The organism is Pseudomonas sp. UF-293 (assembly GCF_058245595.1).
Genome location: NZ_JBSICA010000011.1, coordinates 110,715 through 166,302, shown reverse-complemented (window position 1 = coordinate 166,302; position 55,588 = coordinate 110,715). Strand labels below are relative to the sequence as shown.

Below are 55,588 nucleotides of genomic sequence, written 5' to 3'. Positions count from 1 at the left end.
GGCTCGAAAAACAGTCCGCTGACCCGCGATCGATTGGCAGGCTACGAAGCGGCATTGCGCGAGGCCCAGATCGCCTTTGACGAGGCACTGATTTGCCATGGCAACTTCACCCTTGAAGCCGGCTTCGTGGGAGCGCAAAGGATGCTGGCAATGGTCAACAGACCCACCGCGCTGTTCTGTGAAAACGATGAAATGGCCATCGGCGCGCTCAAGCGCATCCGGCAGGCGGGGCTGCGTGTGCCCGAGGATATTTCACTGGTGGGTTTCGACGATATTCCCATGGCCGCGTACTGCGATCCGCCGCTGACCACCATCTCGCAACCTGCCGAGGCCTTCGGGACCAAAGCGGTCGAAATGTTGATTGCCCTGATCGAGAAACAGCCTTTGCCAGAGAGGCACGTCATACTGCCGTTCGAGCTGACGCCACGCAGCAGCACGGCCAGCATCGACAACTCGGGCAAGCGCTAACCGGATCACGCCGCTGGCGGCTTCGCCAGCGCAATCTCCGCCGCGCCCAAACGCTTCAGCACCTCAAACAACAAATCACTTTTGGTCAGTCCGACAATCCTCGGGCTGCCCACATAACCGGTGACCGTGAGGGTTATGCCGTCCGGCGACAATTTGCTGAAACGCACGAACGGCGCCGGTTTATCGAGGATGGTTTCATTCTCGTGGAAGGCATCGAGCAGCAGTTGTTTGACCTCCTCAGGATCAATATCCAACGGAAACACCAACTCCAGCGACGCCACGCCCTGTGCGCTGCCGCCGAGGGTAACGTTGCGCAGGTTCTGCGAGATCAGCTGCGAGTTGGGCACGATCACGATCGAGCGGTCGCTGAGCTGGATTTCCGTAGCACGCACATTGATCCGGCGGATATCCCCCTCGACGCCGCTGATGCTGATCAGGTCGCCGACTTTGACCGGGCGCTCGGTGAGCAGGATCAGGCCGGAGACGAAGTTCTTGACGATCTCCTGCAAGCCAAAGCCGATGCCCACCGACAGTGCACTGACGATCCACGCCAGATTCGTCCACTGCACGCCCAGCGACGACAGCGTCAACAGAATCACAAAGGCGTAGCCGATATTGGAAAACAGCGTGCTCAGTGACGCGCACATCCCTGGGTCCATGTCGGTCTTGGGCAGGAATTCGTTGTCGAGCCAGCGGCTCAATGCGCGGATCAGCCAGATCCCGATCAGCAGCGCCAGCAGTGCGTTGAGCAGATGTGCCGGGACGATATTCAGCTTGCGCAAGCCGGCACCGCCGAGGATCGACATGATGTTGGTGACCAGTTGGCCGAGCGTGGTGCCGATGCCGCCGACAAACAACGAAATCAGCGCCATCAGCATCAGGCCGGCGCGGCTGACGCCGGACAACAGGATCGACGTCTGCTCAAGGCGCCGATCGCTGACGCCGAGCAATTGCTTGAGCGCTTGGCCGCTCGCGTGTTTCGGCGAAAACAGGTGCTCACAGGCGTCCTTGACCAGCTGAATCAGCAAGTAGAAGCCCGACAGCACGACATAGCCCCACACCAGTTCATAACTGATGAACCGCGCCAGCGAGACATAGCCGGCAAGCAGGGCAATGGCCGTCACCAACATCGAGAGACTGGCGACGCTGTAGATCAGCCCGGCGAACACGCTGTTGGTCGCCGAGGGGTCATTGGCCGCGACCAGCGCCTTGCGCACTTTGCCGACGCGCAACAGCATCGTGCCGATGATCGCCAGTACCACCATCGAAATCACACCGCGTCCGGCCATAACGATATCGCTGCTCATGCCCGTGGCATTGGCGACCTGCACCAGCGTCACCAACACCAGCAACGTGCAGGCAAGAATCCGCGGATAAGGTTTGAGCGCCATCGCCACCGGATCGGCAATCGCCGGCAGGCGCCACGATGGATGCTCGGTCGACAGCAATGCACGGCTGAGCCCGGTGATCAGTACGCAGGCGTACACGACTTTTTCGAACTCTTCGGAAAACGTCTCCAGCACCGGCGGCAGGGCGTCGTGGCGGGTACAGGCGTAGAACAGCAGTTTCAGGGCGATGGCAGTGGTTATGAACGTCGCGATGGCTGAAGCGAAGGCCAAGGCACTGCGGCGCAGTCGGCCCTCCGCCACGCGGTGAATGCAGAACCAGGTCAGCCCGCGCTCAGCCAGACGGCGGCCGAAGGTCCAGACCAGCAGCGCCAACAGCACCAGCACGCAAGTGTAAAAACGCTCGCCCGGCGCCCAGACCGTGGCCCAGACGTCAGCCACCTGCGCCACGAACAGTCGCAGTCGCTGGCGGTCGTCCTCGCTTGGATCGACCAGCGGTGCCCAGAAATGCGGAGTCAAAACGCTGCGGGTGCTCAGGGTCAGTTCGCTTTCCAGCAGCGTGCGGCGGATGCTGGCAATCTGCGTGATCAGATCGGCGGCGTTCTGCTTCAGTGCGGCGAGGCTTTTCAGCGTGCCGTCGACCTTGCTTTTCTGCTCCGCCAGCGCGGCCCGCTGCGCGACGATATCGGCTTGCTCGGCGGCCACCTCGGCGTCGGGCGCCGTGCCGAGCACGCCCAATTGCACCGCCAGTTGCGCCTGTTGCGGCAACAGCGCAGCCGACAATCGATCGACATCGAGAATGAATGCCTGCACCCGATCCTGCGGGCCTTCGAGCTGGTTGTAATTGTTCGCCGCCGAAATCTGCTGCTTGAGCCCGTCGAGGCGTTGTTGCAAGGCTTGCAGATCGCTTTGCGAAATCACCGGCAGCGGCGCTGCGCTTGAGTTCGCCGGCGTCGGAAGGTCGGCCGCCCACAGCGCCGCGCTGCCCGGTATCAGCAGCAGGAACAGGACGAAAAACAACGACTTGAATGAACAGCGCATGGGGGCGGCAGGCTCGAGTGGATCACACAGTCTATGAGGGTAGGTGATCGTGCCGAATGGGGCGGAAAACTTTCTCGGCAAGAGGCGCTTACACGCTCATCCAATTCAGCGGAATGATCAGCGTAGCGAGCGGTCAACCGGCAATAACAGCTTCGAGAGCGTGCCATGTCCATCGCCAAGGAAACGATTGAATACCTGCGCCAACATTCGCTGATCATCACCACCGCCGAATCCTGCACGGCCGGGGAAATCGTCATGTTGCTGTCGGAAGTCCCCGGTAGCGGCGAGTTGATCGAATGCGGCTATGTGGTCTACTCGCCGCAGGCCAAGCAGCGCTTGCTCCACGTCAGCCCGGCGACCATGGACACCTTCAACCTGACCAGCGTTGAAGTCGCCAGTGAAATGGCCATCGGCGCGCTGCGTGACAGCACCGCCAACGTCGCGGTCGCCACGACCGGCATTCTTGGCCCCGACGACATGGATGGGATAAAAGCCGGAACCGTGTGTTTCGCCTGGGCGTTCCAGTTCGATGACCGACATTTTCTGTTCAGCACCCGGCAGTGGTTTCCCGGCTCGCGCAGCGAAGTGCAGACCCGTGCTTCGGAATTCGCCTTGCAGCAGTTGGCGGATCTTCATCGCCGCGCGTTGCAGGGTGAAGGGCGGTCGAGCCGATGAAACCTGACGCTGAGCATCCCGATTTGAAAAGCCGACAATTCCCGGTGCAGGAGGACATGGCCTATCAGTTGAAGGTCTGGCGCTTCGAGCACATCGGTTGGTATCTGCTCGTCGTGTGCATGCTGCTGGGTCTGTTGGGGCTGTTTTCCCGTGGCGTGCTCAGTGCCCAGGATGCGCGCAGCGACGATGGCAAAGTCCAGGTCGAATACGAGATGTTCCACCGCAACGGCTCGACCAACCCGCTGAAACTCAGCGTGCATTCGACCCCTGAAGCCACCGTCGAACTTGACATCGGTGGCGAGATGCTTGACGGCTTCAGCATCGAAACCATGCAACCGGCGCCGGTGCGTATGCGCAGCTCAGCGCAGGGTATGCGCTTGTGGTTGCAGGCGGATGCCCAGGGTCAGGCAACGCTTTATCTGACGTTGCGCGGCGACGGACTGGGCCTGTTTCGCAGTCATATCCGCGCGCCGGGTTCGAGCGAAGTCAAGCTCACTCAATTCATTTATCCATAGGTGACCCATGGACTCGGTCTTGCGCGCGCTCGTGATGTATCTGGCACTGATGGTGCTGTTCAAAATTGCCGGCCGCCGTTCGCTGGCCGAGCTGACCACGTTCGATTTCGTGCTGCTGATGATCATCGGCGAAGCTACACAGCAGGCGTTGCTGGGCGATGATTTCTCCTTGACCAATGCGTTTCTGGTGATCATCACCCTGATCGCCATCGACGTTGGATTTTCCTTGCTCAAGCAGCGTTCCAGCTGGGTCTCGCGATTGATCGATGGCGAGCCGACGATCATCGTCGAGAACGGCAAACTGCTGCATCGACGTCTGCGGCATGCGCGGCTGGTTGAAGCGGATGTCATGGAGGCGGCGCGCTCCAGCCAAGGCATTGAAACCATCGAGCAGATCAAATTCGCGATCATCGAGCGCAACGGCAAGATCTCCGTGATCCGCCAGGATCCGGAAGGTGGCTGAGTCCCTGGCGCCACGCGCGTGCATTTTTTTTGAACGCTGAAAACACCTCGCAGCCCAATGCTTACCAGTCATTGGAGGATCGCGAAATGAACGAGGCAACGAGTTATTTTTCCATCGCCGTGGCGGTGATCATTCTGCTGGTCGACCTGTGGGCGATTGTCAGCGTGTTTCGCAGCAACAAGAGTGTTGGCGTCAAAGCCGCCTGGGCGATCGGTCTGATCGTGTTCCCGGTGCTCGGCCTCATCGTGTGGGGCATCGCCGGCCCGCGCGGGATCAAGGAAGGGCCTTCGTCGCCTGAGCACAGCAAGGGCTGAGAATCTGATGCAATTTGACCACTGCTTCAATTTGACCACTGCTTAAAGGAGATCGTCATGAAAAAAATCTGTGTATGTCTTGGCTTCTGCTCAATGTTTCTGTTGCACGGCTGTTTCGATTCCAACAAAGCAACCAGCCAGGACGAAGACAAGAGCAAGGCATCGGTGCAAATGCAGCAGAAGAAAGCGGATTAACCCGGATAACGTTCTCAGGGTTATTGGCGCACGGCGCAGCTTTTGTCCGAACAGACCCGCTTCCACTTTTCATTGCGCAACGCAGATCCTGTGGAAGCGAGCCTGCTCGCAGGCTTTCGATAGTGAATGGCCACCGTGAATTTCCTGTCAGAGTTTGTTGAGCGGGATTTTCAGGTATACCACGCCGTTGTCTTCCGCTGCCGGCAGGTTTCCCGCCCGCACATTCACTTGTATGGCCGGCAACAACAACGTTGGCATGCCCAGCCCGGCATCACGCTGAGTGCGCATTTCGACGAATGCCGCTTCATCGATTCCGTCGTGCACATGAATATTGCTTTGGCGCTGTTCGCCAACCGTGGTCTGGCACTGCGAGGCGCGGCCCTCGGGCGGGTAATCGTGGCAGACGTAGAGCTTCACGCTGGCCGGAAAAGCCAACAGCTTCTGGATCGAGTTGAATAATTGCTGCGCATTGCCGCCGGGGAAATCGCAGCGCGCGGTGCCGACATCGGGCATGAACAGCGTGTCGCCGACGAGGATCTGCTCACCGTCGATCAGGTACGCCATGTCCGCTGGCGTATGCCCGGGAACGTGCAGCGCGGTGGCCTTGAGATTGCCGATCATGAACGACTCGTTGGGCGCAAACAGGTGATCGAACTGCGAGCCATCGACGCGAAACTCCGGCTCAAGGTTGAACAGCGCCTTGAACACGTTCTGCACTTTACTGATCGATTCGCCTATGGCGATCTTGCCGCCCAATTCACGACGCAGGTACGGCGCGGCGGACAGGTGATCGGCGTGGGCATGGGTTTCCAGCAACCATTGCACTTGCAACTGCTGCGCACGTACGAAAGCGATGATCTTGTCCGCCTGTGCCGTGCCGGTGCGTCCGGCGGCACCATCGTAATCGAGCACCGGGTCGACGATCGCGCACTGGCCGCCGTCGGCTTCATAGACCACATAGCTGTAGGTCGAGGAGGCGGGGTCGAGGAACGCTTCAATCAGGGCGGGCATGGCGAAAACCTGTGCTGGGGAATTTCGGGTTGCAACACTTTATGTAAAAACATAATGTTCGCAGCTTAAGTGACCTTCAAGGCCTCGTGCAAATGCAATCCAGTCTGACCGAATGTGAAGTCGCCCAATTGCGCGCCTCGGCGTCCAAAGCCTGCGCGCTGCTCAAGGCTCTGGCCAATGAGGACCGCCTGTTGATTCTCTGCCAACTGACTCAAGGCGAACGCAACGTCGGCGAGCTGGAAACCATGACCGGCGTACGCCAGCCGACGCTGTCCCAGCAACTCGGCATCCTGCGTGACGAAGGGCTGGTCGCGACCCGTCGCGAAGGCAAATACATTTTCTACGGCCTGGCCAGCCACGAAGTGATCCAGGTGATGAAGACCCTCTCGGGACTTTATTGCGGAGCGGTGCTCAAGAGCTGGGAACAGCCATAAATGCCAGCCTTCACACCTGCCATTGTGGGAGCGGGCTTGCTCGCGAAAGCGGCGTGTCAGTCGAACATTCTTTGTCTGACACGGCGCTTTCGCGAACAAGCCCGCTCCCACATTTTTTATGGGTGTGAAGACTGAAATCCTTGCGTGCAGCAAAAGGAACAAGCAATGAACGATCAACACTGGGGCCCATCCATCAGTGCGGACATCGTGGTCATCGGCGGCGGCACGGCCGGCATCGGTTTTGTCGCCAGCCTGCTCAAGCGTGACCCGCACCTCCAAGTCACCGTGATCGAACCGAGTTCACAGCACTATTACCAACCGGCGTGGACGCTGGTTGGCGGTGGCGCGTTTGACGTGAAAGACACGGTCAGGCCGATGAGCAAAGTCATGCCGCGTCAGGCTACGTGGATTCAGGCCAGCGTCAGCGCCATCGATCCGGATCACCGCCAACTCACCCTCGACGACCAGCGCACCGTCAGCTATCGGAACCTGATCGTCTGCCCCGGCCTGCGCCTGGCCTGGGAGAAAATCGAAGGCTTGCAGGAAAGCCTCGGCCAGCACGGCGTCACTTCCAACTACAGCTATCAACATGCGCAGTACACCTGGGATCAAGTGCAGAAACTGCGCGGTGGCCGGGCGCTGTTCACCCAGCCGGCAATGCCGATCAAATGCGCCGGCGCGCCGCAAAAAGCCCTGTACCTGTCCTGCGACCATTGGCGCAGATCCGGGGCGCTGCGCAACATCAGCGTTGAATTCAATCTGGCCGGCGCCGCGCTGTTTGGCGTGCCGACCTTCGTGCCGCCGTTGATGAAATACATCGAACTGTACGACACGCAACTGGCGTACAACTCGAATCTGGTCAAGGTCGACGGCCCGGCGCAAACCGCGTGGTTTGAAGTCAAGGACGCCGACGGCAACGTCAGCCACGTAGCGAAATCCTTTGATCTGCTGCACGTCGTGCCGCCACAAGTCGCGCCGGATTTCATCGCACAGAGTGCGCTGGCCGATGCCGGCGGTTGGTGTGAGGTCGATCCGCAGAGCCTGCAGCATCCGCGTTATCCCGAGGTGTTCGCACTGGGCGATGTCTGCGGTACCAGCAACGCGAAAACGGCGGCGGCGGTGCGCAAGCAGGTTGTCGTCGTTGCGCAGAACCTGCTGGCCGCGCGCAAACAACAGCCGCTGCCGCTCAAGTACGACGGCTACGGCTCGTGCCCGCTGACGGTGGAGAAGGGCAAGGTGATCCTCGCCGAGTTCGGCTATGGCGGCAAACTGCTGCCGACCTTTCCGCTCGACCCGACCGTGCCCCGGCGTTCGGCATGGTGGCTGAAAGCGACGCTGCTGCCGTGGTTCTACTGGAACGGCATGCTCAAGGGCCGCGAGTGGCTGACGCGCCTGTCCAAGGTTGATTGAGAAAACCCTATGTTGCTGGCAAGTCTGTTTGGCGTGGTAATGGGGCTGGTGCTCGGCCTGACCGGCGCGGGCGGTGGGATTCTCGCGGTGCCGGCGCTGGTGCTCGGGCTCGGCTGGACAATGACGCAAGCGGCGCCTGTGGCCTTGTTCGCCGTCGGTAGTGCAGCGGCGGTAGGGGCCATTGATGGTTTGCGCCACGGCTTGGTCCGTTACCGCGCGGCGCTGTTGATTGCGGCACTGGGCGCGGTGTTTTCGCCGCTGGGGATCTACTTCGCGCATCAGTTGCCGGAGAAGATTCTGATGATCCTGTTCAGTCTGCTGATGGTGATGGTTGCCTGGCGAATGTTCAGAAAAGACCGTCAGCAAGCGGGGCCGAGCGATCACGGCCACGCCAGTTGGGGCCAGAAGAACTGCATGCTCAACGAGCAGACCGGGCGCTTCGACTGGACGGCCAAATGCACCGCCACCCTGGCTGCACTGGGAGCGGTTACTGGCGTGGTGTCGGGTTTGCTTGGCGTCGGCGGCGGCTTTCTGATCGTGCCGGCGTTCAAGCAACTGACCGATGTGCAGATGCGCGGCATCGTCGCCACGTCGTTGATGGTGATCAGTCTGATTTCAGCGATCGGGGTGATCGGCGCGTTTCACGCAGGCGTGCGCATCGACCGCCAGGGCGCGGCGTTCATTGTCGCCAGCATCGTTGGCATGATCATCGGTCGCAGGCTGTGCGCGCAGGTGCCGGCGCGGGCGTTGCAGGTTGGATTTGCCAGTGTCTGTCTGGTGGTGGCGGGGTACATGTTGTTGCGGGCATGAAGACCAAAAGATCGCAGCCTCGTTGCACTCGACAGCCCCTACAAGAGATTGCGGTCCTGTAGGAGCTGTCGAAGGCTGCGATCTTTTCAGACGGTTACAACACCAGGTGCGGCAGCCACAGCGAAATCGCCGGCACGTAGGTGACGAGCAGCAGCACCAGGAACAGCACACCGTAGAACGGCAGCAGCGCTTTCACGGTGCTTTCGATACTGACCTTGCCCACCGCCGAACCGACGAAGAGCACCGCGCCCACCGGGGGTGTTATCAGTCCGATCCCCAGGTTGACCAGCATGATCATGCCGAACTGCACCGGGTCGACACCGATGCCCATGATCACTGGCATCAGGATCGGCGTCAGAATCAGGATCAGCGGCGCCATGTCCATCACCGTGCCGAGCAACAGCAGCATGACGTTGATGCACATCAGGATCACGTAGCGGTTGTCCGACAGGGTCAGGAACAGCGTGGTGATCTTCGCCGGGATCTGCATCAGCGTCATGATGTAGCCGAAGCTGGCGGCAAAACCGATCAGGATCATCACGATCGAAATTGTCCGCACGGTGCGATGCATCAGTTTTGGCAACTCACTCCACTTGTAGTCGCGGTAGATGAACATGGTCACGAAGAATGACCACAGCACCGCGATGGCCGCCGATTCAGTGGCGGTGAAAATACCCGACAGGATGCCGCCGAGGATGATCACCATCGCCATCATGCCCCAGAGGGCTTCGCCGACGATTTTCAGCGCCTGGCGCATCGGGATCACTTCGCCCTTGGGGTAGTTGCGCTTTTTCGCGAAGATCAGGCACAGCACCATCAGGCAGGCGCTCATCAGCAGGCCAGGGACGATGCCGGCCATGAACAGCGAGGCGATCGAAACGGTACCGCCTGCAGCCAGCGAGTAGAGCACCGAGTTATGGCTTGGCGGCGTCAGCAGGGCTTGCACCGAACCGCTGACGGTCACGGCGGTGGAGAAGTCCCGTGGATAGCCCTTGCGTTCCATTTCCGGGATCAGCACCGAGCCTACCGACGCGGTGTCGGCTACCGAAGAGCCGGAGATCGCGCCGAAGAAGGTCGAGGCAACGATGTTGACCAGTGACAGACCACCGCGCACGAAACCCACCAGCACCCCGGCACACGCCACCAAACGCCGGGACATGCCGCCCTCGGCCATGATCGCACCGGCCAGGACGAAGAACGGGATGGCCAGCAGCGAGAATTTGTTCACCCCCGAGGCGACTTGGATCATCACCGCCTGGAAGGGAATGTCGATCCACCAAGCGCCGATCAGCGCAGCGGCGCCCAGCGCGTAGGCGACCGGCATGCCGATCAGGATCAATACGATAAAACTGCCCAGCAGGATCAGAGCGTCCATTAAACGGCACCTTCACTTTCTTCAACCAGGTCGAACTGCACGACCCGACGTTTGCTCTGGTCACCGAGCAAGAGTTTTTCCACGACAAAAATCAGCGTCAGCAAGCCGCCCACGGGGATCGGCAGATAGGTCACGCCAACCCGCAGATCGGGCAGGGCGGCCATGAACTGATTCCAGGTGGACATGCACAGCTTCGCGCCCCAGATAGTCATGAAGATGCAGATTGCCGCCATCAGCAGTTGCGAAAAAACCGCTGCTGCGGATTTCAGCTGCGCTGGCATGCGGTCGGTGAGCATGGCCACGGCCATGTGCGCACCGGCGCGGTAACTGGCGGCGGCGCCGATGAAGGTGAAGACCATCATCAGCAGGATCGCCGTTGGCTCAGGCCAGCTCGAACCGGTGCCGAGCACGTAGCGGGCGAACACGCCCCAGGGAATCATCAGGGAAATCGCCAGGACGGAAAGGCCGGCGACCCAGATGCACGTCATGTAGATCTTGTCGTTGATACGCAGCAGCAGATTCTTCATCGGGTTCCACCGTAACCGGGCGCGTCTGAGTCATCAGGCGCGCCGGGCCTTGTTCATGAGTACGGAGCGGGAGGCGTTACTGAACGGCTTCGATCTTTTTGATCAGATCTGCGTACTTCGCACCGTACTTTTCCCGTACCGGAGCGGTGGCGTCGTAGAAAGGTTTCTTGTCGACTTCGATGAACTCGACGCCGGCGGCCTTGAGTTTTTCTTCACTGGCAGCGGACTTCTTGTCCCACAGTACGCGCTCTTCAGCCTGGGCAGCCTTGGCCGCCGTTTTGACCATCTTCTGTTGATCCGGAGTGAGTTTTTCCCAGGTGATTTTCGACATCACGATCGGCTCTGGCAGGATCAGGTGGCCGGTCAGGCTGTAGAACTTGGCGTTCTGGAAGTGGTTGTGTTCGAGCAGGGTCGGCGGGTTGTTTTCCGCACCGTCGATCACGCCCGTCTGCAAGGCGCTGAAGATTTCGCCCGTGTCCATCGCGATACCGTTACCGCCCATGGCGTTCATCATGTCGATGAACATCGGGTTGCCCTGTACGCGGATTTTCATGCCCTTGAGGTCTTCGAGCTTGCGCACCGGTTTCTTGGTGTAGATGTTGCGCGTGCCGCCGTCCATCCACGCCAGGGCCACCAGGCCGAATTCGGAGTTGGTGATCTTGTCGAGGATCTCGTCGCCCACCGGGCCATCGATGACGTTACGCATATGTTGCTGGTCGCGGAAAATGAACGGCATGTTGAACACGTTCACATCCGGCACCACAGGGCCGACGATGCCCAGGCTGACGCGTGACAGCTGCACCGCGCCGACCTGCATCTGCTCGATGACTTCCTTTTCGGAACCGAGCACACCGCCGGGGAAGTACTGGAAGGTCAGTTCGCCGTTGGTTTCCTTGGTCAGGGTATCGCCCATGGATTTTTCAGCCACGACGGTTGGGTAACCTGCGGGGTGAATGTCAGCGAATTTGAGTTTCATGTCTGCCTGAGCAGCACCAGCGAAGGTGAACATCAGCGGGAGTGCAGCGGCGAGCAAGGTGCGTTTGAAGTTCATGGGGGTGGGTCTCCAGTCTTGTTATTTTTGTGTTCAAGGCGCAGCGGTGCAGCAGAGGGTCTAAAGCAAATCGGTGAATTGCGGTTCGGCGAGGCCTTTGACGCCGGGTTTCAGGGCGAACACGCCGCCGGCCAGGGATTGCGGATCGTGGTCATCGCCGGGGCGAATCGAAGCGACAAACAACGTGTCCAGATTGCTGCCGCCGAAGGCACACATGGTCGGTTTTTTCACCGGCACCTGCAGCGAGAAATCGAGGCGGCCATCCGGGGTAAAACGGTGAATCAGGCCGGCGTCGTTGGCGCATATCCAGTAGCAGCCTTCGGCATCCACCGCGGCACCGTCAGGGCGGCCGGGGAAGTGGTTCATGTCGACGAAGATTCGGCGATTCGATGGCGTGCCGGTTTCGGTGTCGTAGTCGAAAGCCCAGATCAGCTGCACATTGGGGTGCGAATCCGACAGATACATGGTTTTGCCGTCAGGGCTGAAACCGAGGCCGTTGGGCACGATGAAGCCATCCAGCTGTGCTTCGATCACGCCAGTCTGCCCGGCGCCGTAGCGATAGAGTCGGCCTTCAGGCGCGTTCAGGCCCATGTTCAGCACCATGCTGCCGGCCCAGAAACGCCCTTGGCGATCGCAGCGACCGTCGTTGAGACGCATATCGGGGCGGCTGTGCTCGACGGTGGCGAGCAATTCGCTGTCGAGGCTGCCGTCGCTGTGCGGGTGCAGGCGAAAGAAACCGCTTTCCATGCCGGCGACCCAGCCGCCACTGCGGTGGCGGGTGATGCAGGCGAGCATTTGCGGGGCTTTCCACGAGGCAACATGGCCAGTGTCGGCGCTCCAGCGTTGCAGGCCGCCGTTGGGAATATCGACCCAGTACAGCGCGTTTTCCTGCGGCACCCAGACCGGGCTTTCACCGACCGCGTTGCGGGCGTCGACGATCAATTCGGCTTGCATACTCATTCCCATGGTTTTTATTGGAGGGGGATCAAGTCGAGCGATCAATCGCCAAACGGGCCTGCTGCGACGAAAGCGCCGCCCTGATAGATTCGCGCCGGATCGTCGTCGGCTGGCATCGGTTGCGCTTCGACCTTGTCGCGGAAGATTTCCGAGGTGTCCTTGGCTTCGAAACCGAGGTGGCTGGCGTAGCGGTTGTCCCACCAGACGTCTTTGTTGGCGGACATGCCGTAGACGACCGTGTGGCCGACATTCGGCGTGTACAGCGAGCGCTCGAGCAGTTGCGTGAGATCGTCGAAGCTCAGCCAGGTGTGCATCATCCGGCGGTTCTGCGGTTCGGGGAACGAGGAGCCGATGCGGATGCTGACGGTTTCGATGCCATAGCGATCGAAGTAGAAACTGGCCATGTCTTCGCCGTAGGACTTGGAGAGACCGTAGTAGCCGTCAGGACGGCGCGGGGAGGTGGCGTCGAGTTTTTCGTCCTGCTTGTAGAAGCCGATCACGTGGTTGGAGCTGGCGAAAATCACTCGCTTCACACCGTGCTTGCGTGCTGCTTCGTAAATGTGGAACACGCCGCTGATGTTGGCGCCGAGGATTTCTTCGAACGGACGCTCAACCGAAACGCCGCCGAAATGCAGGATCGCGTCGACGCCTTCGACCAGTTGATGCACCGCTTGCTTGTCGGCGAGGTCGCAGAGCACGACTTCTTCGTGTTCATCGACCGCCGGGGCGAGGGCAGCGATGTCGGACAGCCGCAGCACATTGGCGTAAGGGCGCAGGCGTTCGCGCAGGACTTTGCCCAAGCCTCCGGCGGCACCGGTCAGCAGCAGGCGGTTGAATGGAGCGCGTGGGGTAGAAGTAGACGTCATGGCAATCCCTGAACACATTGTTATTAGGTTTGTTGTAGGTTGTCGTATGACTGCGCTGAAGTATCGGTAGGGTTTCCGGATCTTGTCAACGCGACTTTTGGTGTAGATGACGGAAGGGGCGATTCAATTTCCCAACACTCGATACTTGGCTTGCACTGCAGTCCCCTGTGGGAGCGAGCCTGCTCGCGAAGGCGGTGTGTCAGAGTTCATTACTGCCGAATCTGCCGCCGCCATCGCTGGCAAGCCAGCTCCCACAATAATTCGAGTCGGCTCCAATCCTTCTGTTCGCCACAAGACCTTGTGGGAGCTGGCTTGCCAGCGATGAGGCCCGCTCGGGCAATAAAAATCGCTACCGCTTGCCTCAAGCTTTCGCGAGCAGGCTCGTTCCCACAGGGTGAAGCCACCAACCGTTACAACAACGAAATCGGATAGCTGATAAAGATCCGGTTCTCGTCGAATTCGTTGGTGCTGAAGTCCCGGCGAATGGTCGCGTTGCGCCATTTCACGTTGAGGTTCTTCAGCGGGCCGCTCTGCACGGTGTAGGCCAGCTCCGACTCGCGGCCCCATTCCTTGCCGTCATTGGTGCTAGCGGTGTGCACGTTATCGCCGCTGATGTAACGGTTCATCAGGGTCAGGCCAGGCACGCCGAGGGCAACGAAGTTGTAGTCATGGCGCACCTGCCAGGAGCGCTCTTTGGCGTTGTCATAACTGGCGTTGTAGCTGTCGTTGGCCAGGGTGCCGCCGCTGGTGCCGTTGACGCGCATCCAGGCGTCGTCGCCAGTAAGTTTCTGCAGGCCGACGTAGAAGGTGTTGCCGCCGTATTTGGCCGAGAGCAGGGCGAACGCGGTCTTGTTGTCGAGGTCGCCGGCCTGGGCGCTGCCGTCTTCCTTGCCGGTGAAGAAACCGAGGTTGGCGCCCAGCGTCCAGTCGCCCATCGGCTGACTGTGGCTGAGGTTGAAATACTGCTGCTGATAGATGTCGGTGAGCTCGGCGTACCACACGCCGACCATGGTGCGTTTTTCGTTGAAGCTGTATTCGCCGCCGCCGAAATTGAAGCGATCGGAGGTGAATGCACCACGGCCGTTCATCGACATGTCTTCCATGCTCGCGTCGTTGCGCGGGCTGTTGCCACGGAACTGGCCGCCGTAGACGGTCAGGCCGTTGATTTCGGTGGATGTGATCTGCCCGCCGCGAAAGGTCTGCGGCAGTGAGCGGCCGTCGTCGGAGCGCAGGATCGGCAATACCGGCATCCATTCGCCGACTTTCAGTTCGGTCTTCGAAACTTTGGCTTTCAGTGCGACGCCGAGGCGGCCGAAGTTATCGGCGGGGCGGCCGTCATCGTGGATCGGCAACAACTGCGTGCCGCCAGTGCCTTTGCCGCCATCGAGCTTCTGCGAGTACATGCCAAGGATGTCGAGGCCGAAACCGACGGTACCCTGGGTGAAGCCGGATTTGGCATCGAGGATGAAGTTCTGCGTCCACTCTTCAGCCTTGCCCTGCGGGTTGGCCGGGTTGACGAAATTGCGGTTGAAGTAGGCGTTGCGCAGGTTCAGCGTGGCTTTGCTATCGTCGAGGAAGCCTTCGGCATCGGCGCTCATCGGCAACGCCAGGGCGAGGCCGCTGCAGCCGATCAGGCTCAGGGTCGAACGTGGTTTGAAATGGGCAAAACGTGAAAGGCTGACGGAATTGCGGGCGAGTGGGCTCACTGTGACGCTCCCTGAATCGTTTGTTGTTTTTATTATTTGTCATACGTCGTCGTACAACATCGATGCGGATATTTCCCAGATTTTCAGGGATTGTCAACTGGAAGTTATACGATGACCTTCCACGCGACGCAGAACCTGTGTGGGAGCGAGCCTGCTCGCGAATGCGGACTTTCATTCAATGAAGGTGTCGACTGACAAGCGCTTTCGCGAGCAGGCTCGCTCCCACAGGGTTTCAGGGTGTCTGCCGAGTCGTGTATTGCCCGTCAAATTGCGGCAAACTTCCCTCACCCCCAGCACCAGGCCGATCCATGGATAAATACGCCCCGCGCAACTGGCAACCCCACGAAAAGCCCAGCCTGCCCGGTTCCCCGTCGACACCGCTACACTCCACGCCCAAGCGCCTGGCATACGCGGCGGTCGGTGTGTTGGTGGCGGTGACCGGTGGGCTGGGGAATTCGTTGGTGGTTGCCAACCTGCCTTATCTGCAAGGCTCGCTCGGCGCGACCACGGCGGAGATGGCCTGGCTGCCGGCGGCGTATGTGATGACCAACGTGTCGATGAACCTGCTGCTGGTGAAGTTTCGCCAGCAGTTCGGCTTGCGCGCCTTCACCGAGGTGTTTCTGGTGCTGTATGCGCTGGTGACCTTCGGCCATTTGTTCGTCAACGATCTCAACTCGGCAGTGGCGGTGCGGGCTGCCCACGGCATGGTCGGTGCAGCGCTGAGCTCGCTGGGTCTGTATTACATGGTCCAGGCGTTCCCGGCGAAGTGGCGGCTCAAAGCGTTGGTGCTCGGCCTCGGCACGTCGCAATTGGCGTTACCGCTGGCGCGGCTGTTTTCCGAAGACCTGTTGCAGATCGCCGAATGGCGCGGTCTGTACCTGTTCGAATTGGGCATGGCCCTGCTGTCACTCGGCTGTGTCTTGCTACTGAAGTTGCCGCCCGGTGACCGCTTCAAGACCTTTGAAAAACTCGACTTCCTGACCTTCGCCATCCTCGCCACCGGTGTGGCGTTGTTGTGCGCGGTACTTTCGCTGGGACGGATCGACTGGTGGCTGGAGGCGGACTGGATCGGCGTGGCTCTCGCATGCTCGATCGCGCTGATCATCATGGGCCTGGCCATCGAGCACAACCGCAGCAACCCGATGCTGATGACCCGCTGGCTTGGCAGCGGAACGATGATCCGCCTGGCGCTGGCGGTAACCCTGATTCGCATGGTCACTTCGGAGCAATCCACCGGCGCGGTCGGGTTCATGCAGAACCTCAACATGGGCTATGAGCAACTGCACAGTCTGTACGTGGTGATGCTGATCGGCAGCATCGCCGGTCTTGCCACCAGCGCGCTGACCATCGACCCCAAACACTTGCTGATGCCGTTGATCATTTCCTTGGCACTGATGGCGACGGGCTCAGTGATGGACAGTTTCTCCAACAACCTGACCCGTCCCGCCAACATGTACTTCAGCCAGTTCCTGCTGGCGTTCGGCAGTACGTTTTTTCTCGGCCCGACCATGGTCTTCGGCACGCGCAACGTGCTGACCAATCCGCGCAACCTGGTGAGTTTTTCCGTGCTGTTCGGGATCTGCAACAACCTCGGCGGACTGCTCGGCGCGGCGTTGCTCGGCACTTTTCAGATCGTGCGGGAGAAGTACCATTCCAGCCACATCGTCGATCACCTGGTGATGTCCGACCCGTTGGTGGCCGCGCGGGTGCAGAGCGGCGGCTCGGCCTTCGGCGGCTTGCTCGCCGACCCGAGCCTGCGCAATCTGGCCGGCATTCGCAGCCTCGCCAATGCGGCGACACGCGAAGCGAACGTGCTCGCCTATAACGATGTCTTCATGCTGATCGCGGTCATTGCCGTACTGACCATGATCTGGCTTTCGATTCGCGCGTTGTGGCTGATGAGCACCACCAAAGCCATTGAGCCGACACCTTCCGTACCACCCAGCGGTGCCACTTCTTCATGACCGAACCGACCACCACAACCACCAACGCCATCGCCGCCACACCTGAAGGGGAGGCGCCGCCGTCGTCACCCAACACCGCGCCGCGTTCGCTGCGGGTGCGGATCATTTCTTCGCTGGGCTTTGCCGCAATCGCCATCGTCGGCGTACTGATCGTGCTGTATGCGTGGCAACTGCCGCCGTTCAGCAGTGCGGTCGAAACCACCGAAAACGCCTTGATTCGCGGGCAGGTGACGATCATCGGTCCGCAGCTCAGCGGCTATGTGTTCGAGGTGCCGGTGCAGGACTTCCAATACGTCAAGGCCGGGGATCTGCTGGTGCGCCTGGACGACCGCATTTATCAGCAACGCCTCGACCAGTCGCTGGCGCAACTGGCGGTACAGAAAGCCGGGTTGGCCAACGTCGTGCAGCAGCGCAACAGCGCCGAAGCGACGATCAAATTGCGTCAGGCAGTGCTCGCCGACAGCCAGGCGCAGTTGCGCAAGAGCGAGGCCGATCTGCGCCGCAATCAGGAACTGGTGCGCGACGGCTCGGTGTCCAGGCGCGAGTTCGACGTGACCCTTGCCGCCAACGCGCAGAGCACGGCTTCTGTGGCGCAGGCCAAGGCCAATCTGGAAATCGCCCGCCAGGATCTGCAAACGGTGATCGTCAATCGCGGCTCTCTGGAAGCAGCCGTGGCCAGTGCCGAAGCAGCCGTGCAACTGGCGCGGATCGATCTGTCGAACACCCGAATTGTCGCACCGCGTGATGGCCAGCTTGGACAGATCGGCGTGCGCCTGGGCGCCTACGTCAACTCCGGCGCGCAGTTGATGGCATTGGTCCCGGACCAGAAGTGGGTGATCGCCAACATGAAGGAAACCCAGATGGCCAATGTGCGTGTCGGACAACCGGTGCGCTTCACCGTCGACGCTTTGAACCACCGCAGATTCACCGGGCACGTGCAACATATTTCCCCGGGCACCGGTTCGGAATTTGCTTTGCTGCAGGCCGATAACGCCACTGGCAACTTCGTCAAGATTGCTCAGCGGGTGCCGGTGCGAATCACGATTGATCCGGATCAGCAGGAAGAAGAACGGCTCAGGCCGGGGATGTCGGTAGTTGTCAGTATTGATACGGCAGCGGGTGATACTCAGCATCACTGATTAACCGCGACGCCTGCGCGCGAAAGCCGTGTATCAGTGACAAATACGCCAGCCGACCCACCGTTTTCGCGAGCAGGCCCGCTCCTGCAAGGGGCAGAGGTTTTCAGGGTGTCGCACGATCCTGAGCCGCTGCGGTCGTACTTTTCACCTAGCCGCATCACAGTGTGGAGATCCAATGAGCCAGGAAGTCCTGACTACCGAAACCAACCGTCGCCAGTTGCAGCAGATCATCGCCGGGCTGTCGGACGGGGTGATTCTGCTGGAGCTCGACAAAAGCATCCTCTGGGCCAACGAAGCGGCGCTGACCATGCATGGCGTCAGCACCATCGGTGATCTGGGCACCAACGCCGACGAGTACGCCAAGCGCTTCACGCTGCGCTATCGCAATAATCATGTCTTGCCACCCGAGAACTACCCGATCAGCCGGGTGGCGCGTTGTGAGGCGTTCAATGACGTGCTGATCGAAGTCTCGTCCGTTGACGACCCCGACCATATCTGGGTGCACAGTGTGCGCAGCATGGTGCTGACCGATCGTGTGGGACAGCCCGAGTCGCTGGTACTCATCATGAGTGACGTCACCGATTGGGCCAACGCCGAGCAGCGGTTCGAAAAAACCTTCAATGCCAATCCCGCTCCGGCCGTGATCTGCCGTCTCAGCGATTTGCGCTACATCAAGGTCAATCCGGGTTTTCTGGAAATGACCGGCTACACCCGCGATCAGGTGATCGGTACTTCGGCCTATGAAATCGATATTTTCGAACAGGCCGATCAGCGCGATCTGGCCGTTCAGCGCTTGCGCGATGTCGTGACCATCCCGCAGATGCAGGCGGAACTGCGCCTTCCGGACGGGGGCAGCAAACAGGTCATCGTTGCCGGGCAGCCGCTGTTGCTCAATGACGAGAATTGCATGCTGTTTTCCTTCGTCGACATGGAACCTCGGCGCCGGGTCGAAGTTGCCTTGCGTCAGAGCGAAGAGCGTTTCGCCAAGGCGTTTCGTCTGACACCGGTACCGATTCTGATCTGCACCGCCGACAAGCAGGAGGTCATCGACGTCAATCAGGCATTTCTCGATACCCTGGCCTATGACAGCGATGACGTGCTCGGCAAGACCGTGACGCAGCTGAGCTTCATCCACGATGACGGCGCGCGCACGCGGCTGTTGTCGGCGCTGGCGAAGAACGGTCGGGTGGATCGCGTCGACGTGCCGGTGCGCAAGAAAGATGAGGAGTTGCTGGAGTGTGCGGTTTCCGCTGACACCGTAAATATTCACGATGTTTCCTGTTATCTGCTGGTGCTGATGGACATGACCGAGCGCAAGCGCACTGAGCTTGAGCTGGTGGCAGCGATTGAAGAGGTGATGAAGGATGCTTCGTGGTTCAGCCGGACGTTGATCGAGAAGCTGGCCAACGTGAAGAAAATCAACTCGCCGCAGCTGCCCAGCGCTTCGTTCACTGATCTGACGGCGCGTGAGCGCGATGTGTTGGGGTTGATCTGCGAAGGTCTGGCGGACAAAGAGATCGCCGCGCGGTTGAAACTGGCGCCCAATACCGTGCGCAATCATGTTGCCACTGTGTACTCGAAAATTGATGTGCATAGCCGCAGCGAGGCGATTGTCTGGGCTCGGGAGCGGGGTTTGTTTTCGGGGGAGTGGGGCACCAAGGGCCAGCGCTGAGGGGTGCAAATGCACTAGTTCCAAGGGTGCAAATTCATGTATTGGCCAGGACGTCCTGTTCTTAGGCTGGTGGGGTGCGGTGTGGGCTGTTTCGGGCCCGCGATCGTGCCCCTTTTGAAACAGCCATAGGAACAACGTCAATGATGAATCTTGCGCAGTTGCGCGCTCGGCTCGAGCACAGTTTTGCGCCGCTGGCTTGTGAGTGTTCGGTGGATGGTGATCATTCGCTGACGGTCAAGTTGTATCACCGGGATTCCGGGCAGGTTGATCTGGTGATCAGCGGTCTGGATCTGGCTTCGCTGCGTACGCCCGGGGCGGTTGAGGCGTTGGTGGATGAGTTGCGGTATGAGCTTGGGAGCAATTCCTTGCGTTCTTCGCGGGATCCGGATTTGGCTTAAGCGCGCTTTGGGTCTTGGCGGCCTTTGGGCCGGCCATGCTCTGGGGGGTTGGGTTGAATATCCGTTTCTGCGGGTGTTGCGGCTGGCGGTTTCGCCCTTACGGCGAGTCCCTTTTGGCAAACGCCGGAATGCCGGCCCAGCCCAAAGGAACCAAAAGGTCTTCGCCCTGACGTTCGGCCTGCTCGCTGAGGCTCTGGGTCCGTTCGCTGCGGGATCGATCCTGGCGCAGCGGCTACGGTTTGCTTCGCTGCACCTCCTTGCGCTGTGTGCGACTGCATCGTACGGTCGCTGCGCTCCCACGCTCGGATCAATCCCTCCACTCAGCCTGCCGACGGGCTCTGAGATCAAGATCAAAAAGCGGTACTCGAGCTAACGCTCATCGTGTGTAGGAGCTGCCGAAGGCTGCGATCTTTTGATTTTGCTTTTGATTTTCTGTGGGAGCGAGCCTGCTCGCGATGAGGCCCTCGCCGACAACGATGATCTCAATCAGCCCTCTGCTGAAAAATCCCCGCAAAACCGACAGCCAATCCCAGCCAATCTCCCCAATCCACTGGCGCTAACAAGGCGCTCAGCTATAAAGAATGAGTGGTCAGGTCTTCCGCGGCCGGTTGGGTTGCGGGAGTTTGTCTCTCTTTACCGCGGGTCGTCCTATGAATAATCCTGGGAAACGCGTATTGCCGTTGGCTTTTCTTGCTGTGCTGTTGGCCGGTTGTTCCAGTCCTCCACCGCCTGCGCCTGTCGCGCCGCCGCCACCGCCGGAACGTCGGTGTGAGGTGCTGGAGAATACTGAGGTTGCCGGGGATATGTATGTCGATGGGCAAGTAACGCGCCACATCACCACTACCCGTTGCATCACCCAATAAGACTCGCTATTGCTCGATTGCACGTGGCCTGGAATCCTGCAGTGACCCTGTGGGAGCGAGCCTGCTCGCGAATGCGTGGTATCAGTCAAAACATAGGTGACTGACACAACGTTTTCGCGAGCAGGCTCGCTCCCACACGGGTTAGCAATTTGCCGAGGAAATCAGGACAGGAACCCGCCATCCACATTCAGCGCCACGCCGGTGGTGTAGCTCGACGCATCGCTGGCGAGATACAACACCGCGCCGGCCATTTCGCTCGGGTCGGCTACGCGCTTGAGCGGGATCTGCGTCAGTGCCTGTTTCAAAATCGCATCGTTCTTGACCAGGGCCGAGGCGAATTTGGTGTCGGTCAGGCCGGGAAGCAGGGCGTTGCAGCGGATGCCGAATTGCGCGCATTCCTTGGCGAAGACTTTGGTCATGTTGATGACCGCCGCTTTGGTCACCGAGTAAATGCCCTGGAAAATCCCCGGCGAGATGCCGTTGATCGAGGCGACGTTGATAATGCTGCCGCCACCGTTTTCGCGCATCAGCTTGCCGGCTTCGACCGACATGAAGAAATAGCCGCGAATGTTCACGTCGACAGTTTTCTGGAACGCACCCAGATCGGTGTCGAGCACGTTGCAGAACTGCGGGTTGGTTGCGGCGTTGTTGACCAGGATGTCGAGGCGGCCGAACTGTTCCTTGATCCCGGCGAAGACCTGGCTGATCTGCTCCATCTCACCGATGTGGCAGGCCACGGCTGTTGCCTTGCCGCCGGCGGCGGTGATGGCGTCAGCAACGTGCTGGCAGCCTTCTAGCTTGCGGCTCGAAACAATCACATGGGCGCCTTGCTGGGCCAGCAGTTTGGCGATGGCTTCACCGATGCCACGGCTGGCGCCGGAGACGAAAGCGATTTTGCCGTCGAGGTCGAACAACTGAGTCTTGGACATGGGTTTCCCTTGTTGAAAGTCTTGTTATTGGCCCGGATCAGAGGCTGGATTTCTGAATGACCTGCAGGCTCATCTGCTCGAGCAGTTTGTTCATGTGAATGAACTGCGCGAAGCGTTTGTCCTGCGTCTGGCCATGGTAGAAGCGGTAGTAGATCTGCTGAACGATGCCGGCCAGGCGGAACAGGCCGTAGGTGTAGTAGAAGTCGAAGTTGTCGATGCGGATACCTGAGCGCTCGGCGTAGTAGTCGACGAACTCGCGGCGCGTCAGCATGCCCGGCGCGTGGCTTGGCTGGCGGCGCATCAGTTGCACCGGTGCCGGGTCGCCGGCTTCGATCCAGTAGGCGAGGGTGTTGCCCAGGTCCATCAGCGGGTCGCCGAGGGTGGTCAGTTCCCAGTCGAGCACGCCGATGATCTGCATCGGATTGGCCGGGTCGAGGATGACATTGTCGAAACGGTAGTCGTTGTGGACGATGCTCGACGTCGGGTGGTCGGCCGGCATCTTGTCGTGGAGCCAGGCTTTGACCGCTTCCCAGTGCGGCGCGTCCGGGGTCAGGGCTTTTTCGTAACGCTCGCTCCAGCCCTTGATCTGCCGGGCGACGTAGCCTTCAGGCTTGCCCAGGTCGCCGAGACCGCTGGCGTTGTAATCGACCCGATGCAGCTCGACGAACCGGTCGATAAAGCTTTTGCACAGCGCTTCGGTTTTCGCCGAATCGAGGCCCAGTTCCGGCGGCAGCTCAGCGCGCAGGATGATGCCCTTGACCCGTTCCATCACGTAGAACTCGGCACCGATGACGGCTTCGTCGGTGCAATGTACGTAGGCCTTCGGGCAATACGGAAAGCCGTCGCGCAATTGGTTGAGAATGCGGAATTCACGCCCCATGTCGTGGGCGGATTTGGCCTTGTGGCCGAACGGCGGGCGACGCAGAACAAATTCCTGTTCCGGGTATTCCAGCAGGTAGGTCAGATTCGACGCACCGCCAGGAAACTGGCTGATCTGCGGAGTGCCGGTCAGGCCGGGAATGTGCGCCTTGAGGTACGGATCGATCAGGCTGGCATCGAGTTCTTCGCCCGCGCGGATCCGGGTGGACTGGTCAGTAAGCGCCATGCTTATCCCTTCTGCTTATTTTGGAGGCCAGACATCATTGGCTAATCTAATGGCGCGCTCGAATGCTCACAAGCGCGGCTCGGTCTTATAGGTTAGCGTGTTGCTGGATGATCAACTTTGAGAATGGGGGCGGGGAGCGCCGTAGACCTGGGTTGCTATGCGCATTAATGCACGCGCTGATTACTCAGTTTCGGCGGCAGGGCGACGGGAGTGAGCACCGGTTGTCCGGAGAAAAATGCCATCAGATTCTTGCCCACCAGCTCAACGGTGCCTTGTGTGGCTTCCGGGGATAGCCCGGCGACGTGTGGAGTCAGTACGACGTTGCTGAGGCTTTTCAGGGCGTCGGGTACTTCCGGTTCGTGATCGAACACATCCAGAGCGGCACCGGCGATGCGCCGCTGTTCCAGTGCGGTGATCAGGTCCGCCGTAGCGATCACGCTGGCCCGGGCGATATTGACGATGAATCCATTGGGTCCCAGCGCATCGAGCACTGCTCGTGTCACCAGGTGCTGCGTTGTAATGCCACCGGGCGTGGCGACCACAAGAAAATCCGAGGCTCGAGCCAGATCGGTCGGTGTCGAGCAGAACGCATAGGAAACGTCGCTGCGCACCTGGCGGTTGTGGTAGCTGATCTCCATGTCGAAACCCAGTTCGGCGCGTTTGGCGACGGCCATGCCCACCGCGCCCAGCCCGAGGATGCCCAGACGCTTGCCGGCCAGCGACGGCCGCATGATTTTCGGCCATTCACCGCGGCGCACTGCTGCATCGCAGCGCGGAATATCGCGGACCAAGGCCAGCAGCAGCGCCATCGCATGATCGGCCACCGACGAAGCGTTGACCCCGGCACCATTGGTGACGGTGATCCCTCTGTCGCTGGCCGCTTGCAGGTCGACCTGTTCATAACCGGCGCCGATCACCGTGATGATTTTCAGAGCGGGGAGGGCGCTGATCTCTTGCGCAGTCAGGCCCAGTGGGCCGCGAGTGAGCACGGCATCGATGCGACTGCCATGAGTGGCGATGGCTTGCGCGCGTTCGGCTGGCGTTGGTGCAAGGATCAGGTGGAATCCCTGATGTTCAAGAATCGGCAGATAGTCATTGATCGTTTCAACCAGTACCAGAACGGTTGCGGGCATTGCGCGGCTCCTGTGATTGGCGGCGGGTGGGTCGCGAAAGTCGATTCAGAGTGCTGAATCCGCAGCGGCTTGGCAATCGTTGCATTCGCGCAGTGGTGCTTTGATTCTGGACGGGTTCGTGGAACAAGCAAGCACGCAGGCACGGGCGCTGCCAATCAGCTGACGTATTGCGCAACGCCGTTGCCGAACGACCAGTTCTCTTTCTTCACCTCCAGCAGATTGATGAACACATCCTCCAGGCGAATACCCAGTTGCGCATGCAGGCTCTCAGCGATGGTTTTGTACAGTAATTGTTTCTTTTCCACGCTGCGGCCTTCGCTAATGGTGATCTGGATGAACACCACGCCGTCGCTGCGCTCGATGCCGAGGTATTGCGGGTCGTACACGAAATGCTGGCCGTCGTGCTCGTTGAGAATCTGGAAGTTGTCGTGCTCGGGCACATCGATACAACTGCGCAGGGCGGCGTAGATCTGTTCGCCGATGCGCTTGGCGAAAGTAGGATCGGGGTTTTGCTGGATGTCGATGCGGACCAGTGGCATGGGAGGCTCCTTGGGTTATGGCTTCTCACACGCTAGATCAAGGGCAGGGTTCTGGCAGGTAATTGGTCTGGAATATCGCAAATTCCGTGTATGAGGCGGCTTACGTGACTCGCGGATTTTGCCTACGGGAATGGCAGATGCGTCTGCTGGTCAGCGTGAATGGAACAGTTTGATGATAAGAGCATGACGATAGCCGTCGATGTGCATGCAAATGCTGACACCGATCCGCCAGCAGCCAAGGAGGGCAAATGTTCCATAACGATCGCGAAAATCTGGAGCTCGACAGGCTGGAAAACGAATCAAGGAAACTCGTGGCTGAATGGAAAAAGCTTCAGGCTGAAGAGAAAAAGTTATCAAGGGAGACGAAGCTCTATCCAATTGCAGTGTTTGGTGGAGTCTTGACTGCAATCACCGCAGTGGCAGGGTTTTTCTTCAAGTTGTGAGTCTTCATGCTTCACAACCGTCAGGCGCATTATTCAAAGGTTAATCAGTATGAGCACATATGACCGTAAGGCACGACTGGAGCAAATTGAGCGAGAGTTCGCAGAATATGACGAAGCGGTGCGCAATAGAGACAAGCGCGAAAATGGCAAGCTCTGGTTGCTTTTCGGCTTCGGGCTGTACTGCGTTTTATTGGGTTTCATGCTCGGCATATCGCTCTAGGCGCATTCGATGACGCATGGGTGGGTGCAAAACGTATCCGTTTGCGGCATCTGACGTATCCATAAACGACCTTGTTTTTTCCATAAACGACCATCCTTGGATCTGCTCCGCACAACCATTCCTCAGCTAAGTCTTTGCTTGCGTTGATTTATCACGGAGAATCGCGCCCCTGTTTCGGCCGGAGCATGTCTGTCGGTTTTTTCCGACGCGTCCTGACCGAGTGGCAAGTGACCGGAAAGCGGAGATCCGACCGGATGAATGATCAGGCCAATAGCCTCGAAAAGCGCTTCGACGCAGCAGCACCCGCTGAACTTTCGAGCTGGAATCGCCAGGACACCACCTGGATGCTGGGACTGTTTGGGACGGCCATTGGCGCCGGCACCCTGTTTTTGCCGATCAACGCAGGGCTGGGTGGCTTCTGGCCGCTGGTGATCCTTGCGCTGCTGGCGTTCCCGATGACGTTTTACGCACACCGTGGTCTGACCCGTTTTGTGCTGTCCGGTCGCGAAGGCGCCGATATCACCGAAGTGGTCGAGCAGCATTTCGGTATCAAGGCCGGCGCCCTGATCACGTTGTTGTACTTCTTCGCCATCTTCCCGATCCTGTTGATCTACAGCGTCGGCCTGACCAACACGGTCGCCAGTTTCCTCGAACATCAACTGCACATCACACCGCCGCCGCGCGCGCTGCTGTCGTTCGTGCTGATTCTCGGGCTGCTGGCCGTGGTGCGGTGCGGCGAGCAAGCAATCGTCAAGGCCATGAGCCTGATGGTCTATCCGTTCATCGTCGCGCTGCTGTTCCTCGCCGTATACCTGATTCCGCACTGGAACGGCGGCATCCTCGCCACTGCCTCGCAAGTGCCGGCGCCGTCCGCGCTCCTGCACACGCTGTGGCTGGCGATTCCGGTGATGGTGTTCTCGTTCAACCATTCGCCGATCATCTCGGCATTTGCGGTCGATCAGAAGCGCCGCTACGGCGTGCATGCCGAAGAGCGCAGTTCGCAGATCCTCTCCCGCGCCCACGCACTGATGGTGCTGATGGTGCTGTTCTTCGTATTCAGCTGCGTACTGACCCTGTCGCCGGAGCAATTGGCGGAGGCCAAAGACCAGAACCTGTCGATCCTGTCGTACCTGGCCAACCACTTCAGCAACCCGACCATCGCCTTCGCGGCGCCGTTGATTGCCTTTGTGGCGATCTCCAAGTCGTTCCTCGGCCATTACATTGGTGCCAGCGAAGGTCTCAAGGGTTTGATCGTCAAGAGCGGCAAACGCCCCGGCGCCAAGGCGCTGGATCGCATTGTGGCGGCGTTGATGCTGGTGATCTGCTGGATTGTCGCGACGCTGAACCCGAGCATCCTCGGCATGATCGAGACCATCGGTGGTCCGGTGATTGCGGCGATTCTGTTTCTGATGCCGATGTATGCCATCCGCAAGGTTCCAGCGATGTCGCGCTATCGCGGTCAGGCGTCGAACGTATTTGTTACAGCGGTCGGGCTGGTGGCGATTTCGGCGTTGGTTTACAAACTGTCTGTCTGACCGATCTGTGCGATTGCGAGCCTGCCATCGCGAGCAGGCTCGCTCCCACTAGGTTTTGCGTGATGCATGCCCGGCAGGCATAAAAAAACGCCGCTCATCTCACGATGGGCGGCGTTTTTTATTGCTTTGCAGCGTTAGGCTTGAACGACCGGGATCTTGGCATTCGCAGCAGCTTCACGGAATTCGGCGATCTGGTCGAAGGACAGGTAGCGGTAGACATCGGCCGCCATGCTGTCGATCTTGCCAGCGTATTCCATGTACTCCTCGACGGTCGGCAGGCGACCCAGGATCGAAGCCACGGACGCCAGCTCGGCCGAGGCCAGGTAGACGTTCGCGCCGTCGCCCAGACGGTTCGGGAAGTTACGGGTCGAAGTCGACACCACGGTGCTGTTCGGCTCAACGCGTGCCTGGTTACCCATGCACAGCGAGCAGCCTGGCATTTCCATGCGTGCGCCGGCCTTGCCGTAGATGCCGTAGTAGCCTTCTTCGGTCAGTTGGTGAGCGTCCATCTTGGTCGGCGGCGACAGCCACAGACGGGTTGGCAGCTGACCCTTGACCTGATCCAGCAACTTACCGGCAGCGCGGAAGTGACCGATGTTGGTCATGCACGAACCGATGAACACTTCGTCGATCTTCTCGCCAGCAACGCTGGACAGCAGACGGGCGTCGTCCGGATCGTTCGGCGCGCAGAGCACAGGCTCGTTGATCTCGGCCAGATCGATTTCGATGACTTCGGCGTATTCGGCGTCGGCATCGGCTTCCATCAGCTCAGGATTGGCGATCCAGGCTTCCATCGCTTGAGCGCGGCGTTCCAGAGTGCGGGCATCGCCGTAGCCTTCGCCGATCATCCAGCGCAGCAGGGTGATGTTGGACTGCAGGTACTCGGTGATCGACTCTTTCGACAGCTTGATGGTGCAACCGGCAGCCGAACGTTCGGCCGAGGCGTCGGACAGTTCGAACGCCTGCTCCAGGGTCAGACCTTCCAGGCCTTCGATTTCCAGGATGCGGCCGGAGAAGGCGTTTTTCTTGCCTTTCTTCTCGACGGTCAGCAGACCGTTCTGGATAGCGAAGTACGGAATGGCATGAACCAGGTCACGCAGGGTGATGCCGGGTTTCATCTTGCCTTTGAAGCGCACCAGGATCGATTCCGGCATGTCCAGCGGCATTACACCAGTGGCAGCGGCGAACGCGACCAGACCGGAACCGGCCGGGAACGAGATGCCCATCGGGAAACGGGTGTGCGAGTCACCACCGGTACCGACGGTGTCCGGCAGCAGCATGCGGTTCAGCCACGAGTGGATGATGCCGTCACCCGGACGCAGGGAAACGCCGCCGCGGGTCATGATGAAGTCAGGCAGGGTGTGGTGGGTGGTCACGTCGATCGGCTTTGGATAAGCCGCGGTGTGGCAGAACGACTGCATCACCAGATCAGCGGAGAAGCCCAGGCACGCCAGGTCTTTCAGTTCGTCACGGGTCATCGGACCTGTGGTGTCCTGAGAGCCCACGGTGGTCATCTTCGGTTCGCAGTAGGTGCCAGGACGTACGCCCTGGCCTTCTGCCAGACCGCAGGCCTTGCCGACCATTTTCTGCGCCAGGGTGAAGCCCTTGGTGCTTTCAGCCGGAGCTTCCGGCTTCTTGAACAGGTCGAACGGCGGCAGACCCAATTCGGCGCGAGCCTTCTCGGTCAGGCCACGGCCAATGATCAGCGGGATACGACCGCCGGCACGGACTTCGTCCAGCAGCACCGGGGTTTTCATTTCGAAAGTGGTGATGACTTCGTCGGTACCGTGCTTGCAGACTTTGCCAGCGTGCGGGTACAGGTCGATCACGTCGCCCATGTTCATGTTCGACACGTCGAACTCGATCGGCAGGGCGCCGGCATCTTCCATGGTGTTGTAGAAGATCGGAGCGATCTTGCTGCCGAAGCAGAAACCGCCGGCGCGCTTGTTCGGCACGTACGGGATGTCGTCGCCGAAGAACCACAGCACCGAGTTGGTGGCCGATTTACGCGACGAACCGGTACCGACCACGTCACCGACGTAGGCGATCGGGAAACCCTGGCCGCGCATTTCTTCGATCTGCTTCATCGGGCCGGTCTTGCCTTGCTCGTCCGGAACAATACCGTCACGGGCCATTTTCAGCATGGCCAGGGCGTGCAGCGGGATATCAGGACGCGACCAGGCGTCTGGCGCAGGGGAGAGGTCGTCGGTGTTGGTTTCGCCGGTCACTTTGAAAACGCGCAGGCTGATCTTGTCGGCCAGCACCGGGCGCTTCTTGAACCACTCGCCGTCAGCCCAGGATTGCAGCACGGCTTTGGCGTGAACGTTGCCGTTCTTGGCTTTTTCCGCGACGTCGTGGAAGGCGTCGAACATCAGCAGGGTGTGCTTGAGTTCTTCGGCGGCGACTGGCGCCAGCTCGGCGTCGTCCAGCAGTTCAACGAGGGTGACGATGTTGTAGCCGCCCTGCATGGTGCCGAGCAGTTCTACAGCGCGTTTCTTGTCCAGCAGAGGGGAGGTGGCTTCGCCCTTGGCCAGGGCAGACAGGAAACCGGCCTTGACGTAGGCGGCTTCGTCCACTCCAGGTGGTACGCGATTGGTGATCAGGTCAACGAGGAAAGCTTCTTCGCCAGCCGGAGGGTTCTTCAGCAGCTCGATCAGGCCTGCTGTTTGTTCGGCGTTAAGCGGCTGGGGAACGATACCCAGGGCTGCACGCTCTTCGATATGTTTGCGGTAGGCTTCAAGCACAGTTATTACCCTCATCAGTGGTCCCAAATGGGTGTCCGGGACGCTCATCCCGAAATTGCCGTACTCATGCGCCTCACGACGTTGTGGGTCGTTCGGCCAGAATTACCGGCAATTCCTTACAGAAGCTGCTTTCAAAGTTTTACGCCTGCAGAACGGGGAGCTGATGAGGGTTGGCGTTGGGCTTTTCCCCGCTGGAAAAACCCTTCGCCAACACCGCTCTGAAGGAACGACTGTGCTCGTGACGCTTTGAAAACAGCTTCTAACGGACATTGGCGCCTTAAAAGGCTGGCTGATTCTACGGCAAAAAAAATTTAAAGGTAAGTCGCGCTCTATTGGACTTTCGTGGCAATCAGCGTGGCCGGAGCAAACCTGCGACGCTGGCGAGACCTTGCTGTTTGAGGGGTGATCAATGCCTGACAAAGGGCTAACATGCCGGCCTGTTCCGCGTTTCAGTGTTCTGCCCATTTATGCCTAATCAGACCATCAAGACCCCCTGCGTCGGCCTCTGCTCCACCGTTTACGGTGACCTGGTGTGCCGTGGCTGCAAGCGTTTCCACCACGAAGTGATCCATTGGAATGGGTACAACGAGGAGGAAAAGCGTGCGGTGTGGCTGCGTCTGGAGCAATTGCTGTCACAAGTGATGGCGAGCAAGGTCGAGATCTTCGATCCGGCGCGCCTGCGCGAGCAGCTCGAGCAGCGCAAGATCCGCTTCGTACCGCATCAGTCGGAATATTGCTGGGCCTATCAGCTGATCGCCCGGGGGGCGCGGGTGATCGTTAATCTCGAGGCGTACGGGATGGTGTTGCTGCCAGAGTTCCGCGACTGGAACCTGCCGGAACTGCGTGATGCCATTGATCGGGAATTCTTCCTGCTGTCGGAAGCGCATTATCAGCGCTACATCGCCCCGGGCTTTCTGAAAGACGCCTTCGGCGCCTGAACAGCAAAAGATCGCAGCCTTCGGCAGCTCCTGCATGGGAATGCGTTCTACCTGTAGGAGCTGCCGAAGGGCTGCGATCTTTTGCTCTTAATGTTTCACGGTCAGTTCCACCAGATGATCCTCAACCTCCTGCGGCTTGAGCACCAGCACATCGCTTTCCAGCGTATCCAGCACCGCTTCAGCGGTATTGCCGATCAACGCGCCTGACAAGCCACTGCGCGCCACTGTACCAATCACCGTCACCGCTGCCTGCAGCTTGTGCGCCATGAATGGAATCAGCACATCCGCCGGTCCCTCCTCGACGTGCAGGTGCTCGTCATCGACATCGAACTCAGCCTGAAACGCCCGGCACTGCTCGCGGTATCTGGCTTCTATGGTCGACTTGAGCTGAAACGTCGGGTCTGCCGCCGAGAGCATCGGCGACGGATGCGCGGTGATCACATGCAGATGCGCCTTGGCCAGACTGGCGATGTCATAGCCGTGATCGATGATAGTGCTGTGCAAATGCCGGTGCTCACCGTCGGCATTGCCGACATCGACCGCAGCAAGAATCACTTTGTCCTTCCATGAGCCGGCGGTTTTCACCAGCAGCACCGGAGTAGGGCAGTGACGCAGCAACTTCCAGTCCGCCGGAGTCAGCAAAGCCTTTTTCAGTGAACTGTCGGGGAAGTGCTGCTTGATCACCAGGCCGCAACCTTCGGCCTGCTGCACATCGATGATGGTTTCGTGCAGGCTCTCGTTCCACGCCTGTTCGGTGGTCACGCTGTAGCCTTCGGCGAGCAATGCAGCCTTGAGCACGGTGAGCAGGCCGGCGTGGTCATGCTTTTTGTCGCACACCAATAGGTGCAGATGAGCCTGGGTGACACCGGCGATCAGCTTGGCGCGTTTGAGCGCCAGGCTTTCCGCATGTTCAGGTTCGATGACCACCAGAATGCTGCGAATGGCTTGCATGAGCGGAGTCTCCAGCAAAGAAAAGGCACGGCGTTGCACAACTATAGTTGCTACCCGAACGTCTGCGACTTGATGCATATCAACAGCCGCTGCTGGTGGTCTGCGGGCAGGCCGGTATAATCGGCGCCCTTCGCTCGAACACCTTTTTACCGTGAGCCCCATGATCCTTCCCGAAATCCACGAATTCCTTGGCTGCCGCACCCCCGACGCCTGGGTCCAGGCGGCACTGGCCGATCAGGAAACCCTGCTGATCGACCACAAAAACTGCGAGTTCAAGGCCGCCAGTACCGCGCTGAGCCTGATTGCCAAGTACCACGCCCACGTCGACCTGATCAACATGATGTCGCGCCTGGCCCGGGAAGAACTGGTGCATCACGAGCAGGTCATGCGCATCATGAAACGGCGCAAGATCGAGCTGCGTCAGCTGCACGCCGGCCGCTACGCCTCGGGCCTGCGCAAAGTGGTGCGCAGTCACGAACCGGTGAAACTGGTGGATACGCTGGTGGTTGGTGCCTTCATCGAAGCGCGCAGCTGTGAACGCTTCGAAGCACTGGTGCCGCATCTGGACGAAGAACTGGGCAAGTTCTATTTCGGTTTGCTGAAAAGCGAGGCGCGGCATTTTCAGGGCTATCTGAAACTGGCCTATCAGTATGGTGATGCCAAGGATGTCGCGCAGGTGATCGAGCGCGTCCGTGCGGCCGAGCAGGAACTGATCGAATCGCCGGACGAGGAATTCCGCTTCCACAGCGGTGTTCCGGTCGCCGCGTGATCGGGTTGGAGTTGCCGCAATCCAATCGGACATCATTGTCGGATTGTAAAAAAATCTTAAAAGTATGAAACATCACCGAAAACCGGCCCGCGTGGCCGGTTTTTGCTGTCTGGCGTCAGCGCCTGATCAATGATTGCCCGCATAATATCGGCCCTTTCACGTTTGGCTTGGCAACGGTCATTATGGATAACCTGGGTTTCGGCAAGGTGCTGCTGGTCGAAGACGATGAGCGTCTCGCCGCGTTGATCGCGCACTTTCTTGAACAACACGGCTACGAGGTACGCACGGTGCATCGGGGGGATCTGGCCGTGGCTGCGTTTCTCGAATTCAAGCCGAAAATGGTCGTGCTCGACCTGATGTTGCCGGGGCAGAGCGGCTTGCAGGTCTGCCGGGAAATCCGCAGCGTCTCGGACACGCCGATCGTGATCCTCACCGCCAAGGAAGACGACCTCGATCACATCCTCGGCCTGGAGTCCGGCGCTGACGACTACGTAATCAAACCGATCAAGCCGCCGGTGCTGCTCGCGCGGCTGCGCGCGTTGCAACGGCGGCAGACGCCGGACACCAGCGTCGTCAGTTTCCTTGAGTTCGGGCAATTGAGCATCGACCGCAGTTGCCGTGAAGTGCGCTTGACCGGTGAGCTGATCGAGCTGACCACCATGGAGTTCGAGTTGCTCTGGTTGCTCGCCAGCGCGGCGGGCAAGATTCTTTCCCGCGATGACATTCTCAATCGCATGCGCGGCATCGCTTTCGACGGCCTCAACCGCAGCGTCGATGTCTACATCAGCAAATTGCGCAACAAACTCAAGGACAATCCGCGCGAGCCGGTGTGCATCAAGACCGTTTGGGGCAAGGGCTATCTGTTCAATCCGTTCGCGTGGGAGTTGTAGATGCTGCGTTTGTTTCTCGGGCTGTTTCTGGTGATGACGGTGGGTCTGGTGCTGGCCTTGCAGACCGTCGAACACACGTTCAACGCGTTGCTCGACAGCCAGATGCGCGATTACAACCGTGAAGCCGTGCGCGGTCAGGCGTGGTCGCTGGTCGATCATCTGCAAGGCCGCCAGGGTGCCGAGCGTGAGCAGAAACTCGATTCGTTGCGCGCCCATTACGGTTTGTCGCTGAGTCTGGTCGAGGCCGATCAACTGGCCCTGACGCCGCAGGAAAAAGCCGAACTGGCGCACAACCTGTTGGTGATCCGCGACGACTACACGCAGTTCATCAGCAACATCGACGGCGGCTCGCAGTTGCTCAGCATCAAGCTCCCGCCCGAGCCGAGTCTGATGCCGTTCTACATCACTGCGGCGTACATGATGTTGGCGGTGTTGATCGGCATCGTTCTGTTTTTCTGGGTGCGTCCACACTGGCGCGATCTGGAAAAGCTGCGGCTGGCGGCCGAGCGTTTCGGCGATAATGATCTGTCGGTGCGCATCCAGTTGTCGCGGCGCTCGAACATCCGCGATCTGGCCGAGCACTTCAATCTGATGGCGGCGCGCATCGAGGGCTTGATCGCCAACCAGCGCGAACTGACCAACGCGGTGTCCCACGAATTGCGCACACCGATCGCGCGGCTGTCGTTCGAACTCGATCAGCTCAAGCAGCAGCCCGACGCGAGCCAGAATCGAGAGCTGATCGCGGACATGTACGCCGACCTCGGCGAACTTGAGGAAATGGTTTCCGAGCTGCTGACCTACGCCAGCCTCGAGCACGGTGCGACGGTCATCAAAAGGGAGACTATTCACGCGGTCGACTGGCTCGATAGCGTCGTCGGTAGCGTGGCGCTGGAAGCTGAAGCGGCTGGGGTACAGTTAGCGATCGCCGATTGCAAGGTTGACACTGTCAGTATCGAACCGCGTTTCATGGCGCGCGCGGTGATCAACCTGCTGCGCAATGCCATCCGCTATGCCGAGCAGCGTGTTGAGGTATCTCTGCTGCGCAATGGCGATGACTATGAAGTGCGGGTCAGCGATGACGGGCCGGGCGTGCCGCTGGATGGCCGGGAAAGAATCTTCGAACCGTTTTCACGACTGGACGCCAGCCGGGATCGGCGCACCGGGGGTTTCGGCCTGGGCCTGGCGCTGGTGAGGCGGGTGTCGCAGTCCCATGGCGGGCAGGTTCAGGTCGGCGATTCGGTGTGGGGTGGGGCGCTGTTCAGGATGACCTGGGCGCATCTGGATTGAATGATATTGCCTGACCCGGGCCCTTCGCGAGCAGGCTCGCTCCCACAGGGGATCGCATTCCAAATGTGGGAGCGAGCCTGCTCGCGAAGGGCGTGGTTTTCAGCGGGTCACACCGAGTCGCTCATGCCACTGGGCAATCGATTCCTCCGGGTACTCATCAAACTGCTGATCTTTGGCCTTGGCCTCGACTTCAACCCACGGCGCTTTTGACCCGAGCATCAGGTGCGTGTGTTCCGGCGGCACCGGCAGCGGCGTATCGATCGCCGAGGCGAATGGATGAATCAGTTCTGGCCACTCCGGGCTGAAAAGCCAGAGGCCGCTGCCGCATAGCGCACAGAAGTGGCGTTCGGCGCCGCTGCGATGGGCGCGCTTATCGCCGTCGGCTTTCATTTTCGCGTGATAGACGCTGATGTTTTTGCGCCCGCGAACCTTGAGCGTGGTCGCGTCGCCGCCAAGGTTGATCGCATAACCGCCGCCGCCCTGGGTCTTGCGGCAGATCGAGCAATAGCAGCGTTGATAGGGATAAGGATGGGCGCTGTCGAGGCTGAACGTGACTTCGCCGCAATGGCAGGAGCCTTCGAGGTGCATGGTGCTCTCCTGTGTCTGAATGGTCCGGTTCAGCCTAGAACATTTTGCGTGGCGCTTGTCGGTGTGATGCGACCGGCGGGCGCAGCGTCTAGCCCCAGTGTCCCCGCGATCCCATGGGGCGAGACTTTCGGAACCCGGCATGCAAGCGTTGTTGAACGAGATCCTTGACGCGGTCCGGCCCCTGATCGGGCAGGGCAAGGTCGCTGACTATATTCCCGCCCTCGGCACGGTGCCGGCCAACCAGTTGGGCATCGCCGTGTACAGTAACGACGGCGAAATGTATTGCGCCGGCGACGCTGAAACGCCGTTCTCGGTGCAGAGTATTTCCAAGGTGTTCAGCCTGGTGCAGGCCATCGATCATTCCGGCGAAGCAATCTGGGAACGGCTTGGCCATGAGCCGTCCGGCCAGCCGTTCAATTCGCTGGTGCAACTGGAATTCGAGCGCGGCCGCCCGCGTAACCCGTTCATCAACGCCGGGGCGCTGGTGATCTGCGACATCAACCAGTCACGCTTCGCGGCGCCGACACTGTCGATGCGTGATTTTGTCCGGCGTCTGTCCGGCAACCCGCAGATCATGATCGACGGCAAGGTCGCCGACTCCGAATACCAGCACCGCGCGCGCAATGCTGCGATGGCCTATCTGATGCAGTCGTTCGGCAACTTTCACAACGATGTCGAAGCAGTATTGCGCAGCTATTTCAGCCACTGCGCGCTGCGCATGAACTGCATCGATCTGGCCCGGGCGTTCTGCTTTCTGGCCAATGACGGGTTCTGCAAGCACAGCGGCGAGCAGATCCTGACGCGCCGCCAGACCCAGCAAGTCAACTCGATCATGGCCACCAGCGGTCTGTATGACGAGGCGGGCAACTTCGCTTATCGCGTCGGGCTGCCGGGCAAGAGCGGGGTCGGCGGCGGCATCGTTGCGGTGGTGCCGGGGCAGTTCAGCGTGTGCGTGTGGTCGCCGGAGTTGAATGCGGCCGGCAACTCGCTGGCGGGGATGGCGGCACTGGAGTTGCTGAGTTCGCGGATTGGCTGGTCCGTCTTCTGAAGACACACCACGATTTCCAGTGTGGGAGCGAGCCTGCTCGCGAAGAGGTCGGCACATTCAGCATCGATGTCGTCTGATCGGACGCTTTCGCGAGCAGGCTCGCTCCCACAGGGTGCAGTGTTGCTTTGCAGGATCGTGTTCTATACATTTTCCGGCCGCCCTCTGCATGGTGAATCCGCTTCATGTCTCTTGCGCTCGAACGTCTAGTCGCTGGCACGCCGATCCCTTTCGCTGGTAACCGCGTCACCGTGGTCAGCCCCGAACTGGCCGCGCGGTTTCAGCCCGGTGACCATTTGCTGGTCGAGCAGGTCAGTGGCGAGTTGTTGCTGATCCCCGTCGCCGATCAGCAGGCCGCCTCGGTGGCAATCGAGCGTGCGGCTGGGGCATTCACAACGTTGTCGGCGGTGTCCGATGAAGCCATCAGCCAGTTTTTCGATCTGTTCGCTCAGCGCCTGGAAAACCCTGAATGCTGGGCGCAGATCGAAGCCGCCAACCGCGCCGACATCGAACGGGCCAAGGCTCGCGGTCGCTCGACCACACGTCTGCTCGCCGATGAACGCATGCGCCGCGACATGATCGCCGGGCTGCGCGCGTGGCGTGATGCGCCACCGACGCGTGGCAAAGTGATCAGCAGTGTCGAGCACGACGGCTGGAAGGTCGAGCAAGTGGTTTCGCCGCTGGGCATCGTCGCGTTTGTCTTCGAAGGCCGGCCCAACGTATTTGCCGACGCCGCCGGGGTGTTGCGCACCGGTAATACGGCTGTGCTGCGCATCGGCAGCGATGCGTTGGGCACTGCGCAAGCCATCGTCACTCACGCGCTGAATCCAGCACTGGCCGAAGCCGGCTTGCCGGTGGGCGCGGTGTCGTTGGTCGAAAGCGTCAATCATGCCGCCGGTTGGGCGATGTTCGCCGATCGACGTCTGTCGCTGGCGGTAGCGCGCGGCTCGGGCCGTGCGGTCAGTCAGTTGGGCAGCATCGCCCAGCAGGCCGGCACCGCCGTCAGCCTGCACGGCACCGGCGGCGCGTGGCTGATCGCCGAGCGTGATGCCGACGCCACTCGCTTCGCGGCGGTGGTGCGCCACTCGCTTGACCGCAAGGTCTGCAACACCCTGAACGTCTGCCTGATTCAGCGCGAACGCGCCGATGAGCTGGTGCCGCTATTCCTCGATGCCTTGAAAGACGCCGGTACTGCGCGCGGCCAAGGCTGCAAATTGCACATCGTCGCGGGCAGTGAAAGTTGCCTGCCAAGCGAATGGCAGAACGCAACGGTCGAGGTTTATCGCGCCGAGGGTTACCGGACCGAAGCGCTGGCCGAATCCTTGCCCGAGTCGGACCTGGGCCGCGAGTGGGAATGGGAAGAAACCCCGGAAGTCAGCCTGATGATCGTCGACGATCTGGATCAGGCGATTGCGCTGTTCAACCGTTACAGCCCGCAATTCACGGTGTCGTTGATCAGTGAGGATGCGGCGGTTCAGGAGCGCTTCTACAACGCGGTGAATGCGCCGTTCGTGGGCAACGGCATCACCCGTTGGGTCGATGGCCAGTACGCGTTGAACAAGCCTGAGCTGGGCCTTTCGAACTGGGAGAGCGGGCGCCTGTTCGCGCGCAGTGCGATTCTTTCCGGTGACGGTGTGTTTACCGTGCGCAGCAGGATGACCCAGGTTGATCTCACGGTAAAACGCTAACTTGAAATGCGGACCGCACCGTGTAGGAGCTGCCGAAGGCTGCGATCTTTTGGTCTTGATTTACATCCCAGGATCAAAGGCTCGTCCGAACGCGGCCCGAGCCTTCGGCAGCTCCTACAGGGGCGAGTCAGGCGGCGTGGTAGATTTGCGCGCTGATCGCGCACGTCTCAGGTTGCTCGGCCAGCGGCACAAAGGTGCGACGATCGGCAGAGAGCGCGTCAATCGAACCGGTCTCGATGTCGTATACCCAGCCATGCAGATTCAGCCGCCCTTGCTCCTGGGCCAGGCGCACACTCGGGTGGGTCTGAATATTCGCCAGTTGCGCGATCACGTTCTCGCGCACCATTGAACTCAATTTCGCCGCGTCGCTGCCATGCACGCGGGCTTCGTTCATCACCTTCGCCGACTCGGCATGCTGCAACCAGCCGCTGACGGCGGGCAGGTGATCCATGCATTTGCACTGGGCAATCGCGGTCATTGCGCCGCAATCGGAATGGCCGCAAATCACGATGTCGGTCACTCCCAACACCGCCACCGCATACTCCACCGTCGCCGAGACGCCGCCCGGATGAGGGCTGTAGGAAGGCACGATATTGCCGGCGTTACGGATCACGAACAGTTCGCCGGGCTCTTGCTGGGTCAGCAGCTCAGGTACCACACGGCTGTCGGAACAGGTGATGAACAGCGTGCCGGGTTGCTGAGTGGTGGCCAGATGTTTGAACAGTTCGCTGCGTTGCGGGAAGGCTTCGTTCTGGAATTTCAGGAAGCCGTCGATCAGGGCTTTCATGGGCGTGTTCTCTTTGGCGGGGATCGGATGGCCCGCACGCAAGGTGCGGGCCGGGCGTGTCAGAACGGGCGCAGCGGCAGGAACTTGCCGTCGAGGGTGACCACGGCGCGGGAGCCACCTTCCGGGTCTTCGACTTTTTTGATGTCCAGTTTGAAGTTGATCGCGCTGATGATGCCGTCACCGAATTGCTCGTGAACCAGCGCCTTGAGCGTGGTGCCGTAGATCTGGATCATCTCGTAAAAACGGTAGATGGTCGGGTCGGTCGGCACGCCGCTGAGGCTGCCGCGCAAAGGAATGATCTGCAGAGCGGCGACGTCATCGGCGCTCAGATCAAGCTTGTCGCCGACCACTTGGGCCGCGTTTTCCGGCAGCGGATGCTGGCCGAGCAGGGCGGCGGTGACATAAGCCAGGCTGAGGCCGGTACCGTCGGCGAGATCCTGCCACGACAGATCTTTTTTCGCCTTGGCGTCGAGAACGCGGGTGGTCAGGGCCAGGCTGTTGTCGTTGTAGGCGTGGGACTGTTGCATGGTGTCACTCCTTTCAGGGGTTGGCTTGCGGTGTGGGAGTTATCTTGCGCCGGCCAATCCATAGCGTCCAAGACCGATATACAATGCTGCGCATAAGTCTTGCCTATAGATGGTGTTCTCATGCTGCTGCGACATTTGCGTTATTTACTCGCCGTTGCCGATCATGGTGGCTTCACCCGGGCCGCTGAAGCGCTGCATGTGTCGCAGCCGACGCTGTCGCAGCAGATACGGCAATTGGAAGAAACCCTCGGCGTCAGCCTGTTCGATCGCACCTCGCGCACGGTGAAACCGACCGATGCCGGCACGGCTTACATCGAATGCGCGCGGCGCGTGCTGGTGGAGCTGGAAGCCGGGCAGCGCGCCTTGCACGACGTGAAGGACTTGTCCCGCGGCACCCTGCGCCTGGCGATGACGCCTACGTTCATGGCGTATCTGGTCGGGCCGCTGGTGCGTGATTACAGGGCGCGGTTTCCCGGAATTCATCTGGAAATATTCGAGCTGTCGATGGACGACATCGAGGCCGGCCTCGCCGATGACTCGCTGGATGTCGCGATCGCATTTACACCGGTGCGCAATGCCGAGATTGAATGTCTACCGGCATTTACCGAAACGCTGGGGATCGTGGTCGGGCTTGGGCATCCGCTGTATGACAGCCGTTCGGTGTTGACGCCGACGCAAGTTGCTTCACTGGATTTCGCCCTGCTGGCGCCGGGCTTCATCACGCGGTTATCGGTGGATGAGTATTTCCGTCAGCAAGGGATTACGCCGCAGGTGCGGATTGAGGTGAATTCGGTGAGTACGTTGCTGGAAGTGGTGCGGCATGCGCCGCTGGCGACTATGTTGCCCGAGGCGATTGCCAGCGAAAACCGGGCATTGCGCCGGTTGCGTGTCCAAGGGGAAGCGCCGCAGCGGGGGGCGGCGTTGTTGCGGCGCAGGAATAATTATCACAGTGCGGCAGCGTTAGCGTTTGTTGATCTTGTTCTGGAAACGCATAGGGCATGAACAACACCACAAAGTTGCAGGGTGAGTTCTGGATGTAAAAAGGGCCTGCTTCTAATCGAAGCAGGCCCTTTTTTGCTGAAGCGTTATTCAATACAACCGATCAATCACCCGAACTTCATTCTGGTTTTGCAACGAATCCCACGCCTGCTTCAGCGTCTGCAGCACACTGCCAATGAAGTCCTTGTCGGCAGCAGCCTTCTTGCCGACATAACCGTGGCCGCGGCGGTACATCTTCAGGCGGGCCAGCAGGTTCTGGTGGTTGCGGTCGAATTCTTCTTCGCCAGCGTGGGGCGACAGGCAGTCAATGTGCACCTGGCCCGACTTGCTGATCCAGAGAATATGGCTGTCGTGGCTGTCTTTCTGCGCCGCGAACATACGCGCCAGTTCTTCGATGGTGGGTTGATTGTTCAGATTCATTGTTATGCCCCTTGACCAGTCTGGTGATCTTTCAAAGTTGATTCGCTAATACAGGTAGCCCATCGGTTAGTTGATCCCTGGCACCGAAACCAGGACGTCAGCGCTCGCCCGTATGAAGTACGGGGTCATGCATCTGTTGCATGTAGTCGTGTTGAATAACTGCTACGCAATAGCGTCACAACGAGGAGAAGCAGCGAAAACCGGGAGGCTCCTTGACGACATATCCAATGTCGGCCACAAGCGTCTTGAGAATTTTCGCCAGCGCTTCTCGTCCTTGTACTGGACGTTCAGGCCAGGTCAGCTTCTTCAATCTGCCTTGTGGGCAGCGTGTATCCGGAAAAAACAACTCGGCGGTCAGACGAGTTTGCTCAAGCGTGTTACCAGTGCTCCCGATCGGGGAACGTCTTCATCATGCAAAAGCAAAACGATGCCGTCAACGGTTTTGTAGTGAATATTTTCAAGCACTACATATTGTCGGGCAAAGCTGTTTTGGAATGAGAAAAGATCCGTTTCAGCAACCTGGAATAGGGAAACGCAAAGGATTCAGCGGGTCGCCGGCCGCGCCGTGCGTTTGCGCGCAGCGGCGGTTTTGCTGGCCGTCGACTTGCGCTTTTTCTTCCACGGCGCTGCGGCCTTGCCGGCGGGAGGCGGGCCGCTGATGGTCAGGCTGAGGGCTGAGCAGCGCGTGACCTGCTTGCTCATCCATGCGGCCTGTTTGGTAACGAATTCTTCCAGACTCATCTCACCGCTTTGCACCATGTCCAGCGCCTGTTCCCAGATCGCCGTGGTGCCGGGATCGGCGATTGCGCGCGGCACCGCATCGATCAGGCTGAACGCCGCAGGTGTCGCCGCCAGTGCCTTGCCGTTCTTGACCAGATAACCGCGGTCAAGCAAACCCTGAATGATCGACGCGCGGGTAGCTTCGGTGCCGATGCCGGTGGTGTCTTTGAGTTTCTGTTTGAGCAGCGGATCTTCGACCAGTTTGGCGACGTTCTTCATCGCCTTGATCAGATCGCCCTCGGTGTAGGGTTTGGGCGGTTGCGTCCATAGGTCTTTGAGGTTCACCTTCGCCACAGCGCATTCGATGCCCTGGCTCAGAGTCGGCAAGGTTTGCGGTGCCGGTGCTTCGCGGCCTTTCGCCGGGGCCAATGCCTCGGGTAGCGCGCGTTTCCAGCCCGGTTCGATGATTTGCTTGCCCACCGCGCGCAGTGCCTGCCCGTTGCAGTCGAAGTCGGCCTGGGTGCGATCGTATTCGTGATTGGGCAGGAACTGCGCCAGATACCGCGCGCGAATCAGCGTGTACACCGCACGATGCTTGCCGGTCAGGCGTTCGAGGTTTTTCGCCGCGATGGTGGGGATGATGCCGTGGTGAGCGCTGACCTTGGCGTCATTCCAGGCCCTTGAGCGCCGCTGCGGTTCGAGAAAACCCTGCAACGCTTCAAGGCTCGGATCGGCCTGGCGCAACGCTGTGAGGATCGACGGCGCCTCAGCGTGTTGACTCAACGGCAGAAAGCCGCAATCACTGCGCGGATAGGTGATGACTTTGTAGGTTTCGTAAAGGGCCTGGGCGATATCGAGGGTTTCCTGCGCGCCGAGGCCGAGCTTCTTCGAGCAGACTTCCTGCAAGGTGCCGAGATCGAAGGGCAGGGGCGCCACTTCACGCATGCGCTCGGTTTTCAGCTTGATCACCCGTGCGCTGTCCGCACTGCTGATCGCCGCCGCTGCTTGTTGCGCCAACGCCTGATTCAGGCAGCGATCCTGATCATCGCAAACGTCTGATGGTGCGCGCCATTGCGCGGTAAACGCCGTGCCGTTGTGCAGTAGATCCACATCGATTGCCCAGAACGGCACCGGGACGAAGTCGGCGATGCTGCGATCGCGGTCGACCACCAATCGCAGGGTCGGCGTTTGTACTCGTCCTACCGGCAACACGCCCTGATAACCCGACTGCCGGCCCAGCAAGGTGAACAGTCGGCTCATGTTCATGCCGATCAGCCAGTCCGCCCGCGAACGGCCTAGCGCCGAGTGATACAGGCTGAACGTTTCGGCTCCCGGCTTCAGCGCAGCCAGGGCCTTGCGAATCGACGCCTCGTCCAGCGCCGACAGCCACAAGCGGCGGATCGGCCCGCGATAGCGGCAGTGCTCGACCAGTTCCCGGGCGATCATCTCGCCCTCACGGTCGGCGTCGGTGGCGATGATCAGTTCGCTGGCCTCGCCCAGCAGACGCTTCACCGCTTTGTACTGGCTGGCGGTGCGCGGCTTGACGGTCATTTTCCATTTGTCCGGAATGATCGGCAGATCGGCCAGTACCCAGCGCTTGTAGCGCGCGTCGTAAGCGTCCGGCGGCGCGGTTTCGAGCAAGTGGCCGATGCACCAGGTCACTGTGACATCCGTTCCCAGCCAGCAGCCGTCGCCGCGACGCTTGGCGCCGAGCACGGCCGCAATGTCTTTGGCCTGGGAAGGTTTTTCACAGAGGTACAGCCGCATAGCTACCATCGCTGGTTGGTGTGTGGAGAGGGCACAGGATGGCGGGAGTTGGCGGCGGGAGCAACTGTTATCTGTATGGATATACAGATAAGGGCGTTACAGGAGGTTTAGCCGTTCGGCCGTAATTCAGTCGAGCTGCGCAACCATCAGCTATACCTGAACCGGTCTCTTCGCCGTCTTCAGGAGAACCCCATGAAAAGCCCCGGCCCCGTGATCAGCGTTGAACAACTCAGCGGCTGCCTGCTGGTGAAATTCCACGGCATCCAGGTCGCCGCGTCCTCCCACGCGCTGATCCTCAATGAGGCCAACTACCCGCCGGTCTACTACATCCCCCGCGAAGACATCGACGAGAAATATTTTGCCCGCACCGACCACACCAGCTATTGCCCTTACAAGGGCGACGCCAACTATTTCAGCCTGCAAGTGCCCGGACATGAGGGGGCCAATGCGGTGTGGACGTACGAGAACCCGAAGGTCTCCGTCGCACCGATCCGCGACTACGTGGCGTTTTATCCGGACCAGGTGAAATTCGAAGTGATCAAAGCGGACGCCTGAAGCAAAAAATGGCGAGAGAATCGCTTCCCTCGCCATTGTTGTCAGCGGGTTTTTCAGTTCTTGTCGAGATCGATATTCTTCGTCTCACGCAGACAGATCATCCCCACCACCAGGCTCACACCGGTGATCAGCACCGGATACCACAGCCCGTAGAAAATATCCCCGGTGTACACCACCAGCGCAAACGACACGGTGGGCAGGAAGCCGCCAAACCAGCCGTTGCCGATGTGATAGGGCAGCGACATCGAGGTGTAGCGGATGCGCGTCGGGAACAGTTCGACCATCAGCGCCGCCAGCGGGCCGTAGCACATGGCGGAGATGATGATCAGCGCGACGATCAGGGCGACGATCATCGGTTTGTTGATCTGCTGCATATCGGCTTGTTGCGGGTAGCCGGCGAGGGTAATCGCGCCGCGCAGTGCTGCCTCGTCGAAACCATCGAGTTTTACGTCGCCGACACTCACTTGCACGGTGCTGCCCGCAGGCGCTGCGACACTCGAGTAAGGCAGGCCTTGCTTGACCAGGAAGGTCTTGACCTTGTCGCACGGGCTGTCGAATTTGGCCTTGCCCACCGGATCGAACTGGAAGGTGCAAGTGGCCGGATCGGCGAGCACGGTGATCGGTGCCTGGCGGCTGGCCAGATCAATCGCCGGGTTGGCGTAGTGGGCCAGGGATTTGAAGATTGGAAAATACAGCGCCGTCGCCAGCAGCAGGCCGAGCATCAGCACCGGTTTGCGCCCGACCTTGTCCGACAGCCAACCGAAAAAGATGAAAAATGGCGCACCGATCACCACGCTGACAATCAACAGACTGTTGGCCACCGCCGGGTCCATTTTCAGGAACTGGGTGAGGAAGAACAGCACGTAGAACTGCGCGGCGTAGAAGGTCACCGCTTGCCCGGCGTTGATGCTGAACAGGGCGATCAGCACGACTTTGAGGTTCTCCCATTTACCGAAGGATTCGCGGATCGGCGCCTTCGAGGTTTTACCTTCTTCCTTCATTTTCAGATAGGCCGGCGACTCGTGCAGGCTCAGGCGAATCCAGGTGGAAATGCCCAGCAACACGATCGACAACAGGAACGGAATGCGCCAGCCCCAGACTTCAAACTGGTCGCCAGTGAAGTAGCGGCAACCGAGCACCACCAGCAGCGACAGCAACAGGCCGAGGGTTGCGGTGGATTGAATCCAGCTGGTGTGGAAGCCGCGTTTGCCGATGGGGGCGTGTTCGGCCACGTAGGTCGCCGCACCGCCATATTCGCCACCGAGGGCCAGACCCTGGAGCATGCGCAGCACCACCAGAATAATCGGCGCGGCGATGCCAATGCTGGCATAGGTCGGCAGCAGGCCGACGCAAAACGTCGCCACGCCCATCAGAATGATCGTTGCAAGAAAGGTGTATTTGCGCCCGATCATGTCGCCCAAACGGCCGAACACCAGTGCGCCGAACGGCCGCACGATGAAGCCGGCGGCGAACGCCATCAGCGCGAAGATGAACGCGGTGGTGTCGTTGACTCCGGCGAAAAACTGCTTGCTGATCACCGCCGCGAGGGCGCCGTAGAGGAAAAAGTCATACCACTCGAACACCGTCCCGAGTGATGAGGCGAAGATGACTTTCTGCGTTGCATTGCTGGTCTCTGCGCTGCCCGCAGCGTCCAGCGGCTGAGCGTGATCTGACATATCGGTATCCCTCACAGTGATTGTTTTTGTTGTTCCACTGGTGTTGCGTGTCCGGTGAAGCGCGATGCCTTGAATCTGCTGCAAAACAACTGTGGGAGGGGGCTTGCTCCCGAAGGGGCCGGGTCAGTCACATCAAGGGTGAATGACACTCCGCTTTCGCGAGCAAGCCCGCTCCCGCATTAGAATTGTGTACAGGTTTAGCCAAAATCAGTTGTGCCGCCTTTTCGGCAATCATCAGCGTAGGCGAACAGGTGTTGCCCGAGGTGATTTTCGGCATGATCGACGCATCGGCAACGCGCAGACCCGGTACGCCATGCACGCGCAGTTGCGCATCGACCACCGCGTCGCCGTCATTGCCCATGCGGCAAGTGCCGACCGGATGGAAAATCGTCGTGCCGATTTTCGCCGCCGCTTCATGCAATTGTTCTTCGCTTTGCAGGCTGTCGCCGGGCAGGTATTCGACCGGTTTGAACGCTTGCAGGGCAGGGGCGCTGACGATGCGCCGGGTCAGGCGAATCGCATCGGCCGCCACACGCAGGTCTTGCGGGTGGCTGAGGTAATTGGGCTGGATCAACGGCGCCGCTTGCGGATCGCCCGAGCGGATCTCGATGCGCCCACGGCTCTGCGGGCGCAGGTCGCACACCGAGGCGGTGAACGCCGGGAAGCTGTGCAGCGGCTCGCCAAAACGCTCCAGTGATAACGGCTGCACGTGATATTGCAGGTTCGCCGAGGTCTGTTCCGGGCCGGAACGGGCGAACGCCCCCAGCTGACTCGGCGCCATCGACAGCGGCCCGCTGCGGTCGTACAGATAACGCAGGCCCATGCCCATCTTGCCCCACACGCTGCCGGCGATCTGGTTCAGGGTGCGGGCGTTTTCCAGCTTGTAGATCAGGCGCAGTTGCAGGTGATCCTGCAGGTTACCGCCGACGCCCGGCAGCTCATGAATCACGCCGATGCCCAAGCGTTCGAGCAGAGGCCGCGGACCGATTCCCGAGCGCTGCAGAATGCTCGGCGAACCGACCGAGCCGGCGCACAAAACAATCTCCTTGCGCGCCTTGAACTGTTTGATCTGACCTTCATGCTGCGCGCTGACTTTTGCTGCGCGGCCGTTCTCCAGCAAGACTCGATCAACCTCTACGCCGGTCAGCACAGTCAGGTTCGCCCGGCTGCGCAGCGGTTTCAAAAAGGCCTTGGCCGCGTTCCAGCGCACCCCGGCTTTCTGGTTAACCTGAAAGTAACCGCAGCCCTCGTTGTCGCCCTGGTTGAAGTCATTGATGCTGGCAATGCCGCTTTGCTCGGCGGCGCTGCGAAAGGCATCCAGAATCGGCCACGACAGGCGCTGTTGCTCGACTCGCCATTCACCCTGATCGCCATGGAATTCCGCGCCGCCGGCAAAGTGGTTTTCGCTCTGTTTGAACAGCGGCAGCACATCCTTCCAGGCCCAGCCCGAATTGCCTGCGGCCGCCCAGCCGTCATAGTCGCCGGCCTGGCCGCGCATGTAGATCATGCCGTTGATCGACGAACAGCCGCCCAGCACCTTGCCGCGCGGATAACTCAGCGCGCGGCCGTTGAGGCCCGGTTGTTCTTCGGTTTTGAAGCACCAGTCGGTGCGCGGGTTACCGATGCAGAAAAGGTAACCCACAGGGATGTGGATCCAGGCGTAGTTGTCGCGTCCGCCGGCTTCGAGCAGCAACACCCGTTGCTGTGAATCCGCCGAGAGCCGGTTGGCCAGCAAGCACCCGGCGGGGCCGGCGCCGACCACGATGTAGTCGAATTCATCCAGGGACGTCTGCATGCCCTGACCTCGCTTTTTGTTTTTATTGTCGGACACTCTAGTTGTTAGCTTTCGTTAAAAGAATGTTAGTTTTTGCGCAGCCGCTGTGCGTTTTCAAACAGCGCACAACGACGATAGCCGACAAGGACCCCCCATGTTCGACTGGAACGACCTGCGCTTTTTTCTCGAGCTGCAACGCAGCGGCCGCCTGCTTACCGCCGCGCGCCGGCTCAACACCACCCACGCAACGGTGGCGCGGCATATCGAGTCGATCGAAAAGAGCCTTGGCACGGCGCTGTTCGTCCAGCACGCCCAAGGCTACGAAATGACCCCGGCGGGGGAGGCGCTGCTCAAGCACGCCGAAGCGATGGAAAACGTCGCGTTGCTCGCGCAGGAGGAAATCACCCAGTCCACCGCGCCGCTGGGCAAGATCCGCGTTGGCGTCACCGAAGGCCTCGGGATCAAGTTCCTCGCCAGCCGTATGATCGGTCTGTTCGAGCGTTATCCCGGCCTGGAAGTGGAACTGGTCGCCGTGCCGCGCTTCGTCAGCATCCTCAATCGCGAAGCGGAAATCAGCATCCACCTCGAACGGCCATCCGCCGACATGCTGGTCACGCGCAAGCTTACCGACTATCGACTTGCGTTGTACGCCAGCCAAACCTACCTCGACAAAGCACCGCCACTGCACAGCCGCGAAGACCTGGGCCGACATGCGTGGATCGGTTACGTCGACGATCTGCTGTTCAGTCAGGAACTGATGTTCCTCAACAGCTTCTGCCGCAGCCCGCGCGTGGTGTTTCACAGCACCAGCGTCATCGCCCAACAGGAAGCCGCTCGGTCAGGATTGGGCATTGCGGTGTTGCCTTGCTACATGGCCGCGTCCGACCCGGATCTGGTGGCGCTGTTGCCGGATGAAAGCATCGAGCGCAGCTACTGGATCAGCACGCGTCGGGAGTTGCATAAATCGGTGCGGCTGCGGGTGGTCTGGGATTATGTGGTGGGATTGTGTGAGGCGGAGCAGGACCTGTTGCACGGTTAGCCTGATGCAACCCATCCCCCTGTGGGAGCGAGCCTGCTCGCGAAGGCAATCTTTCAGCAACATCGATGCTGACTGACACACCGCCTTCGCGAGCAGGCTCGCTCCCACACGTTTATTCACCGTGGCTGCTTTCACGGGTTGATAAATATATGGATATCCGTATATTCGATTTCCCGCATATGGCGAGCCGATCACCATGATCACCCCCACCGAAGTCTTTAAAAGCCTCGCTGACGAGACCCGCGCCCGCGCCATTCTGCTCATAGCCGAGCTTGGTGAACTCTGCGTCTGCGAGATGATGTGCGCGCTCGACGACAGCCAGCCGAAAATCAGCCGTCATCTGGCGCAACTGCGTAGCAATGGTTTGCTGCTCGACCGCCGTCAGGGCCAGTGGGTGTATTACCGTCTCAACCCGGAGCTGCCGGCATGGATCGGCGAAATCCTCCAGGTGACCGTCAAGGCCAATGCCGATTGGCTCAAGGACAACGCCGTGCGCCTGCAACACATGGATGGCCGTCCCGTGCGCGAACGCGCCTGCTGCTGAATCTTCCACTTTCTACGGAGCGCATCGATGCGAGTCCTGTTCATGTGCACGGCCAATAGCTGCCGCAGCATTCTTTCCGAAGCCATGTTCAATCACCTGGCTCCCACTGGTTTCTCAGCAGTGAGTGCGGGCAGTTTTCCCAAAGGCCAAGTGCTGCCGCGCAGCCTGTCGACTTTGCAAAAGCACGGCATCGCTACCGACGGCTTGCATAGCAAAGGCAACGACGCCTTCGAAAAAAATCCCCCGGATATCGTCATCACTGTCTGCGACAAAGCCGCCGGGGAAACCTGCCCGGTGTATTTCGGTCCGGCACTGAAAGCGCACTGGGGACTGGAAGATCCGTCCGAAGTGCAGGGCGACGAAGCGGCAATCGACGCGGCATTCCACGCCACCCTGATGCGCATCGGCCAGCGCTGCCAGGCCTTCCTCGATCTGCCGTTTGACTCGCTCAGTCGCGAGCAACTGAAGGCCGAACTCGACGGCATCGGCGCGCTTTAAGGGGACACCATGCCAGACCATCTGCCCAACCTCGACCCGAGCCTGCTCGATGAAGTGCGCACGTCAATTACGGGCGAACACAAACCGCGCATCCTCCTGCTCTACGGCTCGACCCGTGAACGCTCGTTCAGCCGCTTGCTGGTCGAGGAGGCCGCACGCCTGCTCGAACACTTCGGCGCCGAAACGCGCATCTTCAACCCGTCCGGTCTGCCACTGCCCGACGACGTCCCGGTCGACCATCCCAAGGTCCAGGAATTGCGCGATCTGGTGTTGTGGTCGGAAGGCCAGGTCTGGTGCTCGCCGGAACGCCACGGCGCCATGTCCGCCGTGTTCAAGGCGCAGATCGACTGGGTCCCGCTGGAGCTCGGCGCGGTGCGCCCGACTCAGGGCAAGACCCTGGCCGTGATGCAAGTCTGCGGCGGTTCGCAGTCGTTCAACGTGGTCAACCAACTACGCGTCCTCGGCCGCTGGATGCGCATGTTCACCATCCCTAACCAATCCTCGGTGCCGAAGGCCTATATGGAATTCGACGAAGAAGGGCGGATGAAACCTTCGCCGTTTTACGACCGTGTGGTGGACGTGATGGAAGAACTGGTGAAGTTCACCGTGCTGCTGCGTGGGCAGCAGGCGTATCTGGTGGATCGTTATTCCGAGCGCAAGGAGAGTGCTGAACAGTTGATGGCACGGGTGAATCAGCGGTCGATCTGACCCGCCGTCCACGGCCAGGCTCATTCCCTTTTGAGAGTGAGCCTGCTCGCGATAACGCTCCTTGGCTGGCACACCGCCACGGCTTGCACCGTCCCCTCCCGGCTGTCACCCTTCGGTCCGTTCTTCAAGGATCAGAAGGAATCAAGGATTGAGTGGCTACGTTCCAAACCCGCCGAAAAACTATCGTTACGAAGAAGCCAAACCCGTCGACATACACGCCCGGCATTGGGCCGAGTATGAGAAACACGGGAAAGAGCCCGCGCGCGAACCTGAGAAAATCGGGATTGCGTTGAGGATCGGGGTGTTCTTCGATGGCACGGGCAACAACGCAAACAACTCAGCTGCGGGGTTGTTGTGTGGTGCTCAGTATCCGATTGCGCCTGAGGATATTCCCGCCAGTTGCCAGCCTTATATGGGTGATCCGGATAGTAGTTATGGAAACGATGTCAGCAACGTGAAGAAGCTGAGCGAACTGTATGGAGCAACACGACTCGCTGAGGGAGAAGGGCCGCGAAAGAGAGCTTTCGGTATGGTCTACGTCGAAGGCATAGGTACCCGTTCAGGTGAAGAAGACAGCAAATTCGGCGCCGGTACAGGACGTGGTGAAACCGGCGTTGCAGGACGAGTCCAATCCTGTTTCGCGGTGATCGAACAGCGTATCACTGAAGTATTGGACAAAAATCCCGGTAGTGAAATTGCTTCGTTGACTTTCGACACGTTTGGCTTCAGTCGCGGTGCCGCGGCCGCCAGACATTTCGCCAACGAGATAGTGCGTGGCAAACAAGGGCCCTTAGGCGACATTCTCCGCAGTATGTCCGATGCTCTCAGTTCGACCTTTGTTGATCAGTATCACAGCGACATCAACGTGGGCTTCATTGGGCTGTTCGACACGGTACCGTCGATTGCTGGATGGTCCAATCTGGGCAACATAAAAAGCGCAGTCGCAACGGGGGTCAAACTCTATCTCGACCGACGTTATTTCACCAACGTTGTGCAGTTGGCTGCGCGGGATGAATGCAGGGCTAACTTTGCTCTCAATCGAGTAGCGATGGATCATCCGGAAATCGTCTTGCCGGGTGTGCATTCGGATGTGGGTGGAGGTTACCTTGAGGACGCTGAAGAGTGTGTTCTCGTTAGCCCAATGCAGACGCTAGAGGTCGGTACGTATACTGACGTCGCTACCACATCGATCTACCAGGATGCGATCAATGTGAGAAATCAGTGGCTAGCCAAAGGTTGGCCGCTCGAAAATCTCGAGATCGTTACGCCACCGCCATTACTGCTACCGGTCAGCCCTCAGGATCGACTGAGTCCTCGAGTCAAGCGAGTCTATGCGGCCGTCCAACTCAAGCGTCCGGTGAGTGGATTACTGTCGAGAGTGAGCCTGCGCGTGATGCATCAACTCGCCAGAGCCAAAGGCGTTCGCTTAGAAGACATTCCCGAGACTCCAGACTATTCCGTTCCAGCGGAACTCCAATCCATATGCGACCGTTTTGTCTCTGGCGACTACAGCACCACGCCAGAGGAGGAGCAAATGCTCAAACTCAAGTACATTCACACATCCGCCAACTGGAACCATCCGCTTGGCAGGAGAGATGGGAGTGGCATCAGAGCTGTTTACATCAACGCCCCCACGGAAGATGCAATCCGAGTAAAGCACCCACACGTACCTGACTGGACGCTTTGGTAATGAAGTTATTTGCAGCACTGCTGTGTACGCTTTTTGTGGCTGGTTGTAATGCCGACCCGCTGTCAGAAAAGAGCGACCCAAAATCTTCATGGTGGGAACTCGGTTTTACCGAGCCCAACTATATGAAAGTCTGGGTTGAAGACACCGCGGTGGAAGATATCAAGGGTAGGACATTTCTGCGCACCGGGGGGGGATCCGCATCGGGCGGGCAACCTGAAGACGGCACCGAGGCGGCCCGTGGTTGGGACGGAGTGGGCGCGTCCGCTAAAGCAGTAGTTGGGGCTGACCTGCCAAAACGAATTTTCGTTCGCTGGCAATCCATCGTAGAGCCTCAAACCTATCGAGCCTGGGTTGATATACCCGAAGAAGCCAGACAACTGATGCAGGTTTCGGTCGCCCAGCGCTGCGCGAAAACACCGGAGCAGCGAGGCACCTATATTTCTTCGGTCTATCTGGGCTTGGCCCCTGGTGGTGTTGTACAAGTCTGGGTCAGAGACTCATGCCACCATCCTGTAAAAGTCGCCAGAGCCCAGGCGGAGATCGAGCCTTTAGGGCCGAGTCAGGGTAAGAACCAAGGACGCTACGCCTATCCCGTCAGCGAAAAGTCCAAGCGCTATATCGAGAAATTCGGCATTCCTTACGGAAGTTGGTAAGCGCTGAAGGCGTGATTCGTCCACTGTGCCGCCGCGCTCAATATCGATGCACGGCTGCCAGTGCACTGATCCGCTACCGGTCCGTTCGGTGAATAAACAACTCACTCCTCAAATCAAAACCTCAAACGCCGCACTACCCAACACCTCCCCATTAAGCATCACCTGCACCCCATGTCGCCCGGCGAAATGCTTGCGCGTCGTAAAATCCTTGATGACTTGATTCCGTCGCACAACCTCAGTCCCGAACCCCGCTAATCCCAGAGTCTTCAACTTGAAAACCTTTCTCGAAACCCCGCCATTCGCCTTCACATACTCAATCGCATAATCAATCACCAGCCTTTGCTCGTGCGCCACCCTGGACTTCACCGTAAACGACAACTTAATCGTCTCGCCCAATCTGACCACTGCCGGCTCAACCTTTACATCCAACAACTCAACCTCAGCCTTCGCGCCTGCGCCAATCACTGTCAGCGCCCGTAAATCCCCCTGTTTGATCAAACTGCGCAACGCATGCTTGGCAATCCAGGCCGTATGCTTGTTCTCCAGCGACCAACTTTCAATCGTGTCCAACACCCACTCCGGATGCACCTTCGTCACGTCATTCAAATGGTTCGCCACGGACTTGCGCACGTACAAACTCTCGTCCGCTTTCAACCGATCCAATATCCCGGCAGCCAACTGCGGATTCGCCTGCACCGCTTCCAGGCGAAACGACCAGGGCAGGCGAGGGCGGCTGCCTTCACTGGCGAGGCGGCGGACGTGGTGGTTGTCGTCTCGGGTCCAGTCATGCATTCGTTCCAGCGAGCGTTCCAGGTCGCTGCGCAGGAAATGGCGGATGGCGAATTCGGAGGAGCCGAAGGTGGTGAAGTACTTCAGCGCGTCCATTGAGGTGTCGAACGCGTGGGCGCCGTAGCTTGCCACGTAGTGCGGCAGGCACATGCTGACGAAGCCGCTGTTCAAACGTGGCGCGAGTTCGCGCAAGACATCGAGGGAATCTTGGTAATTCAGCGGCAGCACGGCGTGCAGACTTTCGCTGACACGCGCCATGCGTTGCATTACTGATAATTCAGCGAGTCCGTCCTGCGCATGTTTGAGAAACGCTTTGGCCTTGAACGCCGGGTACACGGCGCCCATTTCGCTGGCGATGTGCTGCAAACGCTCGGCGTTGAAGATTTCCTTTAACGCCGGGGCGGCGGTGTCGGTGGTACTCATGGTCAGGTCATCGGAGTGCTGACGAACGCTTCGAGGGTTTCGGCGTAGGCGGTGTATTGGGCGATGTGGGGGTAGCGGCGGGTGTCGATCTGGTCGGGGATTACGAGGCCGGTGAAGCTCCAGGCGACAGCGAGGCTGATGCCGGCCTGGGTGAGGGTGCCGTCGGTGGGCAAGCCGGTTTTTTCCAGTTCGTGTTCGAGGGCGGTGAACGCGGCGGCGAGTTGGCCTTCTACGCGTTCGATCCACGGCTGGTATTGAATGTCGGCGGGGCGCAGGTTGCGTTCGTAATACAGCTGCACGGCTTTTTCGCAGGCGGTGAGGCTGAGGCCGATCAGGCGCAGGGCTTGGGCGCGTTGTTTGAGATCGCTTGGCAGCAGGCTTTTGCCGGAGCTGGCTTCGAGGTAGTCGAGGATGAGGGTCGAGTCCATCAGGACCACGCTGTCGTCGAGGATCAGCGTGGGGGCTTTGACCACCGGGTTGATCTGCTGAAATTGCTCGAAGTGGCGGAACACCGAGACCGACTCGTGTTCGAGGTCTATCCCTAAGCGTTTGGCGGAGATCGCCACGCGGCGTACGTAAGGGGAGTCGAGCATGCCGATCAGTTTCATGACGCGTTCCTTCAAGTCAAACCGGTGGGAAGGCATAACCTAGCCGACGCTGAGGCAATTGTCAGTCGTCGAAGCCGGGTTGTTCGTGAATCTCATCGACATTCAGTTCCAGCCGATAGGCCACCGCCACAAACAGCGCCTGACATAAACACAGCGTTGCGCTTAGCGAACGAAACGCCAGCGCACTGCCTTCATTGACCAGCAACACGCTGCTGGCAAGCTTCGCCAGCGGTGACAGAGGGCTGTCGGTGATGATCAGCGCGTTGCCGTTTTGCTGCCGGGCGAAGCGCAGGCAGTGCTGGGTTTCCTTGGCATAAGGCACGAAGCTGATGGCGATCACCAGGTCGTTGGCGCGCACGCTGCGCATTTGTTCGCGATAGCTGCCGCCGATGCCGGAAACGAGATGGATGCGTTTCTGCGTATGTTGCAAGTTGTAAACCAGGTAATCGGCGACGGCGAACGAGCGACGTACGCCTACAACATAGATGTCGTCGGCATTGACGATGAGGTCGACAGCCTTATCAAATGCAGCCTCGTCGAGTTCGCGGCCCAAACGTTCGATGCCCGCCAGTGTTGCGTCGATGCACTCTCGAGCCAGCTCGCCGCTATCGACGGTCTGCGATTTGCTGGCGATCAGGCTGCGGATGCGTTGCTGATAGTTTTGCGCTGGCGTGGCTTTGTGCGTCCAGGCCTGGCGAAACAGCGCCTGCATTTCGCTGAAGCCGCTGAACCCCAAGCGCTGCGAAAAACGCACGATGGCCGACGGATGCACTTCGCACTCACGAGCGATATCGCTGATGCGATCGACCATGATTCGTTCGCTCTGCTGGCTGATGTAATTGGCGATACGTTTGAGCTGGCGCGGCAAGGCGTCATATTCGTCGCTAATCGTTTGCAGCAGGCGCTCGGCAGTGATCGGTGGGCTGGCGAGCGGAAGTTCGTCGGCGGCCGGCAGATCGGGGCGGGGCATAGGGCATCCTTCAGGCGGGTTGATCACGCGGTGAGCCTGATAATAGAAGGGCTGCGCGGGCTCTGCCGGGCTGAAACGATGCACCTTGCGAGAATAATTTTCGCTGTCGATGGCGGGATGGTTAGCCGTTTGTCTTCTATATACAGCCGCTCGACTGAATTTCTTGCTATAAACGCACTCCGATGGCCGTGTGAAGCCTGTGTCAGAGCAGTTTCCAGGTCCTGTCGGACAAATTCCCTGTATTTACAGTTGCTGAGGTCTTGATCGGGCCTTAGACTGCCGCCCCTCGTAAATTGAGTGCCGGGTGGCGTTTGCAATAAAACGATGCCTTTTCGACGGCCCGACACGGTTCGCCGAAACGCTCCCTTATTCGCCTTAATGCACGTTTTTTTATAGAGATATCAATGACAAAGGACAAGTTGCTGGCCATGCCGGCA

55 protein-coding genes (2 of these 55 only partly in view) are annotated in these 55,588 nt (G+C 59.7%); 31 read left to right on the top strand and 24 right to left on the bottom strand.

The window, feature by feature from the left end:
- On the top strand, positions 1-468 hold the 3' portion of the coding sequence (locus AC4IHP_RS14890) for a LacI family DNA-binding transcriptional regulator (RefSeq protein ID WP_490832032.1). The gene continues 546 nt to the left of window position 1, outside the view; 468 of the gene's 1,014 nt are visible here — the last part of the coding sequence; its start codon lies beyond the left edge, outside the window; the stop codon is at positions 466-468.
- Positions 469-473: 5 nt separating this feature from the next.
- On the opposite strand, the gene AC4IHP_RS14885 is transcribed toward AC4IHP_RS14890, so the two are convergent.
- Positions 474-2,855, bottom strand: coding sequence for a DUF3772 domain-containing protein (locus AC4IHP_RS14885; protein ID WP_460119896.1), 2,382 nt, complete (start codon positions 2,853-2,855; stop codon positions 474-476).
- Positions 2,856-3,020: 165 nt separating this feature from the next.
- Between AC4IHP_RS14885 and AC4IHP_RS14880 the strand changes: the two genes are divergently transcribed.
- The 5 genes from AC4IHP_RS14880 (at position 3,021) to AC4IHP_RS14860 (ending at position 5,017) form a co-directional block, all read left to right on the top strand.
- The gene (locus tag AC4IHP_RS14880; RefSeq protein WP_490832031.1) at positions 3,021-3,530 is read left to right on the top strand and encodes a CinA family protein; all 510 of its coding nucleotides are present in this window, start codon (positions 3,021-3,023) and stop codon (positions 3,528-3,530) included.
- The gene (locus tag AC4IHP_RS14875; protein ID WP_490832030.1) at positions 3,527-4,045 is read left to right on the top strand and encodes a hypothetical protein; all 519 of its coding nucleotides are present in this window, start codon (positions 3,527-3,529) and stop codon (positions 4,043-4,045) included. The genes AC4IHP_RS14880 and AC4IHP_RS14875 overlap by 4 nt, the downstream gene beginning before the upstream one ends.
- Before the next feature lie 7 nt (positions 4,046-4,052).
- Entirely contained in the window at positions 4,053-4,508 is a 456-nt protein-coding gene (locus AC4IHP_RS14870; protein WP_490832029.1) for a DUF421 domain-containing protein, read from the top strand.
- An 86-nt stretch (positions 4,509-4,594) separates the two neighbouring features.
- The gene (locus AC4IHP_RS14865; protein WP_460119888.1) at positions 4,595-4,822 is read left to right on the top strand and encodes a PLD nuclease N-terminal domain-containing protein; all 228 of its coding nucleotides are present in this window, start codon (positions 4,595-4,597) and stop codon (positions 4,820-4,822) included.
- Positions 4,823-4,879: 57 nt separating this feature from the next.
- Entirely contained in the window at positions 4,880-5,017 is a 138-nt protein-coding gene (locus AC4IHP_RS14860; RefSeq protein WP_165368439.1) for a hypothetical protein, read from the top strand.
- A 147-nt stretch (positions 5,018-5,164) separates the two neighbouring features.
- On the opposite strand, the gene AC4IHP_RS14855 is transcribed toward AC4IHP_RS14860, so the two are convergent.
- Positions 5,165-6,028 (bottom strand): MBL fold metallo-hydrolase, encoded by an 864-nt coding sequence (locus AC4IHP_RS14855; protein ID WP_460119885.1) that lies wholly within the window; start codon positions 6,026-6,028, stop codon positions 5,165-5,167.
- Between the two features lie 92 nt (positions 6,029-6,120).
- On the opposite strand from AC4IHP_RS14855, the gene AC4IHP_RS14850 reads away from it, so the two are divergent.
- The 3 genes from AC4IHP_RS14850 to AC4IHP_RS14840 all read left to right on the top strand — a co-directional run bounded on the left by AC4IHP_RS14850 (position 6,121) and on the right by AC4IHP_RS14840 (position 8,682).
- The gene (locus AC4IHP_RS14850) at positions 6,121-6,462 is read left to right on the top strand and encodes an ArsR/SmtB family transcription factor (protein WP_008086967.1); all 342 of its coding nucleotides are present in this window, start codon (positions 6,121-6,123) and stop codon (positions 6,460-6,462) included.
- A gap of 165 nt (positions 6,463-6,627) precedes the next feature.
- On the top strand, positions 6,628-7,872 hold the full coding sequence (locus AC4IHP_RS14845; protein WP_490832028.1) for an NAD(P)/FAD-dependent oxidoreductase: 1,245 nt from the start codon (positions 6,628-6,630) through the stop codon (positions 7,870-7,872).
- A 9-nt stretch (positions 7,873-7,881) separates the two neighbouring features.
- Entirely contained in the window at positions 7,882-8,682 is an 801-nt protein-coding gene (locus tag AC4IHP_RS14840) for a sulfite exporter TauE/SafE family protein (protein ID WP_460119881.1), read from the top strand.
- Between the two features lie 94 nt (positions 8,683-8,776).
- Here the strand turns inward: AC4IHP_RS14840 and AC4IHP_RS14835 are convergent, their stop codons facing one another.
- From AC4IHP_RS14835 to AC4IHP_RS14810, 6 genes are all read right to left on the bottom strand, one after another.
- A complete protein-coding gene (locus AC4IHP_RS14835; RefSeq protein WP_016775191.1) occupies positions 8,777-10,057 on the bottom strand; it encodes a TRAP transporter large permease in 1,281 nt (426 codons plus the stop codon).
- Positions 10,057-10,584 (bottom strand): TRAP transporter small permease, encoded by a 528-nt coding sequence (locus tag AC4IHP_RS14830; protein ID WP_490832027.1) that lies wholly within the window; start codon positions 10,582-10,584, stop codon positions 10,057-10,059. The genes AC4IHP_RS14835 and AC4IHP_RS14830 overlap by 1 nt, the downstream gene beginning before the upstream one ends.
- Positions 10,585-10,660: 76 nt before the next feature.
- Complete coding sequence (locus AC4IHP_RS14825) at positions 10,661-11,635, bottom strand: TRAP transporter substrate-binding protein (protein ID WP_460119877.1); 975 nt, start codon at positions 11,633-11,635, stop codon at positions 10,661-10,663.
- Between the two features lie 60 nt (positions 11,636-11,695).
- The gene (locus tag AC4IHP_RS14820; protein ID WP_460119875.1) at positions 11,696-12,589 is read right to left on the bottom strand and encodes an SMP-30/gluconolactonase/LRE family protein; all 894 of its coding nucleotides are present in this window, start codon (positions 12,587-12,589) and stop codon (positions 11,696-11,698) included.
- Between the two features lie 44 nt (positions 12,590-12,633).
- Entirely contained in the window at positions 12,634-13,458 is an 825-nt protein-coding gene (locus tag AC4IHP_RS14815) for an NAD-dependent epimerase/dehydratase family protein (protein WP_460119873.1), read from the bottom strand.
- 410 nt (positions 13,459-13,868) lie between these two features.
- On the bottom strand, positions 13,869-15,164 hold the full coding sequence (locus AC4IHP_RS14810; RefSeq protein WP_460119871.1) for an OprD family porin: 1,296 nt from the start codon (positions 15,162-15,164) through the stop codon (positions 13,869-13,871).
- Between the two features lie 308 nt (positions 15,165-15,472).
- Here AC4IHP_RS14810 and AC4IHP_RS14805 point away from each other — a divergent pair, with 308 nt between their 5' ends.
- The 4 genes from AC4IHP_RS14805 (at position 15,473) to AC4IHP_RS14790 (ending at position 20,337) form a co-directional block, all read left to right on the top strand.
- The gene (locus AC4IHP_RS14805; protein ID WP_122603017.1) at positions 15,473-17,128 is read left to right on the top strand and encodes an MFS transporter; all 1,656 of its coding nucleotides are present in this window, start codon (positions 15,473-15,475) and stop codon (positions 17,126-17,128) included.
- The gene (locus AC4IHP_RS14800; RefSeq protein WP_460119869.1) at positions 17,125-18,267 is read left to right on the top strand and encodes an HlyD family secretion protein; all 1,143 of its coding nucleotides are present in this window, start codon (positions 17,125-17,127) and stop codon (positions 18,265-18,267) included. Before AC4IHP_RS14805 ends, AC4IHP_RS14800 begins: the two co-directional genes overlap by 4 nt.
- A gap of 175 nt (positions 18,268-18,442) precedes the next feature.
- A complete protein-coding gene (locus tag AC4IHP_RS14795) occupies positions 18,443-19,939 on the top strand; it encodes a helix-turn-helix transcriptional regulator (protein ID WP_490832026.1) in 1,497 nt (498 codons plus the stop codon).
- A 140-nt stretch (positions 19,940-20,079) separates the two neighbouring features.
- Positions 20,080-20,337: a DUF1652 domain-containing protein gene (locus AC4IHP_RS14790; RefSeq protein WP_460119865.1), complete on the top strand. Its 258-nt coding sequence runs from the start codon at positions 20,080-20,082 to the stop codon at positions 20,335-20,337.
- 1,024 nt (positions 20,338-21,361) lie between these two features.
- On the opposite strand, the gene AC4IHP_RS14785 is transcribed toward AC4IHP_RS14790, so the two are convergent.
- From AC4IHP_RS14785 to AC4IHP_RS14770, 4 genes are all read right to left on the bottom strand, one after another.
- A complete protein-coding gene (locus AC4IHP_RS14785; protein WP_024013283.1) occupies positions 21,362-22,129 on the bottom strand; it encodes an SDR family oxidoreductase in 768 nt (255 codons plus the stop codon).
- Between the two features lie 37 nt (positions 22,130-22,166).
- Positions 22,167-23,234 carry a phosphotransferase family protein gene (locus tag AC4IHP_RS14780; protein ID WP_490832025.1) on the bottom strand — a complete coding sequence of 356 codons (1,068 nt, stop codon included), beginning with the start codon at positions 23,232-23,234 and terminating at the stop codon, positions 22,167-22,169.
- Positions 23,235-23,398: 164 nt separating this feature from the next.
- Entirely contained in the window at positions 23,399-24,367 is a 969-nt protein-coding gene (locus tag AC4IHP_RS14775) for a 2-hydroxyacid dehydrogenase (RefSeq protein ID WP_460119860.1), read from the bottom strand.
- Positions 24,368-24,522: 155 nt separating this feature from the next.
- Complete coding sequence (locus AC4IHP_RS14770; protein ID WP_460119858.1) at positions 24,523-24,906, bottom strand: tautomerase family protein; 384 nt, start codon at positions 24,904-24,906, stop codon at positions 24,523-24,525.
- Positions 24,907-25,154: 248 nt separating this feature from the next.
- Between AC4IHP_RS14770 and AC4IHP_RS14765 the strand changes: the two genes are divergently transcribed.
- The 3 genes from AC4IHP_RS14765 to AC4IHP_RS14755 all read left to right on the top strand — a co-directional run bounded on the left by AC4IHP_RS14765 (position 25,155) and on the right by AC4IHP_RS14755 (position 27,104).
- Entirely contained in the window at positions 25,155-25,349 is a 195-nt protein-coding gene (locus AC4IHP_RS14765; RefSeq protein WP_056789207.1) for an FtsB/FtsL family cell division protein, read from the top strand.
- A gap of 49 nt (positions 25,350-25,398) precedes the next feature.
- Positions 25,399-25,569 (top strand): hypothetical protein, encoded by a 171-nt coding sequence (locus AC4IHP_RS14760; RefSeq protein ID WP_163032915.1) that lies wholly within the window; start codon positions 25,399-25,401, stop codon positions 25,567-25,569.
- A 254-nt stretch (positions 25,570-25,823) separates the two neighbouring features.
- The gene (locus AC4IHP_RS14755; protein ID WP_490832024.1) at positions 25,824-27,104 is read left to right on the top strand and encodes an HAAAP family serine/threonine permease; all 1,281 of its coding nucleotides are present in this window, start codon (positions 25,824-25,826) and stop codon (positions 27,102-27,104) included.
- 134 nt (positions 27,105-27,238) lie between these two features.
- Here the strand turns inward: AC4IHP_RS14755 and acnB are convergent, their stop codons facing one another.
- Complete coding sequence (gene acnB, locus AC4IHP_RS14750) at positions 27,239-29,848, bottom strand: bifunctional aconitate hydratase 2/2-methylisocitrate dehydratase (protein WP_039763151.1); 2,610 nt, start codon at positions 29,846-29,848, stop codon at positions 27,239-27,241.
- Positions 29,849-30,315: 467 nt separating this feature from the next.
- On the opposite strand from acnB, the gene AC4IHP_RS14745 reads away from it, so the two are divergent.
- On the top strand, positions 30,316-30,786 hold the full coding sequence (locus tag AC4IHP_RS14745) for a DUF1289 domain-containing protein (RefSeq protein ID WP_101155227.1): 471 nt from the start codon (positions 30,316-30,318) through the stop codon (positions 30,784-30,786).
- An 87-nt stretch (positions 30,787-30,873) separates the two neighbouring features.
- On the opposite strand, the gene AC4IHP_RS14740 is transcribed toward AC4IHP_RS14745, so the two are convergent.
- On the bottom strand, positions 30,874-31,737 hold the full coding sequence (locus AC4IHP_RS14740; RefSeq protein ID WP_490832023.1) for a universal stress protein: 864 nt from the start codon (positions 31,735-31,737) through the stop codon (positions 30,874-30,876).
- 160 nt (positions 31,738-31,897) lie between these two features.
- Between AC4IHP_RS14740 and AC4IHP_RS14735 the strand changes: the two genes are divergently transcribed.
- The 3 genes from AC4IHP_RS14735 to AC4IHP_RS14725 all read left to right on the top strand — a co-directional run bounded on the left by AC4IHP_RS14735 (position 31,898) and on the right by AC4IHP_RS14725 (position 34,683).
- Positions 31,898-32,506 (top strand): MiaE family protein, encoded by a 609-nt coding sequence (locus tag AC4IHP_RS14735; protein ID WP_041480839.1) that lies wholly within the window; start codon positions 31,898-31,900, stop codon positions 32,504-32,506.
- A gap of 182 nt (positions 32,507-32,688) precedes the next feature.
- A complete protein-coding gene (locus AC4IHP_RS14730) occupies positions 32,689-33,396 on the top strand; it encodes a response regulator (RefSeq protein WP_490832022.1) in 708 nt (235 codons plus the stop codon).
- Entirely contained in the window at positions 33,397-34,683 is a 1,287-nt protein-coding gene (locus AC4IHP_RS14725; RefSeq protein ID WP_490832021.1) for an ATP-binding protein, read from the top strand.
- 99 nt (positions 34,684-34,782) lie between these two features.
- Here AC4IHP_RS14725 and AC4IHP_RS14720 read toward each other — a convergent pair whose 3' ends face one another.
- Positions 34,783-35,271: a GFA family protein gene (locus AC4IHP_RS14720; RefSeq protein WP_490832020.1), complete on the bottom strand. Its 489-nt coding sequence runs from the start codon at positions 35,269-35,271 to the stop codon at positions 34,783-34,785.
- Positions 35,272-35,410: 139 nt separating this feature from the next.
- On the opposite strand from AC4IHP_RS14720, the gene glsB reads away from it, so the two are divergent.
- Positions 35,411-36,319, top strand: a complete 909-nt coding sequence (glsB, locus tag AC4IHP_RS14715) for a glutaminase B (protein ID WP_024013269.1) — start codon at positions 35,411-35,413, stop codon at positions 36,317-36,319.
- A 182-nt stretch (positions 36,320-36,501) separates the two neighbouring features.
- Complete coding sequence (locus tag AC4IHP_RS14710; RefSeq protein WP_490832019.1) at positions 36,502-38,004, top strand: aldehyde dehydrogenase family protein; 1,503 nt, start codon at positions 36,502-36,504, stop codon at positions 38,002-38,004.
- A 127-nt stretch (positions 38,005-38,131) separates the two neighbouring features.
- On the opposite strand, the gene AC4IHP_RS14705 is transcribed toward AC4IHP_RS14710, so the two are convergent.
- Entirely contained in the window at positions 38,132-38,791 is a 660-nt protein-coding gene (locus tag AC4IHP_RS14705; protein WP_460119842.1) for a carbonic anhydrase, read from the bottom strand.
- Between the two features lie 59 nt (positions 38,792-38,850).
- Positions 38,851-39,318: a cyanase gene (gene cynS / locus AC4IHP_RS14700; RefSeq protein WP_041480833.1), complete on the bottom strand. Its 468-nt coding sequence runs from the start codon at positions 39,316-39,318 to the stop codon at positions 38,851-38,853.
- Positions 39,319-39,438: 120 nt separating this feature from the next.
- Between cynS and cynR the strand changes: the two genes are divergently transcribed.
- A complete protein-coding gene (gene cynR, locus AC4IHP_RS14695; protein ID WP_490832018.1) occupies positions 39,439-40,320 on the top strand; it encodes a transcriptional regulator CynR in 882 nt (293 codons plus the stop codon).
- 87 nt (positions 40,321-40,407) lie between these two features.
- Here cynR and AC4IHP_RS14690 read toward each other — a convergent pair whose 3' ends face one another.
- Positions 40,408-40,737, bottom strand: coding sequence for a hypothetical protein (locus tag AC4IHP_RS14690; protein WP_129999998.1), 330 nt, complete (start codon positions 40,735-40,737; stop codon positions 40,408-40,410).
- Between the two features lie 543 nt (positions 40,738-41,280).
- Positions 41,281-43,224, bottom strand: a complete 1,944-nt coding sequence (locus tag AC4IHP_RS14685) for a DNA topoisomerase III (protein WP_490832017.1) — start codon at positions 43,222-43,224, stop codon at positions 41,281-41,283.
- Positions 43,225-43,416: 192 nt separating this feature from the next.
- On the opposite strand from AC4IHP_RS14685, the gene AC4IHP_RS14680 reads away from it, so the two are divergent.
- On the top strand, positions 43,417-43,779 hold the full coding sequence (locus AC4IHP_RS14680; protein WP_460119836.1) for a DUF427 domain-containing protein: 363 nt from the start codon (positions 43,417-43,419) through the stop codon (positions 43,777-43,779).
- A gap of 53 nt (positions 43,780-43,832) precedes the next feature.
- Here AC4IHP_RS14680 and AC4IHP_RS14675 read toward each other — a convergent pair whose 3' ends face one another.
- Positions 43,833-45,455, bottom strand: a complete 1,623-nt coding sequence (locus AC4IHP_RS14675) for an MFS transporter (RefSeq protein ID WP_490832016.1) — start codon at positions 45,453-45,455, stop codon at positions 43,833-43,835.
- Between the two features lie 127 nt (positions 45,456-45,582).
- The gene (locus tag AC4IHP_RS14670; protein ID WP_490832015.1) at positions 45,583-47,250 is read right to left on the bottom strand and encodes a GMC family oxidoreductase; all 1,668 of its coding nucleotides are present in this window, start codon (positions 47,248-47,250) and stop codon (positions 45,583-45,585) included.
- Positions 47,251-47,383: 133 nt separating this feature from the next.
- Between AC4IHP_RS14670 and AC4IHP_RS14665 the strand changes: the two genes are divergently transcribed.
- The 6 genes from AC4IHP_RS14665 (at position 47,384) to AC4IHP_RS14640 (ending at position 52,361) form a co-directional block, all read left to right on the top strand.
- Positions 47,384-48,268 (top strand): LysR family transcriptional regulator, encoded by an 885-nt coding sequence (locus AC4IHP_RS14665; RefSeq protein WP_490832014.1) that lies wholly within the window; start codon positions 47,384-47,386, stop codon positions 48,266-48,268.
- A 196-nt stretch (positions 48,269-48,464) separates the two neighbouring features.
- Positions 48,465-48,812 (top strand): metalloregulator ArsR/SmtB family transcription factor, encoded by a 348-nt coding sequence (locus tag AC4IHP_RS14660; protein ID WP_490832013.1) that lies wholly within the window; start codon positions 48,465-48,467, stop codon positions 48,810-48,812.
- A 27-nt stretch (positions 48,813-48,839) separates the two neighbouring features.
- On the top strand, positions 48,840-49,310 hold the full coding sequence (locus tag AC4IHP_RS14655) for an arsenate reductase ArsC (protein ID WP_490832012.1): 471 nt from the start codon (positions 48,840-48,842) through the stop codon (positions 49,308-49,310).
- Between the two features lie 9 nt (positions 49,311-49,319).
- Complete coding sequence (arsH, locus tag AC4IHP_RS14650) at positions 49,320-50,018, top strand: arsenical resistance protein ArsH (RefSeq protein ID WP_490832011.1); 699 nt, start codon at positions 49,320-49,322, stop codon at positions 50,016-50,018.
- Positions 50,019-50,166: 148 nt separating this feature from the next.
- The gene (locus tag AC4IHP_RS14645; RefSeq protein ID WP_490832010.1) at positions 50,167-51,708 is read left to right on the top strand and encodes a phospholipase effector Tle1 domain-containing protein; all 1,542 of its coding nucleotides are present in this window, start codon (positions 50,167-50,169) and stop codon (positions 51,706-51,708) included.
- Positions 51,708-52,361, top strand: a complete 654-nt coding sequence (locus AC4IHP_RS14640; RefSeq protein WP_490832009.1) for a DUF2931 family protein — start codon at positions 51,708-51,710, stop codon at positions 52,359-52,361. Before AC4IHP_RS14645 ends, AC4IHP_RS14640 begins: the two co-directional genes overlap by 1 nt.
- 108 nt (positions 52,362-52,469) lie before the next feature.
- Here the strand turns inward: AC4IHP_RS14640 and AC4IHP_RS14635 are convergent, their stop codons facing one another.
- From AC4IHP_RS14635 to AC4IHP_RS14625, 3 genes are all read right to left on the bottom strand, one after another.
- The gene (locus AC4IHP_RS14635) at positions 52,470-53,573 is read right to left on the bottom strand and encodes a DNA alkylation repair protein (RefSeq protein ID WP_490832008.1); all 1,104 of its coding nucleotides are present in this window, start codon (positions 53,571-53,573) and stop codon (positions 52,470-52,472) included.
- 2 nt (positions 53,574-53,575) lie between these two features.
- Positions 53,576-54,181, bottom strand: coding sequence for a glutathione S-transferase (locus AC4IHP_RS14630; protein ID WP_490832007.1), 606 nt, complete (start codon positions 54,179-54,181; stop codon positions 53,576-53,578).
- A 61-nt stretch (positions 54,182-54,242) separates the two neighbouring features.
- Positions 54,243-55,151, bottom strand: coding sequence for a MurR/RpiR family transcriptional regulator (locus AC4IHP_RS14625; protein ID WP_490832006.1), 909 nt, complete (start codon positions 55,149-55,151; stop codon positions 54,243-54,245).
- 404 nt (positions 55,152-55,555) lie between these two features.
- Between AC4IHP_RS14625 and AC4IHP_RS14620 the strand changes: the two genes are divergently transcribed.
- A protein-coding gene (locus AC4IHP_RS14620) for a TraR/DksA family transcriptional regulator (RefSeq protein ID WP_016775095.1) crosses the window boundary here: on the top strand, positions 55,556-55,588 show its start. 372 nt of this gene lie beyond the right edge of the window; the window shows 33 of its 405 coding nt (coding positions 1-33); its start codon is at positions 55,556-55,558; the stop codon falls past the right edge of the window.

Excerpts from the sequence above, each read along its gene's own strand:
- AC4IHP_RS14660 (WP_490832013.1), top strand. The coding sequence starts at position 48,465 with ATGATCACCCCCACCGAAGTCTTTAAAAGCCTCGCTGACGAGACCCGC.
- AC4IHP_RS14855 (WP_460119885.1), bottom strand. The coding sequence starts at position 6,028 with ATGCCCGCCCTGATTGAAGCGTTCCTCGACCCCGCCTCCTCGACCTAC.
- AC4IHP_RS14630 (WP_490832007.1), bottom strand. The coding sequence starts at position 54,181 with ATGAAACTGATCGGCATGCTCGACTCCCCTTACGTACGCCGCGTGGCG.
- AC4IHP_RS14625 (WP_490832006.1), bottom strand. The coding sequence starts at position 55,151 with ATGCCCCGCCCCGATCTGCCGGCCGCCGACGAACTTCCGCTCGCCAGC.
- glsB (WP_024013269.1), top strand. The coding sequence starts at position 35,411 with ATGCAAGCGTTGTTGAACGAGATCCTTGACGCGGTCCGGCCCCTGATC.
- AC4IHP_RS14815 (WP_460119873.1), bottom strand. The coding sequence starts at position 13,458 with ATGACGTCTACTTCTACCCCACGCGCTCCATTCAACCGCCTGCTGCTG.
- AC4IHP_RS14690 (WP_129999998.1), bottom strand. The coding sequence starts at position 40,737 with ATGAATCTGAACAATCAACCCACCATCGAAGAACTGGCGCGTATGTTC.
- AC4IHP_RS14740 (WP_490832023.1), bottom strand. The coding sequence starts at position 31,737 with ATGCAAGCCATTCGCAGCATTCTGGTGGTCATCGAACCTGAACATGCG.
- cynS (WP_041480833.1), bottom strand. The coding sequence starts at position 39,318 with ATGCAACAGTCCCACGCCTACAACGACAACAGCCTGGCCCTGACCACC.
- AC4IHP_RS14790 (WP_460119865.1), top strand. The coding sequence starts at position 20,080 with ATGATGAATCTTGCGCAGTTGCGCGCTCGGCTCGAGCACAGTTTTGCG.
- AC4IHP_RS14680 (WP_460119836.1), top strand. The coding sequence starts at position 43,417 with ATGAAAAGCCCCGGCCCCGTGATCAGCGTTGAACAACTCAGCGGCTGC.
- AC4IHP_RS14795 (WP_490832026.1), top strand. The coding sequence starts at position 18,443 with ATGAGCCAGGAAGTCCTGACTACCGAAACCAACCGTCGCCAGTTGCAG.
- AC4IHP_RS14665 (WP_490832014.1), top strand. The coding sequence starts at position 47,384 with ATGTTCGACTGGAACGACCTGCGCTTTTTTCTCGAGCTGCAACGCAGC.
- AC4IHP_RS14760 (WP_163032915.1), top strand. The coding sequence starts at position 25,399 with ATGAGCACATATGACCGTAAGGCACGACTGGAGCAAATTGAGCGAGAG.
- AC4IHP_RS14710 (WP_490832019.1), top strand. The coding sequence starts at position 36,502 with ATGTCTCTTGCGCTCGAACGTCTAGTCGCTGGCACGCCGATCCCTTTC.
- AC4IHP_RS14765 (WP_056789207.1), top strand. The coding sequence starts at position 25,155 with ATGTTCCATAACGATCGCGAAAATCTGGAGCTCGACAGGCTGGAAAAC.
- AC4IHP_RS14830 (WP_490832027.1), bottom strand. The coding sequence starts at position 10,584 with ATGAAGAATCTGCTGCTGCGTATCAACGACAAGATCTACATGACGTGC.
- AC4IHP_RS14870 (WP_490832029.1), top strand. The coding sequence starts at position 4,053 with ATGGACTCGGTCTTGCGCGCGCTCGTGATGTATCTGGCACTGATGGTG.
- AC4IHP_RS14670 (WP_490832015.1), bottom strand. The coding sequence starts at position 47,250 with ATGCAGACGTCCCTGGATGAATTCGACTACATCGTGGTCGGCGCCGGC.
- AC4IHP_RS14675 (WP_490832016.1), bottom strand. The coding sequence starts at position 45,455 with ATGTCAGATCACGCTCAGCCGCTGGACGCTGCGGGCAGCGCAGAGACC.
- AC4IHP_RS14775 (WP_460119860.1), bottom strand. The coding sequence starts at position 24,367 with ATGCCCGCAACCGTTCTGGTACTGGTTGAAACGATCAATGACTATCTG.
- AC4IHP_RS14755 (WP_490832024.1), top strand. The coding sequence starts at position 25,824 with ATGAATGATCAGGCCAATAGCCTCGAAAAGCGCTTCGACGCAGCAGCA.
- AC4IHP_RS14685 (WP_490832017.1), bottom strand. The coding sequence starts at position 43,224 with ATGCGGCTGTACCTCTGTGAAAAACCTTCCCAGGCCAAAGACATTGCG.
- AC4IHP_RS14835 (WP_016775191.1), bottom strand. The coding sequence starts at position 10,057 with ATGGACGCTCTGATCCTGCTGGGCAGTTTTATCGTATTGATCCTGATC.
- AC4IHP_RS14825 (WP_460119877.1), bottom strand. The coding sequence starts at position 11,635 with ATGAACTTCAAACGCACCTTGCTCGCCGCTGCACTCCCGCTGATGTTC.
- cynR (WP_490832018.1), top strand. The coding sequence starts at position 39,439 with ATGCTGCTGCGACATTTGCGTTATTTACTCGCCGTTGCCGATCATGGT.
- AC4IHP_RS14850 (WP_008086967.1), top strand. The coding sequence starts at position 6,121 with ATGCAATCCAGTCTGACCGAATGTGAAGTCGCCCAATTGCGCGCCTCG.
- AC4IHP_RS14640 (WP_490832009.1), top strand. The coding sequence starts at position 51,708 with ATGAAGTTATTTGCAGCACTGCTGTGTACGCTTTTTGTGGCTGGTTGT.
- AC4IHP_RS14865 (WP_460119888.1), top strand. The coding sequence starts at position 4,595 with ATGAACGAGGCAACGAGTTATTTTTCCATCGCCGTGGCGGTGATCATT.
- AC4IHP_RS14720 (WP_490832020.1), bottom strand. The coding sequence starts at position 35,271 with ATGCACCTCGAAGGCTCCTGCCATTGCGGCGAAGTCACGTTCAGCCTC.
- AC4IHP_RS14730 (WP_490832022.1), top strand. The coding sequence starts at position 32,689 with ATGGATAACCTGGGTTTCGGCAAGGTGCTGCTGGTCGAAGACGATGAG.
- AC4IHP_RS14845 (WP_490832028.1), top strand. The coding sequence starts at position 6,628 with ATGAACGATCAACACTGGGGCCCATCCATCAGTGCGGACATCGTGGTC.
- AC4IHP_RS14880 (WP_490832031.1), top strand. The coding sequence starts at position 3,021 with ATGTCCATCGCCAAGGAAACGATTGAATACCTGCGCCAACATTCGCTG.
- AC4IHP_RS14705 (WP_460119842.1), bottom strand. The coding sequence starts at position 38,791 with ATGAAAGCCCTGATCGACGGCTTCCTGAAATTCCAGAACGAAGCCTTC.
- AC4IHP_RS14840 (WP_460119881.1), top strand. The coding sequence starts at position 7,882 with ATGTTGCTGGCAAGTCTGTTTGGCGTGGTAATGGGGCTGGTGCTCGGC.
- AC4IHP_RS14655 (WP_490832012.1), top strand. The coding sequence starts at position 48,840 with ATGCGAGTCCTGTTCATGTGCACGGCCAATAGCTGCCGCAGCATTCTT.
- AC4IHP_RS14635 (WP_490832008.1), bottom strand. The coding sequence starts at position 53,573 with ATGAGTACCACCGACACCGCCGCCCCGGCGTTAAAGGAAATCTTCAAC.
- AC4IHP_RS14770 (WP_460119858.1), bottom strand. The coding sequence starts at position 24,906 with ATGCCACTGGTCCGCATCGACATCCAGCAAAACCCCGATCCTACTTTC.
- AC4IHP_RS14780 (WP_490832025.1), bottom strand. The coding sequence starts at position 23,234 with ATGGCGCTTACTGACCAGTCCACCCGGATCCGCGCGGGCGAAGAACTC.
- AC4IHP_RS14805 (WP_122603017.1), top strand. The coding sequence starts at position 15,473 with ATGGATAAATACGCCCCGCGCAACTGGCAACCCCACGAAAAGCCCAGC.
- AC4IHP_RS14800 (WP_460119869.1), top strand. The coding sequence starts at position 17,125 with ATGACCGAACCGACCACCACAACCACCAACGCCATCGCCGCCACACCT.
- AC4IHP_RS14820 (WP_460119875.1), bottom strand. The coding sequence starts at position 12,589 with ATGCAAGCCGAATTGATCGTCGACGCCCGCAACGCGGTCGGTGAAAGC.
- AC4IHP_RS14735 (WP_041480839.1), top strand. The coding sequence starts at position 31,898 with ATGATCCTTCCCGAAATCCACGAATTCCTTGGCTGCCGCACCCCCGAC.
- AC4IHP_RS14785 (WP_024013283.1), bottom strand. The coding sequence starts at position 22,129 with ATGTCCAAGACTCAGTTGTTCGACCTCGACGGCAAAATCGCTTTCGTC.
- AC4IHP_RS14885 (WP_460119896.1), bottom strand. The coding sequence starts at position 2,855 with ATGCGCTGTTCATTCAAGTCGTTGTTTTTCGTCCTGTTCCTGCTGCTG.
- arsH (WP_490832011.1), top strand. The coding sequence starts at position 49,320 with ATGCCAGACCATCTGCCCAACCTCGACCCGAGCCTGCTCGATGAAGTG.
- AC4IHP_RS14875 (WP_490832030.1), top strand. The coding sequence starts at position 3,527 with ATGAAACCTGACGCTGAGCATCCCGATTTGAAAAGCCGACAATTCCCG.
- AC4IHP_RS14725 (WP_490832021.1), top strand. The coding sequence starts at position 33,397 with ATGCTGCGTTTGTTTCTCGGGCTGTTTCTGGTGATGACGGTGGGTCTG.
- AC4IHP_RS14745 (WP_101155227.1), top strand. The coding sequence starts at position 30,316 with ATGCCTAATCAGACCATCAAGACCCCCTGCGTCGGCCTCTGCTCCACC.
- AC4IHP_RS14860 (WP_165368439.1), top strand. The coding sequence starts at position 4,880 with ATGAAAAAAATCTGTGTATGTCTTGGCTTCTGCTCAATGTTTCTGTTG.